We start from the raw sequence: 57,671 nt of genomic DNA, 5'->3' as shown, positions 1-57,671 counted from the left end.
AGATGCTTTCACTACTTGGGGGACGCAACTTTTTTGGCCTTTCAAAATGCGATTGGCCTTCCAAAACATATTCGTCATTGACCCATTGTATACCCTTCCTTTCTTGATTTTTTTGATTTTGGCAATGCGGCAAAAGCGGACTTCCCCTAGGCGAAGAATATATAATCGATGGGGACTCTTTTTAAGCAGCACATATCTGCTCATTTCCCTGCTTTTAAAAGGATTCGCCTATAAGCATTTTGCAGATGGACTTACCGCTCAAGGAATTGTATATGAAGAGATGGATGTTCGCCCCGCACCTTTTACTACACTATTGTGGACGGCGAATGTTGATACCCAAGATGCCTATTTGATTGGGAATTATTCATTCTTTGATGCAAAACCCATAACATTTTCATCTTATTCGAAGAATCATGAATTATTAGGGAGTTTAGCAACAAATGATAAAGTTGCTCGTCTTATTGACATAACCGAAGGATGGTTCACAGTTTCTCAGCAAGATGAGAAATTGCTTTTCAGTGATCTCCGATTCGGTTTGCTTAGTTTAAAACCAGATGAAACCAAGTTTGCATTCACATACGAAATAGAGAATACCGAGAACGGACTTCAGGTTACAGAGGCACCTAAAACTCCATCAGATGCGGAGGGGCTACTGGAGAGTCTATGGAATCGAATTTTAGGTATCTGAGTTAACGCGTTAAACCACCTAATTAGACTATGAGGATTTTAATTTTTGGAGCAGGAATTCTGGGTACCTTGCTTTTTGTTGTAGCCAGTATTTTAGGTGGAGCTCAAATCGAAGGTTACAGCTTGGTAAGTCAATTTATAAGTGAAAGTTATGCTAGTGGGCTACCAAATACCGAATACTTACGGTATATGTATGTTACTAGCGGTGTTTTATTGGCGCTATTTGGGTTCTTGGTTCCGTCCAAAATGCCAAAAGCCGTAGGAATTAAAATCGGATTCTTTCTATTCGCAATTTTTTATGGATTTGGAACGGTGACAACGGGATTTTTTCCCTGTGATATCGGTTGTAACCCCGACCCTGAAAAGGCGAGTCTTTCCCAGTTCATTCATAATACAGCAGGTTTTTTGACTTACGCGATGGTTCCATTCTGTTTGTTGGGTATCGGATTTTCATCAAGAAAGATAATGGACTCGACAAATTTTCCAAGAGTCTCAATAATTTGCGCTATTCTGGCTTTTAGTTTTGTTGTACTTTTATTTGGAGACCCAACGGGTCCATTTATTGGGCTATTCCAAAGAATTATAGAAGGCAGTGTCTTGTTTTGGGTTGTATACACTGCATTTTATATCCAGAGAACAAATAACAAATAGATTTATGAAGAGTTTTATTATCCTTTTATTAGTAGGCATCTGCCTTGGTTGCGGAGAGAAGATAAAAGAAGCCAATTTGACCAATTATCAACAGTGGCACACAATTACACTACCCTTTGAAGGGCCTGATACAAAAGAAGATGCTGCGGAGAACCCATTTTTAAACTATCGTTTGATCGTTGAGTTCAAGCACATGGAAACCCAACAAAGTATTAGAGGGTTTTATGCGGCAGATGGCCAGGCTTCGGAAACAAGTGCTGATTCTGGGAATGTTTGGCAAGTGCGTTTTACTCCTGATCGAATGGGCAAATGGACCTATACAGCGCAATTGCAACAGGGAGAAGGCATTGCTTTAAAAGGAGATGATTTTGAAGGTGTTTCCATAGATATTACAAATGCTTCTGGTGAGTTCATGGTAATCCCTTCGGATAAACAAGGAGCGGATTTTAGAACTCATGGTCGTTTGGTGAATGACAAGGGATACTTTCGCTTTAAAGATTCTGGAAAATACTGGATGAAAGGTGGTGCGGATAGTCCGGAGAACTTATTGGCTTATGAAGATTTTGATGGTACCTACCGTATGCAAAGCTCCAATGAAGATGGCGAGGCCAAAACCAATGATACCATCCATAGTTATAGACCCCATCTAAAAGATTGGAAAAATGGAGACCCGACATGGAAGGATGGGAAGGGAAAGGGTCTTATTGGAGCGTTGAATTATTTGTCTTCCAAGGGAATGAACGTTGCCTACTTTTTGACCATGAATATAAAAGGTGATGGTAAAGACGTTTGGCCCTATGCTAGTCCTGATAATTTTACGCGGTTTGATGTTAGCAAATTGGAGCAGTGGGAAATTGTTTTCCAGCACATGCAATCCAAGGGAATATTATTGCACATGGTTTTACAGGAAACCGAAAATGAGACCATGCTTGATGATGGTGATACGGGGCCAATGCGACAATTATACTTGCGGGAAATGGTTGCCCGCTTCGGACATCATTTAGGGATGAATTTTAACCTTGGTGAAGAAAACGGATATGCCGAATTTACACCTATATCTCAAAACGATGCGCAGCGAAGGGCGATGACCGACTTTATAACTGAAATAGACCCTTACAATCATCCCATTCTGTTGCATACGCACTCCCATGAACCATACAGAGGATATATACTGGATTCCATAGTAGGGTTTAAGAACCTCGATGGACTTTCATTGCAAGTAGATAAGCGCGAAGGAGCGGGAGAAGTGATGGAAACTTGGAAGACCAAAGCACGAGAATCTGGTCATGAATGGATGATTACCATGGATGAGATTGGAATGTGGCATACAGGTGCACAATCGGATTCTATTACACCAAATCATGATACCTTACGGAGTAATGTGCTATGGGGAACACTTTTATCTGGTGGAGCAGGAGTGGAATGGTACTTTGGGGCGAGAAATCGGTATAATGATTTGAATACAGAAGATTGGCGAACCAGAGACCGTCTGTGGGAGTTAACCGGTTATGCTTTGGACTTTTTTCAAGACAATCTGCCCTATTGGGAAATGAAGGCGAACCATAAACGCATTAACTCAAATGATGCCTATTGTCTTGAAAAACCAGGGGAGGTTTATGCAATTTATCTCACCGATTCAAAAGAGCATACAATTGATTTAACTGCTGCCGAGGGTACATTTCAAATACAATGGTTTAATCCGTTAACAGGTGGGGAAATGCATCTGGGTACCGTAAGCTCCATTGAAGGCGAAGGTATTCGATCATTGGGCAGGTCATCTTCAAAAGACAATCAAGATTGGGTTGTGCTACTAAAGCGTACACAAACCGCAAAATAGCCCTAATTTTTACCTCAAACATCCAATTTTCTTTTGATGCCCTACAACTACATGCGTTTCACAACAAAAGTTAATTAGAAAGTAGGAATAATCTTACTTTTGATTTTTGTAATTAGTGCAAAGCAACTTTTGATTGATATGAAGGAGGCCCCAAATCTTTCCTATTTAGAGGAGATTGCTGGTCAAGACAATGATTTTGAGCAGAGATTTATCAAACTTTTTAAAGAAGAATTTCTTTGGGAAGTGGGCATGTATTTGCGCTATATTCAGAAAAATGAACCTCGATCTGCCGCGGAGATTGTCACCAAATCAAAATATAAGTTTTCGATTCTTGGGCTGGAAAATTCTTATGATTTTGCCAACACACATGAAGAGAACTTACAGCAAGGTGACACTAGTATGCATTATGGCTTTCAAAAAATCTTAAAAAAAGTAAATCTATTTCTATCTGAAGTTTGAAATGTATTCCCAAATCTTTCACTCATAAAAACCCTAATCATGATTAAAAACCTACTTAGTAATTCCCAGATGCATGTTAAAAAAATAATCGAAAATTTAAAGAAAATACTAAAACCAAGTTTTCTAAACACATTAGATAAATCATTCAATTTGTCCTTTAGAAATGGAAATAGTAGTTTGGAAGAAGTTCCGAACCTATCTTATATAAAAGAACTTTCTAATGCTGATATTGATTTTCAGAATAAATTTTTAAGAACTTTTATGGAAGAATTTACATCAGAACTTAAAGCATATCAGTTTTGTATCGACATGGGAGCCCCAAGAGCTGCTGCTGGTAAAGTCGCCAAACTAAAAGATAAACTCAATATTTTGGGTATGAAAAATGCTTTTCGATTTGCAGAACGGCATCAAAGAAAACTTCAAAAAGGAAACAAAAGCTCGGACGGCCAGTTTAAAAAAATTCTTGCTAAAGGAAATCGATTTCTAGCAAATCAATTACAAGTATACGAGCTTATAAACTAAGCGGTTCAAAGTTCAAATATTCAGAAAACTACTTAATCTACAGGCTCTTTACCTGGAGGTCATGAAACGCATCTGCTTGTAATTTTAGAAGTTCTTCGGCTTTTAGTTTCTTATACGCATGGACCGCTTCCTCTTCTTTGATTTCAGTATAGATTTTTTCATTCAATGCGGTATCGGTTGCTAAAACCTGTGCTCTCTGCCGAACCTTTTGGGTTACCCATGTCCTTAGGGCACTTTCTTGATCTTCCAGTTTTAAGTCGTATTCCCCCTTAGGCGCTAAGAGTTTAGCAATTATAGGAGAGGTTTCAATAGCTAGAAATAGGAGGAATATAAAGAAAGAAGGCGGCCAAGGTAGTTTTTCTAAAGCGTTGACGCGTGCCATCAGTCCATCGAAACCATCTATGATAGGTTGTGAATTTTTGACCACATCTGCGTATTCGGTGTTTAAAGCTGCTATCTGAGTTTCTATTCCATTGATTTTGGCAGCATTTGTTTCTTTAAGTTGATTTAATTCTGCTAAGGCAGCATCATGCTTTTCCCTTTTTTCAGCATAAACGGGACCTTTACCTAATAGCTTGGTGCCTGCTGTTCCTTCCGCTTCTGAGATATAGGTATTGTAGAGTGCGTTCGTCTCTGCTTCTTGAGCCGCGATTTCTCCCTTTAAGGCAACAATGTCTTGATTTAGTTTCTCTACAGCGGGAGTATATTGGAGCGCCAATTGATCTTTGTTGGCCAAAGTCATTTCGTTTTTTTCCTCCAATAAAACTTGATTAATTTCCTTTTCAAAAATCTTCATTTCCAAAGGTTTGGAGATAACGATTGCGATTATGACTGCTAGTATGATTCTTGGAGTTGCTTGTATAAATTCACTGCTAAAACTGTCTCTCTTTTTTATGGTGGAAACGATAAAGCGATCGAGATTGAAAATCAGTAACCCCCAAATCAATCCGAAGAAAATAGAGGCGGCTAGATTATCGAAAACGGTGTATAAGGCGTAGCTACTGGCAATAAAAGCCATTACAGCAGTAAAAAATACAGTTGCGCCGATACCAGCATATTTGTTTTGTTCGCCTTCTGAACAAGTCTTTAAAATAGAGGAATCTGCTCCTGAGCAGAGAATAAAGAAGTTTTGAAGCATGATGAAAGAATTGATTGATGAATAATCTTATCTCTTAAGATATATAAGAGTAACTGATATATTTCAGTTATTAGTATATGTTATAATCGTTTTGTTACAAAAAAAAGCCCTCTAAATGAGGGCTTTAACATTGTCTTGTTACTTGCATAGCAAGAAAACTTGCTCACGCTTGGTCCCAAAAATATACCTTGGGCTTCCCCTTTTTAGGACGAATTGTATTTACACGTTCAATACGATTGTTTTTGGTAAGCCATAACGCTTTCTCAACTGTAATGGGCTTGTCATTATAAAAGAAAAGAGCATCTTTTTTAATCATTTCTGTTAAGTCAATTACCGAGTTAGGATTATAGTTTCTATTCGGATCTTGAGAGAATGATGAATTTAAATCAGTGAGCAGTAGTGCATAGCTTCCGTCTGTGAATTCTTTACTTGTCAATTGAATGGATCTGTTGGAAGACAATAGTCGATTGGCTTTCTCAGAAGATATTTGTTTATTATCAAAAAAGAATTTTGGATTATTTTCAGATTTCTTGTTTAAAACCTTTCCGGTTTTATCAATTTGTTCTCCATTAGAATTAAAATATGAAGTTATTCCATCCTTTTTGCTGTAGAAGCCTTCATCGCCATTTATCTCTATGTTTCCTGTTTCAATAGATGTGGGCTTAGCAGACCTATCAAGGTAAATGGGTTCTTTAGAAATTCTTACTGTGGGTTTTTTAGAATTTCCCCCAGTGCTTTGAATATTAAGATCTTTGTTCTTTTTTAAAAGCTCAATGGCTTTGTCAGAATTTACCTTTTTGCCTTCATAGTAAAAAGTAGCACCCTTTTTAGCCATTTCAATGACATGGTCCAATGGTGATTGTGGTTCAGGCGGAGTCGGAGGAGGAGGGATATTACCAACCTCACCTTTTAAAACTCTAGGAGCATTCCCCGGCGGTGGAGGGGGAATATTACTTACTTCTCCCTTTAATACCCCTGGAACTTTTGGCGCAGGCGGTGGCTCTGGAAAATCAGGAAAAGGTTCTGCATCTGCTTTTTGCTTGTCTGACATCAAACCATATATGTATTCCAAACGATCAACATCTTGCTTTTTGATTTGGATGCTCTTACTTTCGGCAAGCATGGTATTGTATTTTTTTGCTAATAGGTTGTATTCGGCTATTTGGTTAGGAGTAGCAGAATCTTTTTCCTGCAACAGCCTATATTCAGAATCAATTATTTTAAAAGGTGTATTACCTTTACCCTTAACTACTTCTTGATTGGGTGAGACGATGCGATAAAAACCATAATCTTTAAGAGAATTAAAGATATGCCAGACTTCGTTTTTAGAAATCTCACTTGAGCTACTAACATGAATATTCATAATATCATTTCGTATTTCAGGAGTGATGTCTTGATGTAAGGTATTCACAGTTGTTGTTAACTGATTCTTATTAATTTTGATGCCATCAACCAAATAATTTCCATCTTTTAAAATTCTTATTTCTATACTTCTTGCAGTATGGTCTTCAGATGAAGGTTTTAATTCATTTTCAATGGGATAAATACTGGCATCACTGTACTTTGAAACTATTTTAAATACTTCATCAATTACTTCTTTTGGTGAATCAAATTCAATAAAAATATTTGATCTTACATTTTTCTGCTTTTGTTCATTAGATAAATGTGAATTGATCTTAGACAAAAAACTATCTAGGTCATTAAACTCGACAAGTTCATCTTGAACTAAAAGTTGCCCTTTTTTATTGATGTTTACATATAGTAATTCTGCTTCCTGTTGAAAAGTTAGTTTGTTTGTTTGTAGTCGAACCGTAGAAGATGTATAAGGAATTTTCTTTTGATAATCATCTTCCTTCATGATATATTCCTCAGTTCTAACTTCTACTTTCTTAGCTCTAGTTTTTCTAGCTTCTATGTTGAGTTGTTCTACAAATTCTGAACGAAGAATTCCAGTTGAGTAAAAATGTACCTCCAATTCATTTAGCTCGTCTTCGGGATTAAAATTATCTTCAATAACTTCTGCTAAATTTTCTAAAGCTATCAGTTTATCTTCAAACCATATTTCATTTTCATTCCTAATATCAAACCATATAGTTCCGTGAGCGTCATATATTTCTTTTCGTAGTGCTCTTGATTCTTCAATTGTTTTTCCATGAAATATACTTGGATTAATCTCGCCGTTATTAACAATAGCCGCTGTTTGCTGACTGACATGTTCTACATTTCTTAATCCAGCGCGTTTTATTTCTAATTCAACCTCAGAAATTTCATGGACGCTATTTTCATCATAAAAGATATAAGCCGTTATAAATGTATTTCGCTCACCATTCGTTAAATCGGAGTACAATTGTTCTACTTCGAACGACATATCTGAAAGAGAAATAGGTCTATTCTCATATATTATTTCTCCATCCTCATTAATTTCCACTATGAAATCTTTTATAATAAAATTGGCGCTTGGAGTTGTTATATAGTCAATATCTTTTTGACTGAATCCGTAAATCAAAATGGAAAGAAGCGGCAATAACAAAAGGCTTCTTAATAATACTGCTTTTTTCGATGTTTGTGTTTTCATGATTGTAAATCGTTTTTTGATTGATGAATAATTGATGGCATTGGCCAAGGGTTGATACTTCTTTTCGCTATCGGGTGATAAGTACGATAGCAAGGTGTTTTTATAGGTAGTCGCGTCGATGTTCTTTTGTAATACTGCCTGATCCGCCAAGAACTCGTGATTTAGTTTTATGGCTTTTTTGGCCATGTATATGAAAGGGTTGACCCAAAAAATGACTTGGAGTAGTTCAACAAAAACAACATCCCAACTGTGTTTTTGTTGTGCATGGGTTTCTTCGTGGAGGAGCACTTCCTTCGGGATTTGTTTTGACTCAAATTTGGTCTTATTCAGAAAAATATAGCTAAAGAATGTATGAGGCGTTATTTTTTCCTGGAGCAATACTTGCGTAAATCGGTTTAATTTATGCTTCGGATTTCTGCGAATTCTCCTAAAAATTTGAAATAGATTTCGAATGAATTTTAATCCGAAGAAAAATAATCCCATGAAATACACTCCCCATAGAATTGGCTCTATGTCTAAAACATCTGCCTCTAAGGCTGGCGGGACATTAATAACTTCTTTCGATACCAGAGCAGTTTTTGGAACTGCATAGGTCATTTCGGCAGGAGGTTCTACTTCAACATATTCCGTAAAGACCAAAGCAGGAACTAGCAAGGAAAACACCAGGGCTACAAGCAGATAAAAACGCTTGAACTTATGTACGCTCTCTTTTTCTAAAAACAGCTTGTAGAATACAAATAAAATGGCCAGACAGGCTGCGGATTTTAAGATATAGACTAACATAATTACTTCTTTTTTATTTCGCTATCGATAAGTGCTTTCAATTCTTCCAGTTCTATCTTACTCAAATTAGTTTCCTGAGTAAAGAAGGAGGCAAATTGCCCCGGACTATCATTAAAAAAGTTTTTGATGAGTCCGTTGACATGCTTTGAGAAGTAATCTTTCTTCTTTACTAGCGGATGATATTCACGAGACCGTCCAAAACTTTTATAGGCCACAAATCCCTTGTCGGTCATTCGCTTTAAAAGTGTTGCAACTGTTGTAGTTGCTGGTTTCGGTTCAGGGTAGGCATCTAACAAATCTTTCATGAAAGCTTTCTTTTGCTTCCAGAGGATGTTCATGAGTTCTTCTTCCGTTTTTGACAGCTGCATATTCTACATTTTTAGAATTAACTCTACAAACATAGAATAAATATTTTAATTCTACAAGTGTAGAGTAAAAATATTTAAACAAAGAGGGTTTTATTACTGCGGTTCTTTGGACGACGCTCCTAATAAAACAGTGATTGCGGCCGCTAGTAGTCCAATAGTGAGCAGTACATTTCCGTTTATAAAACCAAATTCCCAACGGAGAATTTTAAAAAAGTAACCCATAAAAATTCCTATGCCTGCTAAACTATACAATAAATAGCTCAGTGCCCTTTGTCTCGGTTTGGATTTCACAGAGGGGGAATCAATTTCATCGGTGTCAGCATCAGTATCTAAAAACCAAACTTCTCGAATGTGCGCCGAAATAAGTAGAACAAATGCTACTTGCATGATAGTCGTAAAAATATATCCGTAGGCTAGATGAAAGACTTTGAATTTGTAATGAAACAGGAAAGCAATCAACAAAAACAGTTTAGAATAATCAAGCAAAGTTTTAGGATGCTTCTGCGAAAATCGAAGGCTGTAGAAAATAGCAATTCCTAAAGTACCAGTGAGTAGTAAAACCCCTGGATAAGGCCAATGCATTATCTTAAATAGAATTCCAAGAATCGCTACGGCAATGCTTAGTCTTAAACAAAGGCGAGTTTGTTGTTTTGAGATTATCACTAGGAAGTTTCTTGTTCCCCAAAGTCTTTTGAACTGGCCAAAATCGAAATTAGGGCTGTGAACAGTCCGATAACCAATAAAACGTTGGCATTAATTATTCCAAATTCCCAGTGAAGAATTTTAAACAACGAAGCTATTACAATATAAACGGTGGCGAGGTCTGCAAGTATTCTAGATAGATTTTCTGTACCGAGCTTTTGCAGTAAAAGCCCGTTTTGTGCATTTTCTAATAGGAGTGATATTATTTCTTTACAATAAAACAATACAAAAACGATTAGGGCTACTTTAGTCAAAGCGGTTAGAATATAGTCATACGGCAAATGCAGAAGGCTAAAAATGTAATTGCATGCAAAAGTGACGATGAGTAGATGTCTAGAATAATCCAGGGGTACTCTGTTCTGTTTTTGATAAAATTGAATGCTATGAAAAATAACCATTCCTGTGGCACCTAATATGATTAAAGGCCACGAAATGAATTTAAAAAGTGCACCGAATACGGTAACGGAAATACTCAACCTGAAAAACAGGGCCGTTTTTTGCTTTGAAATTGCCATTGGTAATGTGTTTGCATAGTAGGTCAGTCGAGAACGAAGAAAAATGATTTATAGTACTATGAACGAGAATAATACGACCAACTACCACTATTAACCTACAAAGCGATAGCTTTGCATCAATAAAACCCAATGAATGCGTTTATTTGAGCAATTAAGAGAGCGAAGTGGTGGGCAGTGCGAGTTATGTGCTACAACCAATGATTTAAAAGTATATGAGGTGCCGCCGGTTTCTACTGGAGGATTGGACGGAAGCCTGTTAGGTTGTGAAACTTGTATTGGTCAGATTGAATCCCGAAACCTTGGGACTGTTACTGCAGACGCCAATCATTGGCGGTGTTTGAATGATAGTATGTGGAGCGAGCACGAGGCCGTAAAAGTAGTTGTATGGCGAATACTTTCACGTTTAAAGTCTGAAGGTTGGTCGCAAGATTTGTTAGATATGATGTATTTGGAAGACGATACTTTGAAATGGGCAAGGGCAACAGGAGAAGACGAGGAAGAAGCTGAAAAAATAATTCACCGAGATGTAAACGGAGTGGTACTGCAAAATGGAGATAGTGTTGTGCTTATTAAGGATTTGAAAGTAAAAGGCTCAAGCATGGTCGCAAAACAAGGTACGGCACTACGCAGAATTTCTTTAGATCGTGAAAATGCGGAATATATCGAGGGCAAGGTTGGGCCGACGCAGATTGTGATTATTACGAAATATGTGAAGAAAATCTGAAACGATTTTCAAGCTCCGATCAAAAAATCCCAATTTCCAGAAAACAGTATTGGAATTTTTATTTTTTCATTTCAGTAAAATTCTGGTAGAAATACGGAATTGTCTCTATCCCTTTCAGGTAATTCCAAACTCCGAAATGTTCGTTGGGGGAATGAATAGCATCACTGTCCAATCCGAAGCCCATAAGAATCGTTTTGCTTTCCAACTCCTTTTCGAATAGAGCAACTATGGGAATACTTCCGCCACTGCGTTGCGGAATTGGTTTTTTTCCAAATGTTGTCTCGTATGCCTTTGAAGCTGCTTTATAACCGATTGTATCAATTGGTGTCACATAGCCTTGTCCGCCATGGTGAGGTGTTACTTTTACGGTTACTCCTTTGGGGGCGATTCGCTCAAAATGGGAGCTGAAGAGTTCAGTGATTTCTTCCCAATCTTGGTGAGGAACTAGACGCATTGATATTTTAGCAAACGCCTGACTTGCGATTACGGTTTTTGCTCCTTCACCGATATAACCTCCCCAAATTCCGTTCACATCTAAAGTAGGTCGGATAGAATTTCGTTCGTTAGTGGTATACCCCTTTTCTCCGTATACAGATTCAATAGCTAAAGCATCTTGGTAATCTTCCAAAGAAAATGGAGCTTTAGCCATTTCAGCCCGTTCTTCACTGGATAATTCCTCCACTTTATCATAGAATCCTGCAACTGTAATATGATTGTTTTCGTCATGAAGACTGGCAATCATTTTGGCAAGTATATTAATTGGATTTGCTACGGCGCCACCATACAATCCTGAATGTAAATCTCGATTTGGCCCTGTAACTTCAACTTCGACATAACTCAATCCGCGTAATCCGGTAGTAATAGAAGGAACATCATTGGCAATCATTCCAGTATCTGAAATCAGGATAATATCATTGGCTAATTTTTCTTTGTTATTGGCTACATAGATTCCCAAGTTATCGCTGCCAACCTCTTCTTCACCCTCGATCATAAACTTTACATTGCAAGGAAGTTGGTCGGTTTTTACCATATATTCCAAAGCCTTTACATGCATATACATCTGCCCTTTGTCATCGCATGAACCTCTTGCAAAGATTGCTCCCTCAGGATGTAAGTCTGTTTTTTTGATTACGGGTTCGTATGGGGGTGAATCCCATAATTCCAAGGGGTCAGCAGGCTGCACATCATAATGGCCATAGACCAGGACCGTGGGAAGATTAGGGTCAATTATCTTTTCTCCATAAACAATAGGGTATCCATCGGTTTCATGAATTTCGGCAATATCGCATCCAGCCTCTAAAAGAGATGTCTTAATGGTCTCTGAGGCGTCTAGAACATCTTGTGAGAAGGCAGGGTCAGCACTAACGGATGGAATTTTGAGTAATTCAATCAATTCATTGATGAAACGATCTTTGTTTTGAGTAATGTAATCCTTTGGATTTTTCATGTATTTTGGAGTATATAAAGTCTAAATTAATAAAAAGAACTTTTTGAAGCCTTACTATTTAGAGAATTGATTTTTTGCTTTATATTTGCAGCCCCTTTAGGGGTAAATGCAGGCGTGGTGGAATTGGTAGACACGCTAGACTTAGGATCTAGTGCCGCAAGGTGTGAGAGTTCGAGTCTCTCCGCCTGTACAAAGAAAAGCTTCTCTTCAAAGAGAGGCTTTTTTTATGAAAAAAATAAGACCCATCTTTTTTAAGAGGGCCTCATTTATGGCAAAAGTCAAAATTTTAAACAGTAAATAGGTACTATAAGATTGTTTTGGGGAACATAAATCGAACGGATTATAAGACACCTACGGCCCAGAGAATCATAGCTACAACAACGGAAAGTAAAATACCAACCAGTACAACAACCATAATACTTAGAAAACCATTGAGCAATCTTACTCCTTGAGTTACTTGCTGTTCCATTTTTCTAGTAGTTTTCTACAATTTACGAAAATACCTGCCAGTATACCTGGTTTTTTTGTAATATTTCGACTAACTGTCTTGGATTTAACCTGTTCTACTGCTGTAATGCCGATTTTATCGATAAAATGCGAAATATTTAGCTTCCCTTTTTATCAGTAAGTTTCTTACTTAATTCCTCAAGTGATATACCTTTTGTTTCCGGCATTATAAAATGAACAAATAACAGTTGAAGTACCATCATAAAGGCAAAAAAGCCAAAAACAGGACCTGGCCCAATCCATGTAAATAGAAATGGAATAGAAGATGGAATCAACCAAGCTAACACCCAATGAACTGAACTTCCAAACGCTTGTCCGGAACCTCTTAAATGGTTTGGGAAAATCTCAGAGATAAAAACCCAAATTACCGCTCCCTGACCTATGGCGTGCGAAGCTATGAATAGGAAAAGAAAAATAGGTACGGCAATACCTTCCCATTCGAATATAAAGGCACAAGCTACCAGCGCTAATGAAATTATATAACCGAAAGAACCATAGTACATTAGTTGCTTTCTTCCCAAACGATCAATTAAAAATATTCCAATAAAGGTAAAAATTAGGTTTGTGGCACCTATTCCAATACTGCTAAGAAGAGCTGTACTTTCACCCAGTCCTGCTGCCTCAAAAATTCTGGGGGCATAGTACAAGAAGGCGTTAATTCCAGAAAACTGATTAAAAAAAGCAATGAAAAATGCGAGCATAAGAGGAAAACGATACTTCTTAATGAAGATATTTTCTGAGGCCTTAGTTCCTTCTTTTGAACTGGCTATTTCAGCCTGCATGTCCGCTAAAGTGATATTATTACTCATAGATGCTAAAACTATTCGAGCCTCCTCAGGTTTATTTTTGGTTAGAAGCCATCTTGGGCTTTTGGGAACACCAGTAACAAATAGGGTAAAGATTACAGCAGGAAAAGCTTCAACACCAACCATCCATCTCCAGTCATTTGCGGCTACGCCACTTATTACATAATTTGATATGAACGCAGCGAGAATTCCAAAGACCAACATAAGTTGGTAAAATCCTACCAAGCGACCTCTGTGCTTTGCCGGCGCGATTTCTGAAATATATGCTGGCGCGGCAATTGTTGAAGCTCCTACGCCAAGCCCTCCGATGAACCTAAAAACTCCGAAGGTAACAGGGTCAAGAGCGAGTGCAGAACCAATGGCGGAGACTGAATACAGTATGCCAATCCAAATCAATGTGTTTTTTCGTCCAATTTTGTCAGTCGGAAATCCTCCAAAAATTGCTCCGAACAGAGTACCGAAGAGTGCCATTCCTATAACCACAGTGCCGTGAAATGCATCTGAAGTACCCCATAAAAGCTGAAGCTTTTTCTCCGCACCTGAAATAACTACTGTGTCAAAACCGAATATGAAACCCGCGAGCGCAATTATGAGTGATATTCGTACAATCTTAGCGTCCATAGGTTTGTTTTGTTGGTTTTTGTAAAACTAACAAAAAAATGAATATTATTTAATCCATTTTCTATGGGAGTGCTACCACAGGTTTCAGTGTATCCATAGCCTTTAACTTTTTCTTTTTCAGCTCTTTGTCAAGCTGTTTTTCGACGGGTTTTTGTCTTTCAGATTTAGGGACTGACTTTTTTGTTTTTTGATATTCTGTAGAAGGAAATACTTTGTTATTGGGTTCAATATCGCTTTTTTTTCCAGCTTCATTTTGACATGAAATAAAAAGGATAGATAAAAGTATCGCGACCTGGATTCGGGAGAAGTTCATAGCAGATAAAAAATTGAGGCTACAGTAATTTACGAACGTAATCGATGATTTGGACGCTTGCTCCTTTATTTTTAGCTATATAGGTACTATTGATTTCACCAGTTCTTTCGAGTAACTCTTGACTATCTAGTAACTTCTTCATCTGCTCATCGAAACTCCATTGGTCCGTAATTGTTAGTAGACCTTTTAAAGAAACGAGGTCTTCGGCTTCCTTGAATCCTGAATAATTTGGACCTATCAAAACTGGAACTCCAAAAACAGCAGGTTCTAGAGTGTTATGTAGCCCAGTAGCAAAACCACCACCAACATATGCTACATCTGCATAGCTGTAAATCTTAGTAAGCATTCCGATAGAATCGATAATCAGCACTTCGAAATCACCTATCGTTTCTTCGTTAAGTTTGGAGAAGATTGCTGTTTTTTTATTAATAGCCCCCGCGAGACCTAAAATTTTGTCGGTGTTAATGGTGTGCGGTGCTAAAACGAACTTTAGATTTTTTGGAGCATGATTAATATAATTGATAAGAATGCTCTCATCTTCTGGCCAAGTGCTTCCAGCAACCAAACAGCGACGTTCTTTTTTAAATTTTTCCATAAAGGATAAGGAATTGTCGCGTTCTAAAATTTCTGAAACACGATCTAATCTGGTGTCCCCAGCGATGCTTGTATTCTTTATTTTAATCGACTCCAACAATTTTAGAGAACTTTCATTTTGAACGAAAATATGTGTAAACTTGGCCAAAGCCTTTTTTAGATATCCTCCATATCCTTTAAAATAAACTTGATTCTTTTTGAAAATTGCAGAAACCAGTACTGTGGGTATTTGTCTTGTTTTAAGCTCGTTCAAATAATTTGGCCATATTTCATATTTAACAAAAATCACCAGTTTAGGATTTACGCTACTTACAAATCGTTTTACATTTTGGGTAGTATCGATTGGAAGATAAGTAACTACATCTGCAGCTGTAGTGTTTTTCTTCACTTCATATCCTGAAGGGGAAAAGAATGTAACCAGAATCTTATATGAAGGAAATTCATGTTTCAGTTTTTCAATAATCGGAAGACCCTGCTCAAATTCACCTAATGAGGCAGCATGCATCCAAATAACCCCATCGCTTTTGGAAAATGCATTTTCAAGTATATCGAAAGTTAGCTTTCTCCCATTTACAAAGAGTTTCATTTTTGAACTGAACAGCGCCGCTATTTTCAAGTGGAACCAAGCAATATGTGCAATCAGATTGTAGATAATCCTCAAATTGAAATTCTTTAAAGCGAAAATACGCTTCTTTCAAAGAAAATCATTGCAGGTGGTTTCGTATTTTTGTGCCAAATTTTAGTATCTGAATTCCAAATTAACCAAATTCCTATCTATGAAGAAAATCCAAATGGTTGATCTTAACGGGCAATACCATGCTATCAAAGAACAAGTAAATGATTCAATCGCAAACATTTTAGAGACCTCGGCTTTCATTAACGGATCAGATGTAAAAGAATTTCAAAAGGAATTGGAAGAGTATTTGGGAGTGAAACATGTAATCCCTTGTGGTAACGGTACCGATGCACTGCAGATAGCCATGATGGGTTTAGGGTTAAAAGCAGGTGATGAGGTTATTACGGCAGATTTTACCTTTGCCGCTACTGTTGAGGTTATTGCATTGCTTCAATTAACACCAGTTTTGGTTGATGTCGAGCCGGATACTTTTAATATTGATGTAGCGGCGATTGAAAGAGCCATAACCTCCAAAACAAAGGCGATTGTGCCGGTACACTTGTTTGGACAATGCGCTAATATGGATGCTATTTTGGAATTGGCTGAAAAACATAAATTATATGTAATTGAAGATAATGCACAGGCAATCGGGGCTAACCATACTTTCAAAGATGGAAAGAAACAAAAAGCAGGCACGATGGGGCATGTAGGTTCTACGTCGTTTTTTCCTTCTAAAAATTTAGGGTGCTATGGTGACGGAGGGGCAATCTTTACCAATGATGATGATTTGGCGCATACCCTTCGCGGAATTGTAAATCATGGAATGTACTTGCGGTATCATCACGACGTAGTTGGCGTGAATTCTAGGCTAGATAGTATACAAGCTGCTGTTTTAAGAGCAAAGCTTCCGAAGTTAGATGAGTATTGTAGCGCTCGAAGAAATGCGGCAAAAAAGTACAATAAGGCATTTGAAGGTCAAGAGCATATTGTTACGCCCAAAACGGTCAATGGTTGTTCTGGAATTTGCGACACCTGTGACTGCCATGTTTTTCATCAGTATACATTGAAAATCACAAATGGAAAGAGAGATGCTTTAGTTGAACATTTTAAAGAGAATGGAATTCCTTGTGGGGTGTATTATCCAATTCCACTTCACAGACAAAAGGCGTATTTAGATAATAGATATAATGAGGCTGATTTTCCAGTAACGAATCAATTGGTGAAAGAGGTTATCTCATTGCCTATGCATACGGAGTTAGATGATGAGCAGATTAACCACATAACGTCTTTGGTTATCGATTTTGTTAACGGGTAAGCAAAAGCTATTGTAGATTTGATTCTAGATGTATTTCCGCTTACGCAGGATTAAAAAAAATGATTATGAAAATCCTTGTTACAGGAGGTTTAGGTTTTATAGGATCTCACACTGTTGTTGAATTGCAAAATGAAGGTTTTGAAGTGGTCATTATAGATGACTGTTCAAATGCAGATGAAAAGGTTCTAGAGGGAATTAGGGCGATTACGGGAAAGACTCCAATATTCGAAAAAATTGATCTAAAAGAAAAGTCAAGAGTTCAAGATTTCTTCAAGAGACATAGCGATATACAAGGCGTAATTCATTTTGCGGCCTCAAAGGCAGTAGGAGAGAGTGTTGAAAAACCGCTATTGTATTACGAGAACAATATTGGAACACTGGTTTATATTTTAAAAGAACTTTCTCAGAAGGAACGATCCAATTTTATTTTTAGTTCTTCATGTACAGTATACGGGCAAGCAGATGAAATGCCGATTACGGAAAATGCACCTGTGAAAACAGCCGAGTCTCCTTATGGAAATACCAAACAAATGGGTGAGGAAATCATTGCAGATACTTGTAAAGTAACAAAGGGCATGAATGCGATTGCGCTTCGTTATTTTAACCCAATGGGCGCCCATCCTAGCGCTGAAATAGGGGAATTGCCTCTAGGAGTTCCTCAAAATTTGGTTCCTTTCATAACCCAAACAGGGATGGGAATTCGAGAGCAACTATCCGTTTATGGTGATGATTATCCGACGACTGATGGTACCGCCGTTCGCGACTACATCTATGTGGTAGATTTAGCAAGGGCACATGTTATTGCTTTGAAACGTTTATTGGAAGATAAGAACGAGGATAACTATGAAGTTTTCAATGTAGGCACCGGTACAGGAAGTTCCGTTTTGGAGGTTATTCAAAGTTTTGAAAGAGTGTCTGAAAAAAAATTAAACTATAAAATTGTGGAACGAAGAGCTGGGGATGTTATTACTGCTTACGCAGATACCACAAAAGCAAACGAGGTTTTAGGCTGGAAATCGGAATACACTTTAGACCAGGCCATGAAATCAGCATGGGATTGGGAGCAAAAAGTGCGTAGTAAACACTAATTTAAAAGAACACTCCAAACAGTACTGATGCCATGGAAATTTGTATATTTCATGGCATTTTCTATTTAAACCAACCTCCTATGAAAAAATTCGTATTTGCTATAGCATTATTCTCATTAACTTTTATTTCAGCTCAGGACCTCTATTTACAGTGCGGAAATATTGTCGATACTGAATCTGGCAAAGTTTTAAAGGAAAAAACAATTGTCGTTTCAGGGAATAAGATCAAAAGCGTCCAAAACGGATTTGTTAACGGCTCCGGCGATGATATAACGATCGACCTTAAAACAAAAACAGTGCTGCCAGGCTTTATCGATATGCATGTTCATATTGAAGGAGAATCTAGCCCGACAAGATATATCGAGCGCTTTACTAAAAACCCTGCTGATGTTGCTTTTCAATCTACAGTTTACGCAGAAAGAACATTAATGGCTGGTTTCACAACTGTGCGTGATTTGGGTGGTTCTGGGGTGAATATTGCATTGCGTAACGCCATTAACAAAGGAACAATCAAAGGTCCACGTATTTTTACTGCTGGAAAAACAATTGCCTCAACAGGAGGGCACGGTGACCCTACCAATGGAATGCGTGAAGATTTAAGAGGTAATCCTGGACCAAAAGAAGGCGTGGTGAATTCTCCTGAGGATGGAAAAAAAGCGGTTCGTCAACGCTATAAAGATGGGTCTGATGTTATCAAAATAACGGCAACGGGCGGCGTAATGAGTGTTGCGAAAAATGGTCAAAACCCACAATTTACTATTGAGGAAATTAAAGCAATTGTGGCAACTGCAAAGGACTATGGAATGCTGACCGCAGCGCATGCTCATGGCGATGAAGGAATGCGCAGAGCTGTTGTAGCTGGAATTAAAACCATTGAACATGGTACCCTAATGGAAGAAGCTACGATGGATTTGATGGTAAAGCATAATACCTATTTAGTGCCCACGATTTCTGCTGGAAAAGCAGCCGCCAAGATGGCCGATATTCCTGGATATCTACCGCCTGTGGTTGCCAAGAAAGCACGTGAGATTGGGCCGGTTAGTCAGGTTACTTTTGGGAAGGCCTACAAGAAAGGCGTTCCAATTGCTTTTGGAACGGATGCAGGTGTTTCTCCACACGGTGAAAACGGTAAAGAATTCGGATTCATGAACGAGGCGGGAATGCCCATTATGGAAACGATTCAAGCAGCAACAATAACAAACGCCGACCTTCTTGGAATGGCTAACGAGCTAGGACAATTAAAAGAAGGGTTTATCGCCGATATTGTGGCTGTTGATGAAGACCCTACAAAAAACGTGAGTACTTTAGAAAATGCGGTGTTTGTAATGAAGGAAGGGATTATTTACAAACAATAGAAATCCCCCTTTGAAGGGGGTCAGGGGGATGTTTTTCTGATAAAATGGCTAAACTCTATTAAACATATCATATTTCCAATTTGTGGCAAATGCTCCAAGACCTTTCAGATAGTACGGCTCTTTTTCAAACTGCTCAAAAAGAAAAGCTGTATGACAAGCTGGTGAGTCAACTTCAAAAGGATTTCGCCTTAGCAAATATTGACATCGATTTATCGTCTGAAGTAGAGCCTGATGTTTTAAAGACCCTTCTTCACGAAAAAATCTATTTTCTAATTTTAGAAAAATTTACCGAGTATCTTAACCTTCTATATATTATCGATGTGCCTGAAAAAGCGTTTAAAAAAATACATATGACCGATGCGGTCGAAGTTGCAGAACAAGTCACTTTTCTTGTTCTCAAAAGAGAATTGCAGAAAGTATGGTTGAAGGCAAAATATAGCTGAGATTATTCAAATATTTCTGCAAGAAAACTGGTTAGATCACGCCAAGAACGATAGGTGGTTTTCTTGTTGTAGTTCATTCCTGTTTCTGGAGAATTTGCTTGTGGGTTAGTAAATGCATGACCTGTATGTCCGTAGGCACTGATATTCCAATCTGCATTTCTTTCAGTTAGTTCCTTTGCAAGAGCAATAGTTTGTTGAGGTGTTGCTAAGGGGTCATCCCATCCATGAAAAATTAAGACAGAGCTTTTGATGTTGCCTTCATGATTCATGTTAGGTTTGTCATAAACACCATGAAAGGTAGCTATTCCCTTGATGTCTGCCCCAGATCTTGCCAAATCTAGAACGCACTTTCCCCCGAAACAAAATCCGATAGCAGCTATTTTATTGGAATCGGTCAACTCAAAGTCCTTGGCAGTTTGAACGGCTAGTTGAATTCGATTGAGAAGTAAAGTTCTGTTTTCATTCAGTTCGCCCATTAGTATTCGTCCTTCCTCCGGAGAAGCTGCCCTTCTTCCATTTCCATACATGTCTAGGGCAAAACCGAGATAGCCCATTTTAGCTAATTGAATTGCTTTTTCTTCATCAAACGGTGATTTACCCAAATAGGCGTGTGAAACCAATACTAGAGGTCTTTTTCCCTGAATAGAATCATCCCAAGCAAAAAATCCTTGAAAGCTTTCTTCTGAATTGGAATAAGTGATTTCTTTGGTCTGAATCATCTCGACGCTGTTAAAAATATACCCTTACAAAAGGTGTCCAAGCATTTAAATAAATACTGTCTACATTGTCATATAACAAATTGTAGCGTATGCCCACAGTTGCAAAATTTGTTCTATATCCAGCGCCTATAAATAGTGCTGGAGACCAAAAATCTCTTTCAAGAGTACCTCCAATAGTTTGTATAGAAGAGTTAATGCGCAGCTGTTCAAATTCTGCCGATAATTGAATTTGAGGAATTGGGTTACCTAAAACAACGGCGCTTGGCCCATAAGCCCAGAATTTTTGATTATTAAATTTAAAGAAGTTCACATTTGCACCAATACCAGCCGCTATGTAATCATTGAATTGATAAATGGCACTAGGCGCAATCGACCCATTGAAGCCGCCATTTGAAAAGTTAAATCCGATACCTCCGCCGAAACGTACCTTATTCCAAAAGTCACTTTTTTGGGTAGGATTTTGAGCGAAGCAGTTGACACTTCCAAAGAAAAGACAAACTCCAAAAAGGAGCATTTTTAAACCTGAGGGAACAATTTTGTTCATAATATTCGTTTTTTACTAACTATTACTTCCCAAGATACATCCAGAAATGGGAAATATCGTATTTTTGATATGAATTTATTCCGAAGAGAGATAAAAATTTTATGGATAAATATTCCTTTTTAAACGCTGCACATACTTCTTTTTTTGCAGAGTTATATGACAAGTATTTAACGAGTCCTGATAGTATTGAGCCCAGTTGGCGTGCCTTTTTTCAAGGATATGATTTCGGATTAGAGAGTTCTTTAGATGAACTTGACCTTCCTTCAGCGAATGGAGCAGTTGTTATTCCGCAATCACTTCAAAAAGAGTTTCAAGTTGTGAAACTCATTGATGGGTATCGCAGCAGAGGGCATTTATTTACTAGAACGAATCCAGTTCGTGAAAGACGGAAGTATGTGCCTACGCTTGAAATTGAGAATTTTGGCTTGAATGATGCGGATTTAGATACTGTTTTTACTGCCGGAGAGATATTAGGGATTGGTCCAAGTTCGTTGCGTAAAATAATTCAGCATTTGACCAATATTTATTGTGACGCGATTGGTGTTGAGTATATGTATATTCGAAAGCCTGAGCGCGTAAAATGGATTCAGAACTGGATTAACGTCAATGATAATCAACCAAAATACGACAACGACAGAAAAAAACATATTCTTAAGAAACTAAGCCAAGCAGTTTCTTTTGAGAGTTTTTTACATACGAAGTATGTGGGGCAAAAACGTTTCTCTTTGGAGGGGAATGAATCTCTTATTCCAGGCTTGGATGCCATTGTTGAACGCGCAGCTGAAATGGGAGTCGAGCAATTCGTAATGGGGATGGCGCACAGAGGGCGATTGAATGTCTTGACGAATATTTTTGGTAAGGCCGCCAAGGATATTTTTAGCGAGTTTGATGGTAAAGACTATGAACAGGAAATCTTTGATGGCGATGTAAAATACCATTTAGGTTGGACTTCAGATAGAAAGTCTGACAACGGCAACAAAATTAAAATGAACATCGCACCGAACCCTTCGCACCTAGAGACGGTAGGAGCAGTTGTTGAAGGAATCGCCCGAGCAAAGCAAGATTTACAGTATGCTGATGACTTTTCGAAAGTACTGCCGATTGTGGTGCACGGAGATGCAGCCATTGCAGGTCAAGGCCTGATTTATGAAATAGTTCAAATGGCAACGCTTGACGGTTATAAAACCAACGGAACCATTCATATTGTTGTAAATAATCAAATCGGTTTTACGACGAATTATTTGGACGCAAGATCATCTACCTATTGTACGGATGTGGGAAAGGTTACTTTGAGTCCGGTATTACATGTTAATGCTGATGACGCTGAGGCTGTAGTGCATGCTTCTCTTTTTGCTTTGGAGTATCGAATGCGTTTCAATAGGGATGTCTTTTTAGATTTATTGGGATATCGTAAATACGGTCATAACGAAGGTGATGAACCTCGTTTTACGCAACCAAAATTATACAAGGCAATTGCAAAACATTCAAATCCGAGGGATATCTATGCGGCAAAATTGATTGCTGAAGGTGTCATTGATGATGGGTATGTAAAGCAACTTGAAAATGAGTACAAAGCTTCGCTTGAAGAAGAGTTGGAAGATTCACGAAAAGAAGACAAAACCGTTATTACTCCCTTTATGGCAGATGAATGGAAAGGCTTTGAAAATGTTCGTGAGTGGGAAATGATGGATGCGGTGGACACCAAATTCAATAAGAAAAAATTAACGGCGATTGCTAAAGTTATTACTGAACTTCCTAAAGACCAGAAATTCTTGCGTAAGGTTGAACGTTTGGTAAACGACCGTAAAAAAATGTTCTTCGAAACCGACAAGCTTGATTGGGCAATGGGAGAACTCTTAGCCTATGGAAGCTTATTGGAAGAAGGCTATGGAGTCCGAATTTCAGGACAAGACGTGGAACGTGGCACTTTCTCGCACCGTCATGCTGTAATGAAAGTTGAAGAAAGTGAAGAGGAAGTGTTGTTGTTGAATAATCTTTCGGAAAAGCAGGGAAATTTTCAAATTTACAACTCCCTCTTATCTGAATATGGTGTGGTTGGATTTGACTATGGCTATGCCATGGCGAGTCCGAATACCTTAACTATTTGGGAGGCCCAGTTCGGAGACTTTAGTAATGGTGCTCAAATTATGATTGACCAATACATCTCCGCAGCAGAAGACAAATGGAAATTGCAAAACGGATTGGTAATGTTATTACCTCATGGTTATGAAGGTCAGGGTGCAGAACATTCATCTGCGCGTATGGAACGCTACTTACAGCTTTGTGCAAGAGATAATATGTATATCGCTGATTGCACAACACCAGCGAATATGTTTCATTTATTGCGAAGACAAATGAAGGCAAACTTTAGAAAACCTTTGATTGTGTTTACTCCCAAGAGTTTGCTTCGTCATCCAAAGGCGATTTCGACAGTTGATGAATTGGCTTCTGGTAGTTTTCAAGAGGTTATTGATGATGCATCGGCTGAGGTAAAAAAGGTAAAGACTTTGGTTTTCTGTACGGGTAAATTCTATTATGATTTGATAGCTGCCAGAGAAGAGCACCAGAGAGATGATGTTGCGCTAGTTCGTGTTGAACAATTATTTCCAGTACCAGCAGAGCAAATGCAAGCGGCAATTAAGAAGTATAAAAATGCCGATGATTTAGTGTGGGCACAAGAGGAACCAAAGAATATGGGTGCATGGAGTCATATGTTGATGCACTTCGAAGGTGCAGTTAAATTTAGGGTGGCATCGAGACGTTTTTATGCGTCTCCTGCTGCGGGTAGTTCTGTACGTTCCAAGAAGCGTCATCAGCAAGTCATTGATTATGTCTTTGATAAGACTAAAAATAATATGACGAGACCAACAAAGAAAAAATAATATAGCTAACGATAGATTATTATGATTTTAGAAATGAAAGTCCCCTCTCCGGGAGAATCGATAACCGAAGTTGAGATAGCGGAATGGCTAGTTGAAGATGGAGATTATGTAGAAAAAGACCAAGCGATTGCCGAAGTTGACTCTGATAAGGCAACCCTCGAGCTTCCTGCTGAACAAAGTGGAATCATAACTCTTAAAGCCGAAGTTGGTGATGCTGTTGAAGTTGGTGCCGTTGTCTGTCTGATTGATACGGCAGCTGCCAAACCTGAAGGTGGAGAGACGCCTAAGAAAGAAGAAACAAAGGAAGCGCCTAAGGTTGAGGTGAAGAAGGAAGAAAAGCCAGTTGCCAAAGAAAGTTACGCAACAGGAACTGCTTCACCTTCCGCTAAGAAAATATTAGACGAAAAAGGCATCGCTGCAAGTTCAGTAAAAGGAACAGGTAGAGATGGCAGAATAACAAAAGAAGATGCTGTAAATGCTACACCGTCTATGGGAACACCTACCGGTGGGAACAGAGGAGAATCGCGCTCCAAGCTTTCAATGCTTCGCAGAAAAGTAGCAGAACGTTTGGTTTCTGTAAAGAATGAAACCGCAATGTTGACGACTTTTAATGAGGTTGATATGTCACCGATATTTTCGCTTCGAAAAGAATACAAAGAAGGTTTCAAAGCCAAACATGGCGTCAGCTTAGGCTTTATGAGTTTCTTTACAAAAGCAGTTGTTCGCGCTTTGGAAATGTATCCTGCAGTGAATTCTATGATTGATGGTAAAGAAATGTTGTCGTATGATTTCTGTGATATAAGTATCGCAGTTTCGGGACCAAAAGGTTTGATGGTTCCTGTAATTCGCAATGCTGAAAACTTGACCTTTAGAGGTGTTGAATCTGAAGTAAAGCGTTTGGCCATTCGAGCTCGTGAAGGTGAAATTACCGTTGACGAGATGACTGGAGGAACCTTTACCATAACCAATGGAGGCGTTTTTGGTTCTATGTTGTCTACTCCGATAATTAATCCACCGCAAAGTGCTATTCTTGGAATGCATAATATTGTTGAGCGGCCGATAGCTAAAGATGGCGCTGTTGTAATCGCTCCAATTATGTACGTGGCCCTTTCTTATGATCACAGAATTATCGACGGAAAAGAATCTGTTGGATTCTTAGTAGCGGTTAAAGAAGCTTTGGAAAATCCTGAAGAAATATTGATGGATAATAATGTAAAGAAGGCGTTGGAAATGTAATGCTAAAGTAATAAGATAATAAAACCCCAAAGGTTCCAAAAGCCTTTGGGGTTTTCTTTTTTATCATGAAAACCTTCGTATTACTATTTTACAGTTTTCAATTTTAAATAGACGCAAGACTTATTATAATCTATTATTGCCTTTGCTTTTTTGAGCACATCGGCACCAATGATTCCGTCAACAGGTAAAGCCTTGTGTGCAGTAAGTGCTTCGTTGACATGAACTAGGTCGAACAGTACAATTTTCAATTTGTTCTTTTGCCAATCTCCTATTTGAATTTTATTTTTGGTTGAAATCAATGTTTCCATGTTTGTTGCTCCAGCTCCAGCTGCTTTAATTTTTGATTCTTTAGACGTGAGATTGAAGAACTTTAACTTGTCAAAACCAATGCATGTATTTGATGCTCCGGTATCTAAAATAAATCGTCCGGTAATCCCATTGATTTTGGCAACAATTTCAAAATGATTTGTAGCGGTTAGCACCAATGGTATTTTGGTGTAGTTTTTTTTCAATAGGAATTTTTTCATACTTGCCATCTATTCGTTTTCTGCAAAGATAAGTCTATTTTTGCCCCATGATCTTGACAGATACCCATACACATTTATATACTGAAGCCTTCGATAAAGACCGTGAACAAGTAGTTCAGAATGCCATTGATAAAGGTGTAGAACGCTTCTTTATTCCGGCAATTGACTCTACTTATACAAAGGCGATGTTTGATTTGAAAGATGCATTTCCCGAACATATGTTTTTGATGATGGGTTTACATCCTACACATGTGAAAGAGAACTATCTCGATGAGATGAAACATGTTGAAGAAATGTTAGCCACCTACAAGTTTTATGCTGTTGGGGAAATCGGAATTGATTTGTATTGGGATAAATCTTTCCTCAAACAACAACAAGAAGCATTTCGTTTTCAAATTCGTTTGGCTAAAAAATACAAGTTGCCTATTGTCATTCATTGCAGGGAAGCCTTTGACGAAATCTTTGAAATTTTAGAAGAGGAAAAAGGAGATGACCTCTTCGGGATTTTTCATTGTTTTACAGGAACCATGAAACAAGCTCATCAGGCCATATCCTACAATATGAAGCTGGGAATTGGTGGAGTAGCAACATTCAAAAATGGAAAAATAGATACGTTCTTGAACCGGATTGATTTGAAATATGTTGTTTTGGAAACTGATTCGCCCTATCTAGCACCAGTGCCTTTTAGAGGGAAACGTAATGAAAGTTCATACCTTATTAATATACTCGAGAAGCTGCAAATTATTTATGGAATGGATGGAGCCGAAATAGCAGCCATAACAACTGCAAATTCCAAAGCCGTTTTTGGTATTTAATGAATGCATACTTGAATGGAAAGAAAAACAAACATTTTACTGATTTATACGGGCGGTACCATAGGTATGGTAAAGGATTATGATTCTGGAGCATTAAAAGCATTTAACTTCAAAAAGCTACTGAAGAATATTCCAGAGTTAGCCCAACTTGATTGTCATATAGATTCCATTTCTTTTGATGAACCAATTGATTCTTCAAATATTAATACGTCGCACTGGGTCAATATTGCAACCATTATAGAAACGCATTATGAAAGTCATGATGGTTTTGTCGTGCTACATGGTAGTGATACCATGAGTTATTCCGCCTCAGCATTAAGTTATATGTTGGAGAGCCTGCGAAAACCCGTCATCTTTACGGGTTCACAATTGCCTATTGGTGATTTACGGACCGATGCTAAAGAGAATTTAATAACGTCTATTCAGATAGCTGCCCTTCAAGAAAGAGGAAGACCAGTAATTCAGGAAGTAGGTCTATATTTTGAGTATAAACTGTATCGCGCAAACCGAACTACAAAAATCAACGCCGAGCATTTTGAAGCATTTGCATCTTTGAACTATCCGCCTTTAGTTGAATCTGGAGTACATTTGAAGGTGTACAAAGAATATCTTTTACCCAAGAAAAGAGTTAAGAAGTTCTTTGTGCACAAAAAGCTAGATAATAATGTAGCTATTCTGAAACTTTTTCCTGGCTTTAATGAATCACTTTTAAAAAGTATTCTTGAAACGGAAAATTTAAAGGCTCTGGTTCTAGAAACTTATGGTGCCGGTAATGCGCCAACAGAAATTTGGTTGGTTGAAAATTTAAAGAAGGCTGTAAAAAACGGTTTGCATATTGTTAATGTAACCCAATGCTCGGGAGGAAGTGTAATAATGGGGCAATATGAGACCAGTGAGCAGCTGAAAAAACTACAACTTATTAGTGGTAAAGACATTACAACAGAAGCCGCAATTACCAAACTAATGTATCTTTTAGGAAGTGAAATCTCCAAGGGTTCTTTTAAAACTGTATTTGAAACATCCTTGCGTGGTGAAATGAATTAAAAATACTTGTTTTAATTTCTGTAACTAATATTTTTTTTGTTATTTGGCGAACCTTAAAGGCTGAACTAGAGAGGTGGCCGAGTGGTCGAAGGCGCACGCCTGGAAAGTGTGTATACACCAAAAGTGTATCGAGGGTTCGAATCCCTTCCTCTCTGCAAATAAGTTTTACTTTTATTATTGCTATTTTTTTTTATCTTTAACCCGATTGATTAACTAACTAAATTTTAAGTTTGAAAGAAATGAAAAGATTATTCTCTATCCTAGCATTGGCTGGGTTGTTTGTATTAAGTACAAATACTGTAAATGCAAAAGCGACTACAGCTAATGTAGTTTCAAATCTAACAACCACAGTAGCAGCCACAGCTGTTATGCTGCAAGATGAGGCTCCCGCTGCTGCGGATAGGAGTTTTCAGCAAATCCTAAAAGAAATGTATATCAAAGGTGGAGCGGGTTTCATGAGCTTCGTATTGATTTGTTTGATTTTAGGTTTAGCAGTAGCTATTGAAAGAATTATTTACTTAAACTTGGCAACCACCAATACAGGTAAACTAAAGCAACAAGTAGAAGATGCTTTAGCGTCTGGCGGTGTTGAAGCTGCTAAGGAAGTTTGTAGAAACACAAAAGGTCCTGTTGCATCAATTTACTACCAAGGTTTAGATCGAGCTGGTGAGAGTGTAGAAGCTGCCGAAAAAGCGGTTGTTTCTTACGGTGGAGTTCAAATGGGTCAACTAGAGAAAAATGTTTCATGGCTATCTTTATTCATCGCTATTGCACCAATGCTTGGTTTCATGGGTACGGTAATCGGTATGATTCAGGCCTTCGAAAAGATTGCAGCGGTAGGTAACTTAAGTGCATCTTTAATTGCAGGTGATATTCAAGTAGCTCTTTTAACAACGGTATTCGGACTTATTACTGCGATTATCCTTCAAATCTTTTACAACTACATTATCGCAAAAATCGATAGTATTGTAAATGATATGGAAGACTCATCAATCTCTTTGATTGATATGTTGGTAGACCACAAAAAATAATAGTCCAACCTAATACCAAAGCATAATGTATAAAATTGTAAAAATCGGATTAATAGTTATCAGTGTGATATCTGCCATACTATTATTCTTCATGCCTGATAGCGATATGCCAGTGGCCGAAGCTATGGAAAGTGGTGGAATGAATGCAATGCATTGGATAGCATATATCTTGCTAGCTGTTGCAGTAGCTGCGACCGTAATTTTCGGATTGAAAAATATGATATCGACTCCAGGAGGGCTTAAAAAGTCATTGATGGGTATTGGAGGACTACTTGTTCTCTTAGGTATCGCTTATGGGCTTTCAAGCGGAACTGATGTAAGTGTTGATGCCATGCAAAGATTGGGTATTGATACCTCAGAAGGCGAAATTAAAAGTGTCGGAGCTGGAATTAACATGTTTGGTCTCTTATTATTAGTAGCGGTTGTTGTTATTGGATGGGGAGCCGTTAAAAAAGCAACAAGTAAATAAAGAAACTATGGCTAGAAGAGGAGGAGCACCAGAAGTAAGCGCCGGTTCTATGGCAGACATAGCATTCTTGCTACTTATCTTTTTCTTGGTTACTACAACCATCGAAACAGATGCAGGTTTAGATCGTATGTTGCCACCAATTGAACCGCCAGATGTTGATGTAATTATTAAAGAAAAGAACATCTTTCAAGTTAACATTAACAAGAATGGACAATTACTGGCAGATGATAATCTTATTGATTTAAAAGATTTAAGAGATAAAGCCAAGGAGTTTTTAGATAATAACGGGGATGCATCTTGTACGTATTGTAAGGGTAAGAAAAATCCAGAGTCTTCTGATAACCCTTCAAAGGCCATTATTTCTCTTAAGAGTGATAGGGAGACCAAGTATAGTACCTACATAACGGTTCAAAATGAGTTGGTAGGAGCTTACAATGAACTTCGTAACAGAGAAGCGAATCGCTTATACAATATGGATTTCGTTCAGCTTGAAGCAGATTACTTAAATCCTGAAACAAAAGATAAGTTAGATGAGGATGCTCTTGAAGAATTGAAGGCAAAGGTCAAAAGGATTCAGGAGTTGTTTCCGCAGAAGTTATCTGAAGCAGAGACTTCATCATCAAATTAATTTAAAAGCTTAAAATAAATACTATGTCAAAGTTTGCAAAGAAAAAGGACGGTGAATTACCTGCAGTATCAACTGCTTCTTTACCTGACATTGTTTTTATGCTTCTGTTTTTCTTTATGACCGTAACGGTGATGAAAGATAGCTCGCTGAAAGTTAAAAATGAACTGCCGGTAGCTAGTGAAATCAAAAAGTTAGAAAAGAAAGACAGGGTAATTACCATTTATGTTGGAAAGCCAAACCGCGAATATGAAAAAATCGCTGGTACGGAGCCAAAGATTCAATTAAATGACAAGTTTGCTAGTCCATCTGAAGTTGGAGATTTTATTTTGATGGAACGTGCTAAAAAAGCGCAAGAGCTTCAAAATGTGCTCACAACTTCTCTTAAAGTAGATAAAGATGCCAATATGGGTCTTATCTCAGATATTAAATTAGAACTCCGTAAAGTGAATGCTTTGAAAGTAAATTACACAACTGGTAGTGGTGACGCTTTTAATAATCTAAATTAGAAGAGAATAAATTTCAAACTTATAAAACGCTTCAAACATTATGTTTGAAGCGTTTTTTATTTCGTTAATTTTGTATGTATGAGGCAGTATGTTTTATGGCTTTTGATTATCGTTCCATTCAGTATGTTCTCCCAAGCGAAGCAAGATACAACAACCGTTAACCCACGTTATTTTGAGGATCAGTTTTATGCTGGTGTTACGTATAACTTTATTTTAAACTTACCGGGAGAGGAGCCGAACAAAGCAAACCAGAGAGACTTTTCCTATGGACTCCAAGTTGGTTTTATAAAAGACATTCCACTTAATAACGATAGAACTTTTGGTGTCGGACTAGGTCTGGGTCTGGGTTTGTATACTTATTATACCAATATTAGAGCAATAGAAAATGGGAATGATATTGCTTACTTGCTTGTGCAGGATGTGGACGATTTCAAACGAAGCAAGCTAGAAACGCATTTGGTGGAAGTGCCGCTAGAGTTTCGTTGGCGAAATTCAAATCCAGAAATATACAGTTTTTGGCGTATCTACGCCGGAGTAAAATTTGGATATGTTTTTAACGCAAGGTCTAAATACGTCTTGGCGGACCTTAAGGAATCGTTTCAAAATACCGATGTCCGTAACTTCCAATATGGTCTTACATTTAACTTCGGCTATCATAATTTCAATATGCATGCCTATTATTCATTAACGGGTCTTTTTAATAATGGTGTTACTTTAGACGAGAATAACATCGAAATGAGTCCACTTCGCATAGGTTTAGTCTTCTACGTTCTGTAGTAAAGTCAATTTTTCTTCACTTTTTCATCACTCGTTTTAACAATACTTTAAGGACTGGCATACTTCTTGCTACTTACTAAATAAGAAACACCTTTCCGCTTTTTTGCCCCACTCCTTATAAAGAACAACTCCAACTTTTTTCGGCTTTCATTATTGTTTAATATCTAAAAAAACAAGTATGGCTAGTAGAGAAGAAGCACCAAAGGTTAATGCAGGTTCGATGGCGGACATCGCATTTTTATTACTCATCTTTTTTTTGGTAACCACGACTATTGAAACTGATGCAGGTTTGGATCGTATGTTGACTAGACCAAATATAGATGTGCCACCTCCCATTCCAGAACGAAATATACTTCCTATTTTGATTAATGGGCAAGATGAATTGATGGTAGACAAAACTATTATCGATCTTAAAGATTTGAAAGATATAACCATTAGCTTTTTAGACAATGGAGGAGCGTCTAATGAGAGTGAAAACTATTGCATCTATTGTCAAGGAGAACGCAATGCAAAATCTTCTGATAATCCAGATAAAGCTATTGTGTCCTTAATGAGTAATCGTGAAACTACTTATGGCGTATATATAGCGGTTCAAAACGAATTGGTAGCCGCCTACAACCACTTACGTAATAGAGAGGCACAAAGACTCTATAAAACCGACTTCACGGCTATGGAGGTCTTATATGCTAATGCTGAAACGCCTAAAGTTCAAAAAGATGAACTGAAAAAGAAGATTCGGAGTATACAGAAATTATATCCGATGAAATTATCAGAAGCAGAACGTCAATAAAAATATAAAACCATGTCAAAATTTAAGTTAAAAAAAAGCACGCACACTCCAGAAGTATCTACAGCATCTTTACCAGATATCGTTTTTATGCTGTTGTTTTTCTTTATGACGGTAACCGTAATGAAAGACGATACATTGAAAGTTGTGAATGAACTTCCTAATGCGACGGAAATCAAAAAGCTTGAAAAGAAGAATCGAATAATTACAATTTATATTGGCAAACCGGTTAAGAAATTTGAAGAAAGCCAAGGTAATCAGTTAAAAATACAAATGGACGATAGATTTGTAAACCTAGCAGACCTTGGGTCCAAAGTTCTGGAGGCGATTAACGAAAGACCTGAGTATATTAGAGGGTTTATTACGATTTCTTTGAAAGTGGATAAGAAAGCTTCTATGGGATTGATTGATGATGTTAAAGAAGAACTCCGTAAAATCAACGCTTTGAAAATTAATTATACAACCTATGAAGGGGATACTTATAAGAATCTTGAATAGTAGTTTACTACAGCCAAAATTTAACCGTCAATAATTGGGAAATAGCGCCTAGCAAGAAACCTACAAGTAGAACTGCTCTTCCATTCGATTGTAAATAAAGACGAGATGTGGCCACTAGTCCTGTTGCCAAAATAACTAGGCTAAGCGCGATTGTAATATTGATTTCAAAATGAACACTTAGACATACGAGGTACATAAATAAGCTACCCATGCCCATTAGATGAATACTGCTTTTGAAATTAAAAAAGAGCAATACTATCGAGCCGAAAGTAGCTCCTATAAGTCCCATAAAATAAAAATGTAGTTCTGCAGCATAATTGTTCGGAATTACTTTATAAACTACCATTAAGAGTAAGGAGATGCCGATATAAAGCAAATACTTTCGTTCTGAAATATCGGGCTTAAAAACAGCCACTATCACTCCCACATTTTTAAGGATCAAAAAAGAGATGATAGGTATAATTACCGTTAAGATAAAGATGGGCAAGATGTTTCCGCTCTGAAATTCTGTTGGCGTAAACCTTGGGGTAATAATAAAATAAGCCAAAGTACCCGCCATGGGTATAAAAAGGGGATGAAATAAATAGGTGATTGCTTTTAAAAACAGCTTCATTATATCTGCTTTCTCAATCGTGCCACGGGAATATCAAGTTGTTCTCTATACTTGGCAACGGTTCGACGGGCTATGGGATATCCTTTTTCTTTAAGGATTGCAGCTAGTTTATCATCGGTAAGAGGTTTTTTCTTTGACTCCTCTCGAATTACATTTTCTAAGATTTTTTTAATCTCCTTGGTGGAAACATCCTCTCCTTGGTCATTTTTCATTGACTCTGAAAAGTATTCCTTTATCAATTTTGTTCCATATGGGGTGTCTACGTATTTGCTATTGGCAACACGTGAAACGGTTGAAACGTCCATATCAATTTTGTCCGCAATATCTTTCAGAATCATTGGGCGAAGGTTTCGTTCATCTCCCGTCAAGAAATACTCTTTCTGATATTGCATGATAGCATTCATGGTAATAAACAAGGTCTGTTGTCTTTGTCGAATGGCATCAATAAACCACTTGGCGGCATCAAGCTTTTGCTTGATGAACATCACTGTATCTTTTTGTGATTTAGACTTATTTTTAGAATCCTTATAGCCTTTGAGCATATTGTTATACTCTCTAGAAACATGAAGTTCTGGGGCATTGCGACCGTTTAAGGTAAGCTCAAGTTCTCCTTCAGCTATTTTGATGGTGAAATCAGGAACAACATGCTCTATCATACGGTTGTTCCCTGAATACGAACCTCCAGGTTTTGGGTTCAACTTTTCGATTTCCGATATAGCCTCCCGCAGTTCTTCTTCAGAAATATTATGTTTCTGAATCAGTTTTTTGTAATGCTTCTTGGTAAACTGTTCAAAGGATTTTTCTAAGATGGCAGTTGCTAATTCAACACTTGGGGTGACCTCTTTTCGTTTTAGTTGAATAATTAAACACTCTTCTAAAGAACGAGCCGCAACACCTGGTGGGTCTAACTCTTGAACAAGTTCAAGGACCTTTTCAATCGTCTTTTCCTCGGTATAGATATTTTGGGTAAAGGCCAAATCATCTAAAATGTCACTGATTGGTCTTCTGATATACCCACTTTCATCAACACTGCCTACTAAGAATTCGGCAATACTCCATTCTTCTTCGTTTAAATAGGAAGTGTTTAGTTGTCTTAATAAATATTGGTTGAATGAGATTCCAGCAGCATATGGAACACTTTTCTCGTCGTCGTCGGCGCTATAATTATTTGCTTTAGTTCGGTAATCAGGTATCTCATCATCACTCAAGTAGTCATCAATATTGATGTCTTCAGTATTGATATCTTCAGTACCATCTTCCCCTTCATAGTTGTCTTCAAACTCATCATTTAAACTTTCCGCTTCCTCCTTGCCTGTCTCCAAGGCTGGATTTTCCTCCAATTCCTGCTTCAAACGTTGCTCAAATGCTTGTGTAGGCAATTGTATCAACTTCATCAACTGTATTTGCTGAGGAGATAGTTTTTGAGATAATTTGAACTGTAAATATTGTTTTAGCATTCGGGTATACTTCTACCTTTCTAAAGTTAATGAAAAAAACAGCATTTTATTTTATTCAAAGCGTAGATAATCGTTTAAAATTCGGCATTTTGTGGTGTTCTAGGAAAGGGAATTACATCGCGAATATTCCCCATACCTGTAGCAAAAAGTACCAAACGTTCGAAACCAAGACCAAAACCACTATGAATTGCTGTTCCGAATTTTCGAAGATCTAAATACCACCATAATTCTTCTTCAGGAATATTCAATGCAGCCATTTTTTCTTTTAAAACATCTAAGCGCTCCTCACGCTGAGACCCACCTACGATTTCCCCAATACCTGGAAAAAGAATATCCATAGCCCCGACCGTCTTACCATCCTCATTTAGACGCATATAAAAGGATTTGATTTTTGCTGGATAGTCAAATAAAATCACTGGACATTTGAAATGTTTCTCCACCAAGAAACGCTCATGTTCACTCTGTAAATCCGCACCCCATTCATCAATCGGGAATTGGAATTTCTTCTTTTTGTTAGGTTTGCTGTTCCGAAGTATTTGAATCGCCTCCGTATAGGTAACACGTTTGAACGTATTCTCGGAAACAAACTTCAGTTTTTCTATCAAAGCCATATAGCTTCTCTCGGCTTGTGGCTTTGTTTTTTCTTCATCTAGCAGGCGTTTTTCTAAAAAAGCCAAATCATCTTGGCAATTTTCTAAAACGTACTTAATTACGCTTTTAATAAAATCTTCTGCCAAATCCATGTTGTCATCTAAGTCATAGAAGGCCATTTCCGGTTCAATCATCCAAAACTCAGCAAGATGTCTTGATGTATTGGAGTTTTCTGCGCGAAAGGTTGGGCCAAAGGTATACACCTTACCCAAGCCCATGGCATATGCCTCAGCTTCTAATTGTCCTGAAACGGTCAAGTTTGTTTCCTTTCCGAAAAAATCCTCTTTAAAATTAACTTCACCGTCTTCAGTTGTAGGTGGCCTTTTTGCATCCAAAGTGGTCACTCGAAACATTTCACCTGCTCCCTCCGCATCGGAACCCGTAACAATAGGGGCATGGAAATAGTAAAAACCGTTTTGCTGAAAGTACTGATGAATGGCGAAAGATAATGCCGAGCGCACCCGCATCACCGCCGAAAATGTATTCGTTCGAACACGTAAATGCGCCTGTTCACGGAGAAATTCCATTGAATGTTTCTTCGGTTGAATTGGATATACTTCTGGGTCAGCATCGCCGTGAACGAAAATTTCGGAAACTTGAATTTCAACGTTTTGACCTCTACCTTGGCTTTCAACTAAGGCCCCGGTAACCTTTAAGGCCGAACCGGTATTGATTTTTTTTAATAATTGCTCATCATAATTTTCAAAATCAACTACACATTGAATGTTGTGAATAGTCGAGCCATCATTTAGCGCAATAAAACGATTGCTTCTAAAGGTTTTTACCCATCCGTCGATAACAACTTCTTGCGAAGCAGGATTGGTAGATAGGAGTTCTTTTACACTTGGTACTGACATGCTAAAAATTTAAAAATCAAAGATAGCCTTTTGAGAAAAAAGAATGGTTTAGAAAAGGTTTAAAATTGGGGCTATTCCTCGTTTTTCGATGAATTCAATTCATCCTTAGGCAGAATATCAATCTGCGGTTTTTTAAGCGTTGCCTTATTAGCGATGCTCTTTTCTAGCGATAATAGAAGGGAAGGCAATAAAACTAGATTCGCTAACATTGCAAAGAGTAAGGTTGCAGAAACCAATGCTCCTAAGGCCACAGTTCCGCCAAAATTGGAAATGACAAAAACCGAAAATCCGAAGAACAAGACAATCGATGTATAGAACATACTTACACCAGTTTCCTTTAAAGCAGCATAAACGGATACCTTAATTTTCCATTTATTGGCCATTAGTTCTTGCCTGTACTTGGCAAGAAAGTGAATGGTATCATCAACAGAGATACCAAAAGCGATACTAAAGACTAAAATAGTCGATGGTTTGATAGGTACTCCGACAAACCCCATAACTCCTGCCGTAACAACTAAAGGCAGTAAGTTTGGAATAAGTGAAATGATAATCATTCGAAACGAACGAAAGAGATATGCCATGAACAAGGCAATCAATAGTATGGCCAATGCTAAAGAAAGAATCAGATTTTTTACCAAATATTTGGTGCCTTTCAGAAAGAGCAATGCACTACCGGTCATATAAACATTATAGCGTTCGCTTGGGAAAAGCTTGTCCGCATTTTCTTGTAAACGACGTTCAATTTCCTCCATGCGTTCTGTGGTCACATCTTTCATAAAAGTTGTGATTCGCGCATTTTGACCCGTACTATCTACAAAGCTTTTTAAGAGGTCGCCATCATCTGATGATTTACGGGCGACATCCATAATGAAAGTATTCTCTTGAGAAGTTGGTAGTTGGTAGTACTTCGGAATTCCATTATAAAATGCCTGCTTCGAATACTTAATTAGATTGACTACTGAAACGGGTTTCGACAATTCTGGAATTTCCTCAATAACTTGTCCCAATTGGTCCATTCGTTTGAGTGTTGCAGGCTTTAGAACTCCTTTGGGACGTTTGGTATCAACAACAATTTCAACTGGCATAATACCATCGAACTCTTCCTCAAAAAATCGGATATCTTTAAAGAACTGCTCGCTTTTAGGCATGTCCTCAATGGGGCTTCCTGAAATATCAATTTGATAGATTCCAATTATACTTGCTATAAGTAAGATGATTGAAGTAGCGTAAATAGCAATTCTCTGTTCCTTAACCACGCGTACGGTCCAATTTACAAAGGCATCAACCCATTTCTTATTTAAATGCTTTAAATGCTTAGTTCTAGGAGGATGTAAAAAGCTATAAACGATTGGAATTATCAGTAGCGATAAAATGAAAATACCAATAATATTAATAGATGCAACAATACCGAATTCTTTCAGCAACTTACTATCGGTTACAATAAAAGTAGCAAAACCTGAAGCAGTAGTGACGTTGGTCATCAAGGTCGCATTTCCGATTTTAGAAATAACGCGTTGTAATGAAAGTGCCTGATTACCATGCTTTTTAATTTCTTGCTGGTATTTATTGATCAAGAAAATACAATTAGGAATTCCGATAACGATAATCAATGGCGGTATCAGAGCCGTCAAAACCGTAATCTCGTATTGTAGTAATCCTAGAATACCAAAGGCCCACATTACTCCAATAATCACAACCCCCATCGAAATGAAAGTCGCACGTACGCTTCTGAAGAAAAAGAAAAATAGAAGGGAGGTAACTCCTAGGGCGGCTAAAATAAACTTCCCAATTTCATCAATGATGTTTTGGGAATTCATTGTGCGTATATAGGGCATACCTGAAATACGAACATCGAGTTGGGTTTCTTCTTCGAAGTCTTCTACTAAATTTGTCAGGTCTTGTAAAATAAAGTCCTTTCTAACAGAAGTATTGACAATGTCTTTGTCTAGATACATTACCGTACGAAGCGTACCGCTCTTTTTGTTGAAAAGTAGACTTTCATAAAATGGTAAGTCATTAAATAAATGCTGTTTAATACTATCAACTTCAGATTGTGTTTCTGGACTTTTTTCGATTAAGGGACGCATGACGAACTCTTGCTTGTCTTTGTCCTTAATGAGTTCTTGAAGATTATCTGTAGAAAGTACAAAGTCAACCTCAGGAAAAGCATCAAGTTGCTTGCTCAGTCTGTTCCAGCGGTTGAAGTTTTCTGGTGAATATAAAGCACTGTCCCTTATGGCAAAAACAACTGCATTACCTTCTTCGCCAAATTGGTTCAAAAAGTCCTTATACTCCAAATTTACCGGATGGTCGTCCGGCAATAGGTTTGCTTGAGAACTAGAAAAACGCATGTTTTTCCACTGCATGGCCAAGAACACGGTAAAAGCAGCAACAAGAAGTAAAATCAATACTCTATTGCGAAGAATAATTCTTGCCGTTTTTGCCCAAAAGCTTTGTGGTAATTTTTTAGCCATGCTAATTTTGTCGCTGGCAAAGGTAGAAAATGAAGCCTTGTGTTCCTAAAATTGCCAGGTTGAAATGAACCAGTATTCGTCAAATAAAAAAGCGACCACTATAGTCGCTTTTAATAATTTATGTTCTTGCAAGACTAGACTTTCATAATCTCAACTTCTTTATTATCTAAAAACGCATCAATTTTTTTGGTATAACTATCCGTAAGTTCTTGAACATCAGTTTCAGCATTTTTCTTCAAATCATCTGAGGCATCATCTAAACCTTTGATTTCTTTGTTAGCATCTTGTCGTGCACTACGCACACTTACCTTTGCATCTTCGGCTTCTGCCTTCGCTTGTTTTACCAAATCACGTCTTCGCTCTTCGGTCAATGGCGGTACATTAATAATGACCATATCACCATTATTCATAGGGTTGAAACCTAAGTTGGCGTTCATGATTGCTTTTTCAATTTCTTGAAGCATATTCTTTTCCCAGGGCTGAACGGAAATTGTACGTGCATCTGGAGTATTCACATTGGCAACCTGAGATAAAGGAGTTTGAGAGCCATAGTAATCAACCTTAACATTTGACAGCATTGAAGGATTAGCTTTACCGGCACGAATTTTCATAAACTCTTTTTCCAAGTGGGCGATTGCACCGTCCATGCTTTCTTTCGCAGCATCGAGAATAAAAGTGATTTCTTCGTTCATTTTCTTAAAAGTTTAGTAGTAATCTAACAGTAATTGTGCCAACTTATCTGTTGGCAGACAGTTTATACGTTTACAACTGTTCCGATATTTTGTCCATCGACTATTTTCAATAAATTTCCTCTGGTATTCATATCAAAAACAACAATCGGAAGTTCGTTTTCTTGGCTTAATGTAAAGGCAGTGGTGTCCATCACTTTTAATCCTTTTAAAAGAACGTCAGCAAAAGAAATCGTGTCGAACTTCGTTGCGTTTACATCCTTTTCAGGGTCGGAAGTGTAAATGCCATCTACACGAGTACCCTTTAAAATCACATCAGCTTCAACTTCAATAGCTCTTAAAACCGCGGCCGAGTCTGTTGTAAAGTACGGATTTCCAGTTCCGCCGCCAAAAATAACAACGCGCCCTTTTTCTAGGTGACGCATGGCACGCCTTCTTATAAATGGTTCGGCAACTTCATTAATTTTAATTGCTGATTGAACTCTAGTTTGAACATCTACATTCTCTAAAGCGCTCTGTAAAGCAAGAGCATTGATTACGGTTGCTAGCATACCCATGTGGTCACCTTGAACCCGATCCATTCCCGTTGCCGCTCCAGCTAGTCCTCTAAAGATATTTCCACCACCAATAACAATAGCTACCTGAATTCCCTTTTCAACGACTTCCTTAATTTCCTCAGCATATTCGGCAATTCGTTTTGGGTCGATTCCATATTGTTTTTCACCCATGAGCGCTTCGCCACTCAACTTCAAAAGAATTCTTTTGTATTGCATTATTTCGATTTAGTTCGAACAAAAATAATCAAAAATATTATGAAATTAGCTTTGATATGCAGAGGTCAATCCCCTTAATTTTTTCCTAATAGTATCAATTGAGAGTGTTCTTTTTTATATTCTTGCAAAGAAATTTAAAAATGGGTGCTTTTCATCCATTGAAAAAATATAAAAATGAAGAAAATAGCTATTGTATTGTTAATGGGAGTAGTCCTTTACGGCTGCGGATCGACCAAAGCTTTGATTACTGCAGATAAGTCTCCCATGCTAGTGGATATTGATTTGGTAAATGTTACTGATGATAAAGTAATGGTAAAAGTCAACCCCGGAGCTTTTACTTCTGAGATGGTTTCTTTTTATATTCCGAAAACCGTTCCTGGCACTTATAGTACAGACAACTACGGAAAGTATATTGAAGGTTTTAAGGCCTTTGATTACGACGGAAAGGAGCTTTCGGTTTCAAAATCAGACGACAATACTTGGAATATCTCCAGTGGAAAAAGCTTGGATAAAATTAGCTATTGGGTCAATGATACCTACGATAGTGAAGGGGAGCAAGAAGAAGCTGTTTTCTCCCCCTCAGGAACCAACATTTTAGCGGGTGAAAATTTTGTTCTAAATCTACATGGATTTGTAGGTTATTTTAAGGATTTAAAGGAGATTCCATATACAATTCATATTGATAAGCCAGCGGGATTGTCTGCTACAACATCCTTACCCAAAAAAATGATGGAAGATGCAGTTAGCACAAAAGATGTTTTTTCTGCTGGACGCTATTTTGAGGTTATTGACAACCCAATAATGTATTCTAAGCCAAATAGCGAAACTTTTCAAATCAATGACATTTCGGTTACATTGAGTGTGTATTCGCCAAATGGGTCTTACACGGCTGCAAGTTTGAAAGATCGTATGGAAAAGATGATGGGAGCTCAAAAGGCCTTTTTAGGCGACATAGATGGTACGAAACAATATTCTATCCTTTTGTATTTATCTCAAATGGGCAAAACGGATGCTAATGGCTTTGGTGCTTTGGAACACCATACATCAACGGTTGTGGTGCTTCCGGAAGTGATGCAAAAAGAACGATTGGAACAGGCGATGGTCGATGTAGTTTCACATGAATTTTTTCATATTGTGACTCCTTTAAATGTACATTCCAAAGAGGTTCAATATTTCGATTTCAATAACCCAAAAATGTCGCAGCACCTTTGGATGTATGAAGGCACTACTGAATACTTTGCTAATCTTTTTCAAATTCAACAGGGCTTGATTGATGATGCAGAATTCTATAAGCGTATTATGGGTAAAATCAGCAATGCCAAAGGATATAATGATGCTATGTCTTTTACCGAAATGAGTAAAAATGTTTTAGAAGAACCGTTTAAAGACGAATATGCGAATGTATATGAAAAAGGGGCTTTGATTAATATGGCCTTGGATATCTCGCTTAGAGAATTAAGTAATGGAGAAAAAGGTGTGCTATGGTTGATGAAAGAGCTTTCTAAGAAATATGGGGATATGACGCCCTTTGAAGATGAAAAACTTATTGATGAGATTGTCGCGATGACGTATCCTGAAATACGCACTTTCTTTGATACCCATGTTTTGGGAGATACGCCGATAGATTATAATGCTTATTTCTCAAAAGTGGGTCTAGCTTCCGGGACTGTTGAGCAGGCTTGCGGTCGTTTTTTCTTAGATCAAGAGGTTCCTTTCATAGATGCCGACCCATCAAATGACAATGCCATATATGTGCGCAAAGGGATTGCTTTGAGTAGCTTTTTCACTAATTTAGGAGCGCAAGGTGGTGATATTATAAAAAATATTAACGGTACACCGGTTACTATGGAAGGTATCGGGCCCATTATTCAACAGAGCTTTGTTTGGCCTGCTGAAGAGAAAATTACAATGATTGTGAAAAGAGGGGATGAAGAACTAACCTTAACAGGAACTGCAGGTACTCCAGTTGTGATGGTTGAAAAAGTAACTCCTGTTGAAGGTCTGACAGATGCCCAAACAAAACTTCGAGAAGCTTGGATGAAGGGCTAGGAATTAAATATACTTTAGAATCAAATTGAAAGCGCTACTTCAGGTAGCGCTTTTTTTATTTGAAAAACCTACCTTAAAAGAAAATCGATATTTTTTGTAACCTTTTATTGAAATTGCAGTTTACCCTTTTGAAGATCAAAAAACGAAATGCAAGAACTGACCAACAACGCATTAATGCTTAAAGTGAAATCTGGTGACCTAGATAAGCTGGGCTTGCTATACGAAAGGCATAAAAAAAGGCTATTCGGATTCTTTTACAATATGAATAGTAATGCTTCTTTGAGTGAGGATTTAGTGCAGAATGTTTTTGTGCGCATGCTAAAGTACAAGCACACTTTTACTGGTGAAGGTTCTTTTTCGGCATGGATGTTCCGAACCGCAAGAAACGTGAATTATGATTACTACCGCAAAAACAAAATAGCTTTTAATAAAAGCGAGATCTCAACGGTGGAATATAAGTTAGAAGATGGAGATAGTATCGAAAAAGGAATGAACAAAAAAGATGAGATTTCGGTTTTGAATAGAGCGATGCAACTTTTACCTCCTGAAAAACGTGAGGTTTTGGTTCTGAGCAAGCTTAAAGAAATGAAGTTTAGTGAAATTGGAGTCATTTTAGGATGTAGCGAGGGAGCAGCAAAAGTAAAGGCACATCGAGCTCTCAAAGATTTAAGAACAATTTTTCTACAATTAGAAACAAGATAGCTATGGAACAAGAGAAGTTTGAAATATGGATGATGGAGTATTTATCTGGAGATTTAGATGAAAGCAGAAAACAGGAGTTCGAGAATTACTTGAAAAATAGTTCAAAGCATAGGGAAGAATTTGAAACCGTTGCCGAAACTTGGAATCAAATAGATGCATTAGAAGTCCCCGAACCATCTAAAATGATGGATGCTTCGTTCTTTGATATGTTGAATTCTGAAATTGAGAAAAAAGAGAATAAAAAATCCAATTGGTTTGTAAACTTGAAATCTTTCTTTGACCCTATTCAGACACCACAGTTGGCTTTTGGAATGTTGTTATTGGCAATTGGTTTAGGAATAGGGTATTTTTTAAACTCAAGCCCTTTTGAACAAAACATCCAAGAAACAGTTGTGTCTAATTCAACAAATGAAACTGAGGAAGTTCGCGAACAATTGGTCTTGACCTTATTAGAGCAACCTTCCGCCAATAAAAGGTTACAAGCCGTAAACGAGGCTGCCAAATTGAATAAAGCAAATCAACGGATAATTGAAGCACTGTTCTTCACTTTAAACAAAGACCCTAATATCAATGTTCGATTAGTAGCTATTGAATCTCTGGCAAGGTATGTAGAAACCCCCGAAGTGAGAATGGGATTAGTGAAATCCATTGCACTTCAAGATTCACCTTTAGTCCAAATTGCATTGGCCGACCTTATGGTTAAACTTCAAGAGAAGACTTCCATAGAATCAATGGAAAAATTATTAGAGAAGCCAGATATCAATAATACCGTAAAACAAAAATTAGAGCAATCAATCAATCAAATTATATAATAATCAAAAAACGAACAATCATGAAAACAGTTAAAACAATTATGATGCTTTTGGTATTTCTATGTTGTAGTTTATCAATTGCACAAAAATCTAACGAAACCATAACCGAGGAATTAAATTTTTCATCAAAATCCGATAAAAATATGTTGGTGGTTAAAAATATTAACGGACCGATAAAGGTTGAGGGTTATGACGGAAACTCCGTAAAAATAGTTGCTGAGAAAAGCATTTCTGCTAAACGGGAAAGTTATTTGCAAGAAGGCAAACAAGAAATTCAAATCAAAATGGAGGAGCTTGATAACAAAATTTATGTTTATGTAGAAACTCCAAATAACGACTTTAATACGGCGAAAGGTCGATATGAAAATTCAAGAAACAACCGGTGGACAAGACTCAATTATCGTTTTGAGGTTGGTTTTATAGTCAAAGTGCCAAAGTATATCAGTGTTGAGTTGTCAACAATGAACGATGGCGATATTTATGCAAAAGAAGTTCAGGGCGATGAAATCATTGTCAGTAATCTGAACGGAGCCATAACGCTTGATAACATAGCGGGCAAGACTGATGTCAATGCATTAAATAAAGACATCAATATCACGTATTATAGAAATCCCATTGGTGATTCTAAATACCATTCTCTCAACGGTGATGTCAATGTTACTTTTAAAGACAATCTAAACGCAGATGTTTCTTTTAAAAGCCTGAATGGCGATTTGTATACAAATTATGACACCACTGCTTTGAAGCCCGATTTAATAAAAACCAAAACTAAAAACGGAAAAGGAATAAAATTTAATTTGAGCGCAAATCAATCCTATAGAATTGGTAAAGGCGGAATTAAGCTTGATTTTAATCTCTTGAATGGAGACGCAACTTTAAAGAAATAAAATTATGAATAATAAAACGTTACAAATTTTAGGGCTTTTGATTTTTTTCATAGGTGTAGGGAGTCTTACTGCCCAATCAGAAACCGAATCGGTCACCATCCCTTTGAGTAAACCTGGGGAAGACGGAAAATTAAAAATAGGATTGTTATATGGCTCAATAACAGTTAAAGCACATCAAGGGAAAGACGTGATTATAGAGACAAAAAGCAAGGAAAAATCAAAACCTTCAAAAACAAAAGATGGTATGCGAAGAATTGGAGATACCTCTCTCGAATTTAGTGTAGAGGAATATGAAAACAAGGTAACCGTTAGGTCAAAAAAACAAAACAAAAGAGTAGACTTTACCATTAAGGTTCCTGAAAATTTCTCTTTGGACCTTCGTGCCACCAATAACGGAAATATAAATGTAGAAGGGGTAAGGGGTGAAATGGAGATTAGTAATCTCAATGGCGCAATTACCTTAAAAAATATAGGCGGTTCGGTAATCGCAGATGCCTTAAATAAGGATATTATAGTAACTTTTTCTAAAGGCTATGAGAAATCTCCGATGGCTTTTACAAGTTTAAATGGTGATTTGGATATTACGTTTCCTAGCGACTTAGCCGCCAATATAAAGGCTAAGACAGATCAAGGAGAAATTTATACAGATTACGAAATGAAAATGACAAGAGATGTAAGCAAAGATGAAAAGAAATCATCATCTGGTGTCTACAAGGTAACAGTCGACAAATGGGTAACTGGGTCTATTAATGGAGGTGGTGCTGAGATACTTTTTAAAACTATGAATGGTGATATTATGATACGGTCGAATTAAAAAATGTTGGAATTTTACTTCAAGTTTGACAAAAGGCACTTCTAAAATTAGTGCCTTTTATTTGTTGGTAGTTGTAACAAATGAAATTGAATTGCGTCTATTTAATGATTCCTTACTCGATTCTACAACGGGGAATAGTTTTATTTTAGCACATTCTATTTTCAATGAAACTACTAGCTGATTTTATTCTAATAACTGGCTTTGCTATTACTTCGGTTATCTTGTTTATGTTGGCGATTTCTAAAAAAAGAAAAACCCCACAAAACATTTTGATGCTCTTTTTGAGCATTACCTTGATCATCATTATTACGGTAGCGACGTCTCTTCATGAACTTAGAAATGTTTTTATTTTTTTTAATTTATTAGAAGATGGGGCACGCTTTATTCTGGGCCCATTGTTATTTATCTATATTAAATCGATTTTCAAAAAGGATAAAAATTTAATTAAAAATCATCTACTCCATTTCTTACCATTTATAATCTATTTTGGTGTTATTACTCTTCCAATAGGTATAAGTCGAATACTTGGCAAAACACTTTTCGATTATTTAGAGCTATTGCATGGTACGGCATATGTGGCCATTATTAAAGACTTATATTGGCTCTTATATATTTTCCTATCAGGTCGACTTTTTCTAATGTTTAAAACGAAAATGAAGTCCAATTATTCAAGTTTTAAAAAAGCAAACTTCGATTGGATTAATAAGTTTCTTATCAGCTGCCTTTTGGTGGTGCTATTTGATTTGGTAGTTGTTTTGTACCGAATCTTTTTCATAAAAGAAATATCTTGGGACGTTGGTCTTATATCGCTTTGTTTTTTGATTCTTTTGACTATCTATCTTGGATATCATGGACTAAAGCAATCCACCATATACCTTCCTAAATTTTTATTGGATAATGAAGAAGCGAGTAAAAAGGATAAGCATCAAAATATCAAGTTCAGTTTGTCTAGAGAAGAACTAGAGGAACTTAAAAGTAATCTTGACGATATCCTAATATACGAAAAACCCTATTTGCAACAAGAACTGACCTTAAGTGGACTTGCAGAACTTATAGGAACTACTGATAAAAAATTATCTAGCTTGCTCAACCACCACCTGAATGTTTCATTTTATGACTTCATAAACCAATATCGTGTCGAAGAAGTAAAAGAAAAATTGAAACTCGAAGAGTATGAGAAATACTCTCTTCTAGGACTTGCCTATACTTGCGGATTCAATTCCAAGAGTAGTTTTTATAGAGCCTTCAAAAAGGAGACAGGTATTTCTCCGACGGCCTACAAAAAGGAAAATTCTATTGAATAACTAGCGATATAGTTATCACAAGTTAGTCCCGATGTTTTTAGTGGGACGAATATGTAGTCTCCCTGATATAAATTGCTGTTTAAATATCAAGTTATAGGCTACCATGTTAAAAACAAGTTTCTCAATACTTTCCAATGCGTTTGGCTTTATTATTCTGGCAATTTTTCTAACAAGTGTAGCGAAAGCGCAAACTGTTGAAGACACTATATCGGTAAAAATGACCAGGGCCTTCCAAAAAAGCCGACTACCAGGTCTATCTTTAGCAATGGTAAACGCAAATGGTTTCTTATACCAAAATAGTTTTGGTTATGCTGATTTAGATTCTAAAAAGCTGTATGATAACAATACCATTCAAAATATTGGTTCTATTTCAAAGACCCTTATTGGGGTTTCTTTAATGCAATTGGTGGAAAAAGGCAAATTGAGACTTGAAGATCCTATTAATAAATACCTTCCTTTTTCTGTTGATCATCCCAAGTTTCCTCAAACGCCGATAACCATTCTCCATTTGGCGACACATTCCTCAGGCTTAAAAGATACCCCAGGCAATTACGAATTTAAGTCTTATTATTTAGACCCAGTTTTTCAAAAAGAACCTGTTTACGCAAAAGGGTTTTCGCTTGAGGAAAAAGTGTTTCTTAAAAAAATTAAAGACAATAAGCGAATTTCACTAGATGCGTATTTGAAGAAGTTGCTTGAGGTAAATGGAGAATGGTACAACTCCAAAAATTATTACGATTTTAAACCAGGAAGTTTTTATGAATATACAAATATAGGTGCCTCTCTGGCAGCATATATCGTTGAATTAGTAGCTGAAATGCCTTATGAAGAGTTCACAAAAAAAGAAATTTTCAAACCTTTAAAAATGGATTCTACAGGCTGGTTTTACAAAGATGTTGATATGAGCCGTTTTGCTACCCGATATGTGGGTAAAAAACACACCATTGCACCATTCTATGAGCTTAGCACCTATCCTGATGGGGGATTAAAAACTACAAGTACTGATTTGGGCTTATTTCTTCAGGAAATGCTTAAGGGATATGCAGGAGATAGCGAATTTCTAAGTAAAGAGAGTTTCGAAACACTTTTCAAAAACCATTTATCAGTACCCGACGGCGAACGAAATGGTATTTTCTGGGATGTTTTTGCGGAAACAGGAGTTGGTGATATTGGTCATAGCGGTATCGACCCCGGAGTTTACAATTTTATGTATTTCAATCCTAGCACAGGAATTGGAAAGATATTGATGACCAATGCTACTGGAGATAAAAACCAAGAGAATACCATAGCCGTCTGGGAAGAATTCATTCACTTGGAAACCTTGTTTTTGAACTGAAAAAGAGTTTTTTCAATATTGCACTTAGCTTAAGTTCAAAGTTATAGTGTATGAAGACGAAACTGAACGCGGTATTTAATTAATAAACCATACTTGATGAAAGATAAAAATAAGAGAAATGTTGAGGCTTTTATGCTCACCTTAGGAATCTGTGCAACCATAGCGGGTATCGGATTGATGATAAGTGGAAGCACATTGGTTGGGATGCTTGGATCCATATCAGGGGCATTTTTGATAATTTATGGATATAATAAGAACAAAGCCTCCTAAAACCTTTGTGAAAATAGATCATATTTTTTATGGCAAGGAATAAATTTTGGACTCCAGATAGAATAGTCACGCTAACGGCAATCTTCATTAGTTTATTTACCTTAATTGTTTTTGCAAGGCAAACCAGCATTATTGAAAAACAAAGTCGCTTATCCGTTATGCCCTATTTGATCATGGAAACCGGCTATAACCCAGATGAGGACTTCATTACCTTGACTTTAAATAACTATGGGGTTGGACCTGCAATCATAGAAGAGATAAAAATATTTTACAAAGGGAAGACCTATGAGATGGATTTTGCTGATTTCCTTCGAACCGATATTTTTCAAACTGATAGTGTCGCCGTTTTGGCTAGCGCAAGTATTGATGCGGGCTTGGCCATACCGGCTGGCGCTGAGCGCATGGCCATTAAATTTGGCGGATCTGGTGACAGATATATTAAAACTGAGAAGTTTTTGCGCAAACTTGAAAGAAACGAATTTGACTACGAAATCATTTATAGCTCTATTTATGATGATACATGGCGCATAAAAAAGTCAGAAGATATTCCTGAAGAACTTTAAGTGAAAAAACCACGAATTTCTACGGAACCTTTGATTTCTATCAAAGTAATATTTTGAAAGTATTAAAATTTTATAACTAAATATCAGTATGAATTTAAATCGATTGTATCCATTAGTATTTATTTTATTTGTGATTAGCAATGCTTCATTTTCTCAAAGTGAAATAAATATTGCAGCACCACTAATTGAAAAAAATCGCTTGCTCCAAGATTTGGAGAATCTAAAAAGAAATCTGGAAACAGCCCAACCAAGTTTGTATAATTACACGTCAAAAAAAGAAATGGACGCTTTCTTCGAAGAAGTAAAGAAAGATATTGTTGACGATATGAGCAGTATAGATTTTTTTCGTTTAATAGCTCCACTTTCCAACTTAATTAGGAACGGGCATACTATTATAGTCCCGTCATCAAAATGGGAAGATTTTGTTGTGACAAGCGCAAATTTATTACCCTTAGACCTCTATTTTTATGATGACCAGCTTTATATTTTGAGCAACGTCTCTGACCAACCTGACATAGTGGAAGGATCAATCTTGAAGTCCATAAATGGCAAGTCTGCAATTGAGGTTTTTGATTATATGGTTGACCGTTGGTTTAAAGATGGGTACAACAAAACAAGGCCTCGTGAAATTGTAGAGGAAGAATTCCGGTTACTATACACCCACTTTTTTGGAGATGCTAGGAAATACGAGTTAGAAATAATAAGTCCAGAAGGTGATAATTTAGTTATTGAAGTAGACGGTATACACGAATCAACATTCAAAAAAAGGTTAAATGAGCGTTACGATACTGAATTTGTGCCTTGGTGGCGAAGAGAACCTAAACCGTTGTATTTTGAATTTTTAAACGATGACATCGCATATCTCAAAGTTACCCAATTTAGTAATGGTCTTAAGAGCAAGAAGGGTGAACGTTTTAGTAAATTTATAAAAAGTTCATTTAAAGAAGTAAAAAATAGAGGTGCCGCTAATCTAATTTTAGATTTACGTGGAAATCAAGGCGGGGATGTTAAACCCCAATTAGAGTTATTGAAACATCTTGTAAAGAAGCCTTTTCATTTGTATAAAGAGGTTTTTGCCAAAATCAGGACATTGCCAAATCCGGAGTACTATGAATTTGATATTTTATCAAGAACGGAATTCAAAAAGAATTTTCTTAATGAAAAAGTTGACGACGTATATCCAATGAAAAGCCAACTTGGTTATGAGGAGAAACCACAACCACCTTCGGAGAACCTTTTCACTGGCAATTTGTATGTCTTGATTGATGGTTGGTCATTTTCTGCAACAGGTGAGGTGAGTGGAATCTTAAAAGAGCACAGAAAAGATGCTATTTTTTTAGGTGAAGAAACTGGCGGTAACCCTGTCACTAATATCAGTGGCATTCAAACATTCATGACGTTGCCCCATTCAAAAAACCGTATACTAATTTGTCTGGTTAATTACACTACTGACGTTTCCTATAAAAATGATGGTCATGGGGTCATTCCTGATCATCGGTTGCGAAATACGGTTCAGCAGGAAATTGATAAGAAAGATAGCGTTTTAGACTACACTCTAGCATTAATTAGACAATAGTCATCTAAGCTTTTCAAACACACTTTGTTTATAACTCACCCCTATAGGTATTTCTATTTCACCTATTTCCACATCCTTCAAGGTATGTGCCGTAATATGGTTTAAGTTGACCACATAAGACCGATGAATTCTTAAAAATGATTCCGAGGGCAATTGCTGTTCAAAATCAATCAAGGTTGTTTTGACCATCAACCGTTTATTGATTAAGTGAATCTTCACATAATCCTTAACACTTTCAATATAAAGAATGTTAGCAAATAGAATTTTGTATTTTTTTTTATCAGCCCTTACATAGATGTAGTCTTGTACATTTTTAATAGTGGTCGTAGCTGATATTGTTTGTTGGCTCCCACTATTTTGCTTGGCGTATTTGGTGATTGATTTTAGAAATCGCTCAAATGAAATTGGCTTGACCAAATAATCTAAAATATCAAGTTCATAGCTTTCTACGGCATAATCGATATAGGCTGTGGTCAAAATAACTTGTGGAGGGTGTTTCAAAGATTTCAAAAATTCAATACCTGTAAGTTTGGGCATTTGAATATCAAGGAACATCAAATCGATTTCATGCTTTTCCAATATGGAAAACGCTTCAATAGCATTCTTACAACGTGCCTTGATTTCATAACCATCCAACTGAATGAGATAGTTTTCAATAACTTCTATTCCTAAAGGTTCGTCATCAACGATAATACACTTAGTAGTCATGACAAGATGGTAATTAAATTGATTTCCAAGTGTACTTCATAGGTTATATCTGTTTCTTCTACCTTTAATTCATAGTTGTCCGGGTAGATTAGGTCGAGCTGTTTTTTAATGTTTGAACTTCCAATACCCTTGGTGTAATTGGTCAAATCTTCTTGTGAATCTGGACTTTTGGTGTTAAAAACAACGAAAGTTAATATATCTTTTGTTGCCTTTAAACTCATATTGACGGTCGGTTCATTTAAAGCACTACTGATACCATGTTTGAAAGCATTTTCAACAATTGATAATAAGATAAGTGGAGCAATTTGAATATGGGTGTCATTGATATCTTTATCAAATGTAATTTTTAAGTCCGGTCCGTACCTTAATTTTTCTAATGCTATATAGTTATCCAAAAGCCGTACTTCGTCTTTTAGCGAAACATATTTTTCATTACATCGATATAGCACATAAGTTAGCATTTCGGATAATTTCAAAACTGACTCAGACGACTTATCAGAATTTTTAAGGGTAAGGGCGTAAATATTGTTTAAGGTATTTAACAAAAAGTGAGGATGTATTTGGGCTTTTAAGAAGTTTAGTTCGGCCGTTGTTTTTTCCTTTTCCAATTCATCCAATCTTCTTCTTTCTTCACTTCTTTGTTTCAACAATTTAATACTAGCCATAATTGTAGGAGCGATATAAATAGGAAGTAAATAGTTACGCGCTAGTCTATCAAGACTAAATAATACGAGTAAGAGCATATTAATGGTAGAGGTGTCCTCAACAACTCCAATAATAGGTTCAGCAACGAATACCGTAAGTAATCGGGCCAATACGGTCAAGAAATACATACTCAACAAAACCGACCCTATGAACTTAAGGTATCTCTTCTTGTATGCATATTTTGGCAGTTGGTAGTAAACAAGAAGGTAAGCCGCTATTAAAATAGATGGTAAAATAGCAAGGGTATATACCGAAATTACTTTTAGGGTATATCCTGTATACAGAAACACTTGAGATTGGAGTATGAGTATGACAACCCAAAACAGAATATGGGTCAGTACCCGATTTTTCAAAATTCTATCCAGCATTTTTCGAAATAATATAACACTCCTAAAATAACAACTTTGAGGCTGTTTATTCGGAATTGTAGACGAATAGGTGTTATAACAACCCTTAATGAAAGCATTTTAAGGTCGAATAAAGTCTATGGACTAAAACGTGATAAATAGCCTATGGAAACTATAGCTTGGTCGTTTTTTTGAAAACCAAAAAGATAATACGGATAGCTTAGTGCCGAATCTAAAAAATAACAGATATGAAAACAAACATTATTTCAAGTATCGCCTTGCTATTGGTAGCAGTCAATTTTTATGGGCAGTCAGATGGCCTCACGGTCGATATAGAACTAGAGTCCAATAGCTTCAACAAGGCACACCCCTATTATGAATATTTTAAAAACAAGGATGACGATTACATTAAATGGCTGTACTTCGGATGTGCTTCAAACCCTAGTGGGTCCATAAATTCAAAAAAAAAATCCTCGAAAAGGAAAAACGAATCAGGGCTTTTGATTTTTAAAATTACCAAAGAAGGAAATTCTAGATATGACACGATTCGCAATTGTGTTCATCCAAGCGCTTATGAGGTTGAAAGAGATCCAGGCTGGGAGAGTATCGTACCCATACACGGGAAACTTCCGAATGGTGTGTGGTGTACCCTTGATAATAATCCAAAGGGGAATACTGGGGTTACACTACATGTAAAAGAAACCCCTGTAAATGCAAAATTGGAAATAGTGACCGAGGAGGGTGAGTCAATTCGAACACTCGTCGATAACTACTTGGAAAAAGGCACTTATGATTTCTCATGGAACCCGAATTCAGTTAAACCAGGGTCTTATTTGTTGCATACTGCAATCGATGGACAATTTATGATACAGCGTATTCATGTTCAGAGTAGCTGGTTGCGTGAAGTATTTCCTTTTTTATTTGGAGAGCAAATTGCCTATAAAAAGTATCGTAAGTCTGAGTCTTCGGGAAAATTACCTAAAGGTACCGTCTTATCAATTAATCATGATAGGCATGGCGTTACTTTAGGGTTGACCAATATTAAAAATACTCAAGTTCGCATTGCACTGCTCAGACCAGATGGTTCGCTTTTTAAGAATATCGTCAATTCTAAACTGCAAGAAAATATATACGAAGGTCTATTGAACGAGCATGTGGAGAAAACAGGAAATTATCTTCTTGTGGTAGAGGTAAATGGGGCTACGAGAACACAAAAAATCAAACTAAAAAAACAAGCATGAAACATATTTTGATACTGACAATATTTTTATTTTGGACTCATCTTCAATCTCAAGAATCGGAACGTATACAGACTACAAACATAGATTCAATTACGGTTCGAATAGATGACTATGTAAAAAAGAACAATATACCCGCTATAATAGTGGCTATCGTAGAAAATGGAAAGGTAACATATATTAAAAGGGGTAACACAAAGCGAAAAAATGGACTGCCAATTTCGGAGAAAAGTGTTTTCCAAATAGCCTCAATCAGCAAAACGTTTACAGCAATTATTGCCAACACCCTTCTTGAACAAGGTTTACTTGAATTAAAGGCACCCATTTCGAAATACCTCAAAGAAGATGTTTCCTCTGAAGTTCTTATGAAATTAAATAGAATTACTATTAAAGATCTTTTGCATCACAGAGCAGGTTTCCCACATGATGGAAAATCGTTACCTCCCTCACCAAATGGCACACCTCAGAAAAAACCTTATACAAAAGTGTTATTACTGAAGGATTTGACCAATATGAAGGTTAATACCAAAGCTGAAAAACGATTTTCGTATTCCAACTTTGGTTATGCGCTATTAGGCCATATTATGGAAAAGGTTAGCGGGAAACCTTACGCTACACTGTTACAAGAGTATGTGAATCAACCCCATGGATTGGAAAATACAACCGTGGTTGAAAAAAATATTCCTCTCAATTTGTTGGCAATACCGTATGCTACCCACAAGAGAGAGATTGAATTACGACCTTGGGTAACGGGAACTACAAAGGCTTCGGGGGGGATATTCTCGTCTGGCGAAGATTTGATCAGAATTATGGAGGCACAAATGCAAGACTACAAGATTCATCAAGCTACGGGAGCAATTTCTCCTTTGCTTTTGACCTTCCAAAAAGAAAAGGTAAGCGGCGCACTTTCTTATGGCTTTGGAATGTTTGAATCCAGAAAAGGAGGAAAAAAGAATATCTTAGCCCTAGGGCATGGGGGAGATTTAGACGGGTACGCCAGTTTTTATGATTTCTATCCAGATCAAGATTTAGGTTTGATCATGTTGACCTCGAGTGGAGGCAAAGCGTTTATTGATTTTCATGACCAATTGGAGCGTTTTTTACTGGGTTTGCCACAGAAAAAGGAGATACTGTTGCCGAAGCAAGTATTAAAGCGATATGAAGGTACTTTTGTCTTCGAATCCGGACGAGAAATTAAAATTAAACTAAAAGGTGACAAGTTAATCAGTACTGGAAAAAGAATACCACCCTTGCAATTGCATGCGCAGAATGAAAACACCTTTTTTTTCAAAGAATTTGACGGATGGCATACCTTTGAATTCAATGCAAAAAATGAAATTATAGAGGCAAACTATATTCAGTATGGTGAGATAATGAAGTTGCGAAAAATTAAATGAGTTGAAATGACCAATTTAAAAGAGCCTGCTTGCCAATTGATTAACAAAAATTGATTTAGTGTTATATCTTGTGACCTAAGCAGATATAGTAATTCTCATTTTTAATATTTTTATCTAAACAACAATTTCAATTGCATTTAAAAATTCATATTCTACTAATTTGCTTTTTCGCGCTCCAGGTTTTTGCTCAGGAAACGAATGAAAAGAAATCTTTGGATAGTCTTGCAAGTAGAATTTCTACTACTGTGGGATCTAAAAAGTTAGCTGCTATCCTGCAATTCTGTGAGGAGAGTGCTAATTCTTCAGCTCGTCAAGTCCTGGAATTTACTTCTGAAGGCCTTTTACTGGCTGAGGAATTGAATGATTTCAAAGCTAAAGCAGAATTATTACGTTATCGAGGTTCTTCGGCTTTGATTCTTGGAGAAATGGACGACTCCATCGATTTTTTTAAACAGTCTATTGTCTTAAGTGAGTCCGCTAAGGATTCTATCAATCTTGCCGAGGGATATAATAGTTTAGGACGTTATTTTTTTATTCTCGGAAATTTTGAAGCATCAAGGGATAATTATAGACTTTCTCTAAATATTTCTGAAAAAATCAGTAACCCGAAATTGATTTATGAAGTAAAGGCAAACATAGCAAGCAGTTATTTAGGCCAAGGAAAGTATAACAAAGCACTAGAATTGTTAGAAGAAGCCTTGGCGCTTTGTAGACAAAAAGAATTATACTGTGCGGGAGCTATTCTAAATAAAGGCATTGCCATAAATAATATAGGTAAACCCAGTGAAGCACTAGAACTCTTTTTTGAGGCGAGAAAAACATTTTTTGAGAAAGGAGAATTTAGTGCAGTTGCCCTTACTGAGCACCACATCGGTTACCTTTTAGAACGCGCGGAATTATATGAAGAAGCGATTCATTATTTTAATTTAGTTAAGGAGTTTTACGAAAAGAGTGAAAACATTAATCGGCTAAGTGCTATTTATGCCAATATTGGTGAATTAATGTTGGAATTAAACAGGCCTGATGAGGCCGAAAATTATTTTAATAAATCACTGGATTACAAAAAAGAAACAGGAATAAAGACCGTAGGCGATCCTTTGCACGGATTGGGTTTAGTGGCACTAAAAAGAGAAAAATATGACTTAGCCTTCAACTATTTTCAAGACGCCCAGAGAGCATTTGCGGCTATAGATGACGAAGCCTATGAAGATGAGATATACTATGCCTTCTCAAGCTCCTATTTCGGAATGAAGGATTTTGAAAATGCAGAAAAATACGCATTGAAGTCAGTGATGGTAAACAAGAATTCTGGTTTAAAAAGGGAATTGGCTTTATCTTATGAAAATTTGGTTCGAGTTTATGAAGAGCAGGAGAAATATGATTTGGCGTTACAAGCCAAAAAGGAACTGGAAGCGATAAACGTTGATTTGAATAGTACTAAGGAGATATTTGCTATTACTAAACAATTGGTGGTTGAAACACTTAGAAAAAATGAAGAAGAAAATAAACAAGATTTAAGTGTTGATAGAGAAGTTCTTACATCAAATACTAATTATTTTTGGATTTGGCTTGTTTTGATATTATTGCTGTTGGGCGGCGGTATAATTTATCTTAAAAAAAAGCATTATAATTCTAAGCTAAAAAATAGAAGTACAGTAGAGTATCTTCAGAAAGACGAGGCTAAAGTACTATTCGAAACCTTGAAAGATGTTATCAAAAATGAAAAACCCTATTTAAACCAAGAACTTACTTTGAGTGGGTTGGCCGAACTCATAAATACTTCTGACAAAAAACTATCTGCACTCTTGAATCATTCTTTATCTAGCTCCTTTTACGATTATATGAATCACTTTAGAGTAGAAGCTGTAAAAGAGAAGTTGAGATTAGAGGGGTACGAAAAATATTCTTTGGTAGGTATAGCCTATACCTGCGGTTTCAATTCTAAAAGTAGCTTCTACAGGGCTTTTAAGAAAGAGACGGGTATTTCCCCCAGGGAATATAAAATTAAACATGCTTCCTGAAATTATCTAATTGATACTTTTTTGATTTTTTAAGACTCCATATAAACGTTCGCCCTAAACTTTATTGCTCTAGTAAGAAATGAATTTTGGTCTGCTCTAACTATTAGGATTTTAACAGCTTGTTTACTCGTAATCAAGATATAGCTTCACTGAAGAATTTGTTCTTGAAAAAGTCCCAATACTTCTTATGGGACTTTTATTATTCCCTAAGTTACTAGTTTGGTAGTTGAAAAAATGCAATATGAAAAAAGTAGTCTTAACAATAGGTTTTTTACTCATACTCGTTATTTTATGTGCTTGTTCTGATACTGATGATTTTCGCGGTTCGGGAAACATCATATCCCAAAGTCGTGAGGTGGCCAGTTTTACGAAAATTGAAAATTCTACTTCAATCGACGTTGTAGTATCGGAAAATACTTCACAGGAAGTTCAAGTGTCTGCGGATGATAATATTATTAGTGAAGTAAAAACGGTTGTAGAAGGCGGAGTTTTAAAGGTAGTGTTAGCCGATGGAAATTATATTGATATTACGGTAAATGTGGTCATAGGTGTTCCGAATGTTGAAGGAATTGAAAATACCGGTTCAGGAAATATTACCGTCTCAGGATTTGAGGACTTGCCAGCTTTCACCATCGATAATGAAGGCAGTGGTAACATAACCATGAACGGTTCTGGCAACACCCTTTCTATTAAGAATTCAGGTTCTGGAAACTATAAAGGATTTGGTTTTACCGTCGCGGACTGTTCAATTGCCAATTTAGGATCGGGAGATTGTGAAATCAATTGTACGGATGCATTGAGTGGGTCAAATACAGGTAGCGGAAGTATTTTTTATAGAGGTTCTCCTGCTATAGACATTTCAAATACTGGTTCTGGCCAAGTGGTAGATTCAAATTAGT

Annotated in this window: 56 protein-coding genes and 2 tRNA genes (1 of these 58 running past the window's edge); 37 read left to right on the top strand and 21 right to left on the bottom strand. The window is 37.0% G+C overall.

The genetic code is table 11. The features are described 5' to 3' along the window. The 5 genes from FEE95_RS02735 to FEE95_RS02715 all read left to right on the top strand — a co-directional run. On the top strand, positions 1-688 hold the 3' portion of the coding sequence (locus tag FEE95_RS02735) for a metal-dependent hydrolase (RefSeq protein ID WP_138656296.1). The gene continues 314 nt to the left of window position 1, outside the view; 688 of the gene's 1,002 nt are visible here — the last part of the coding sequence; the start codon falls outside the window, past its left edge; it ends in the stop codon at positions 686-688. Between the two features lie 29 nt (positions 689-717). Then, on the top strand, positions 718-1,338 hold the full coding sequence (locus tag FEE95_RS02730; RefSeq protein ID WP_138656295.1) for a DUF998 domain-containing protein: 621 nt from the start codon (positions 718-720) through the stop codon (positions 1,336-1,338). A gap of 4 nt (positions 1,339-1,342) precedes the next feature. Further along, complete coding sequence (locus FEE95_RS02725; RefSeq protein WP_138656294.1) at positions 1,343-3,175, top strand: DUF5060 domain-containing protein; 1,833 nt, start codon at positions 1,343-1,345, stop codon at positions 3,173-3,175. Between the two features lie 138 nt (positions 3,176-3,313). Beyond that, complete coding sequence (locus tag FEE95_RS02720) at positions 3,314-3,634, top strand: Hpt domain-containing protein (RefSeq protein WP_138656293.1); 321 nt, start codon at positions 3,314-3,316, stop codon at positions 3,632-3,634. A 39-nt stretch (positions 3,635-3,673) separates the two neighbouring features. Further along, positions 3,674-4,156, top strand: a complete 483-nt coding sequence (locus FEE95_RS02715) for a hypothetical protein (RefSeq protein ID WP_138656292.1) — start codon at positions 3,674-3,676, stop codon at positions 4,154-4,156. A gap of 37 nt (positions 4,157-4,193) precedes the next feature. On the opposite strand, the gene FEE95_RS02710 is transcribed toward FEE95_RS02715, so the two are convergent. The 5 genes from FEE95_RS02710 to FEE95_RS02690 all read right to left on the bottom strand — a co-directional run bounded on the left by FEE95_RS02710 (position 4,194) and on the right by FEE95_RS02690 (position 10,237). Continuing rightward, positions 4,194-5,294, bottom strand: coding sequence for a DUF4407 domain-containing protein (locus FEE95_RS02710; protein WP_138656291.1), 1,101 nt, complete (start codon positions 5,292-5,294; stop codon positions 4,194-4,196). 163 nt (positions 5,295-5,457) lie between these two features. Then, positions 5,458-8,652, bottom strand: coding sequence for a M56 family metallopeptidase (locus FEE95_RS02705; RefSeq protein ID WP_138656290.1), 3,195 nt, complete (start codon positions 8,650-8,652; stop codon positions 5,458-5,460). Positions 8,653-8,654: 2 nt separating this feature from the next. Then, positions 8,655-9,020, bottom strand: coding sequence for a BlaI/MecI/CopY family transcriptional regulator (locus FEE95_RS02700; RefSeq protein ID WP_138656289.1), 366 nt, complete (start codon positions 9,018-9,020; stop codon positions 8,655-8,657). 93 nt (positions 9,021-9,113) lie between these two features. Next, positions 9,114-9,683: a GldL-related protein gene (locus FEE95_RS02695; protein WP_138656288.1), complete on the bottom strand. Its 570-nt coding sequence runs from the start codon at positions 9,681-9,683 to the stop codon at positions 9,114-9,116. Continuing rightward, entirely contained in the window at positions 9,683-10,237 is a 555-nt protein-coding gene (locus FEE95_RS02690; RefSeq protein WP_138656287.1) for a hypothetical protein, read from the bottom strand. Before FEE95_RS02690 ends, FEE95_RS02695 begins: the two co-directional genes overlap by 1 nt. 133 nt (positions 10,238-10,370) lie before the next feature. Here FEE95_RS02690 and FEE95_RS02685 point away from each other — a divergent pair, with 133 nt between their 5' ends. After that, positions 10,371-10,961 carry a PhnA domain-containing protein gene (locus FEE95_RS02685; protein WP_138656286.1) on the top strand — a complete coding sequence of 197 codons (591 nt, stop codon included), beginning with the start codon at positions 10,371-10,373 and terminating at the stop codon, positions 10,959-10,961. Positions 10,962-11,019: 58 nt separating this feature from the next. Here the strand turns inward: FEE95_RS02685 and FEE95_RS02680 are convergent, their stop codons facing one another. Beyond that, positions 11,020-12,408 (bottom strand): dipeptidase, encoded by a 1,389-nt coding sequence (locus FEE95_RS02680; RefSeq protein ID WP_138656285.1) that lies wholly within the window; start codon positions 12,406-12,408, stop codon positions 11,020-11,022. 108 nt (positions 12,409-12,516) lie between these two features. On the opposite strand from FEE95_RS02680, the gene FEE95_RS02675 reads away from it, so the two are divergent. After that, a tRNA-Leu gene (locus FEE95_RS02675) sits at positions 12,517-12,598 on the top strand. Between the two features lie 150 nt (positions 12,599-12,748). On the opposite strand, the gene FEE95_RS22420 is transcribed toward FEE95_RS02675, so the two are convergent. The 4 genes from FEE95_RS22420 to FEE95_RS02660 all read right to left on the bottom strand — a co-directional run bounded on the left by FEE95_RS22420 (position 12,749) and on the right by FEE95_RS02660 (position 15,835). Further along, complete coding sequence (locus FEE95_RS22420) at positions 12,749-12,877, bottom strand: hypothetical protein (RefSeq protein ID WP_262710875.1); 129 nt, start codon at positions 12,875-12,877, stop codon at positions 12,749-12,751. A 136-nt stretch (positions 12,878-13,013) separates the two neighbouring features. After that, positions 13,014-14,342, bottom strand: a complete 1,329-nt coding sequence (locus FEE95_RS02670; protein ID WP_138656284.1) for a sugar porter family MFS transporter — start codon at positions 14,340-14,342, stop codon at positions 13,014-13,016. Positions 14,343-14,403: 61 nt separating this feature from the next. Then, positions 14,404-14,655 (bottom strand): hypothetical protein, encoded by a 252-nt coding sequence (locus FEE95_RS02665; protein ID WP_138656283.1) that lies wholly within the window; start codon positions 14,653-14,655, stop codon positions 14,404-14,406. A gap of 19 nt (positions 14,656-14,674) precedes the next feature. Beyond that, entirely contained in the window at positions 14,675-15,835 is a 1,161-nt protein-coding gene (locus tag FEE95_RS02660; protein ID WP_317129230.1) for a 3-deoxy-D-manno-octulosonic acid transferase, read from the bottom strand. A 190-nt stretch (positions 15,836-16,025) separates the two neighbouring features. On the opposite strand from FEE95_RS02660, the gene FEE95_RS02655 reads away from it, so the two are divergent. The 4 genes from FEE95_RS02655 to FEE95_RS02640 all read left to right on the top strand — a co-directional run bounded on the left by FEE95_RS02655 (position 16,026) and on the right by FEE95_RS02640 (position 20,066). Then, complete coding sequence (locus tag FEE95_RS02655; RefSeq protein ID WP_138656281.1) at positions 16,026-17,180, top strand: DegT/DnrJ/EryC1/StrS family aminotransferase; 1,155 nt, start codon at positions 16,026-16,028, stop codon at positions 17,178-17,180. A gap of 65 nt (positions 17,181-17,245) precedes the next feature. After that, positions 17,246-18,268: a UDP-glucose 4-epimerase GalE gene (galE, locus tag FEE95_RS02650; protein WP_138656280.1), complete on the top strand. Its 1,023-nt coding sequence runs from the start codon at positions 17,246-17,248 to the stop codon at positions 18,266-18,268. 80 nt (positions 18,269-18,348) lie between these two features. Next, the gene (locus FEE95_RS02645; RefSeq protein ID WP_138656279.1) at positions 18,349-19,623 is read left to right on the top strand and encodes a metal-dependent hydrolase family protein; all 1,275 of its coding nucleotides are present in this window, start codon (positions 18,349-18,351) and stop codon (positions 19,621-19,623) included. An 89-nt stretch (positions 19,624-19,712) separates the two neighbouring features. After that, positions 19,713-20,066, top strand: coding sequence for a hypothetical protein (locus FEE95_RS02640; RefSeq protein ID WP_138656278.1), 354 nt, complete (start codon positions 19,713-19,715; stop codon positions 20,064-20,066). 2 nt (positions 20,067-20,068) lie between these two features. Here FEE95_RS02640 and FEE95_RS02635 read toward each other — a convergent pair whose 3' ends face one another. Then, positions 20,069-20,785: a dienelactone hydrolase family protein gene (locus FEE95_RS02635; protein WP_138656277.1), complete on the bottom strand. Its 717-nt coding sequence runs from the start codon at positions 20,783-20,785 to the stop codon at positions 20,069-20,071. Between the two features lie 10 nt (positions 20,786-20,795). Further along, the gene (locus FEE95_RS02630) at positions 20,796-21,329 is read right to left on the bottom strand and encodes an alpha-ketoglutarate decarboxylase (protein WP_138656276.1); all 534 of its coding nucleotides are present in this window, start codon (positions 21,327-21,329) and stop codon (positions 20,796-20,798) included. Positions 21,330-21,430: 101 nt separating this feature from the next. Between FEE95_RS02630 and FEE95_RS02625 the strand changes: the two genes are divergently transcribed. Together FEE95_RS02625 and odhB are read left to right on the top strand one after the other, a co-directional pair. After that, positions 21,431-24,211 (top strand): 2-oxoglutarate dehydrogenase E1 component, encoded by a 2,781-nt coding sequence (locus FEE95_RS02625; RefSeq protein WP_138656275.1) that lies wholly within the window; start codon positions 21,431-21,433, stop codon positions 24,209-24,211. A gap of 21 nt (positions 24,212-24,232) precedes the next feature. Beyond that, positions 24,233-25,447: a 2-oxoglutarate dehydrogenase complex dihydrolipoyllysine-residue succinyltransferase gene (odhB, locus tag FEE95_RS02620; protein ID WP_138656274.1), complete on the top strand. Its 1,215-nt coding sequence runs from the start codon at positions 24,233-24,235 to the stop codon at positions 25,445-25,447. Positions 25,448-25,530: 83 nt separating this feature from the next. On the opposite strand, the gene FEE95_RS02615 is transcribed toward odhB, so the two are convergent. Further along, positions 25,531-25,983, bottom strand: coding sequence for a retropepsin-like aspartic protease (locus FEE95_RS02615; protein WP_138656273.1), 453 nt, complete (start codon positions 25,981-25,983; stop codon positions 25,531-25,533). A gap of 38 nt (positions 25,984-26,021) precedes the next feature. On the opposite strand from FEE95_RS02615, the gene FEE95_RS02610 reads away from it, so the two are divergent. The 10 genes from FEE95_RS02610 to FEE95_RS02565 all read left to right on the top strand — a co-directional run bounded on the left by FEE95_RS02610 (position 26,022) and on the right by FEE95_RS02565 (position 32,529). Next, positions 26,022-26,789, top strand: a complete 768-nt coding sequence (locus FEE95_RS02610; protein ID WP_138656272.1) for a TatD family hydrolase — start codon at positions 26,022-26,024, stop codon at positions 26,787-26,789. Positions 26,790-26,804: 15 nt separating this feature from the next. After that, the gene (locus FEE95_RS02605) at positions 26,805-27,833 is read left to right on the top strand and encodes an asparaginase (protein ID WP_138656271.1); all 1,029 of its coding nucleotides are present in this window, start codon (positions 26,805-26,807) and stop codon (positions 27,831-27,833) included. A gap of 67 nt (positions 27,834-27,900) precedes the next feature. Then, a tRNA-Ser gene (locus tag FEE95_RS02600) sits at positions 27,901-27,988 on the top strand. A gap of 84 nt (positions 27,989-28,072) precedes the next feature. After that, positions 28,073-28,864: a MotA/TolQ/ExbB proton channel family protein gene (locus FEE95_RS02595; RefSeq protein WP_138656270.1), complete on the top strand. Its 792-nt coding sequence runs from the start codon at positions 28,073-28,075 to the stop codon at positions 28,862-28,864. A gap of 25 nt (positions 28,865-28,889) precedes the next feature. Then, positions 28,890-29,333 carry a hypothetical protein gene (locus FEE95_RS02590; protein ID WP_138656269.1) on the top strand — a complete coding sequence of 148 codons (444 nt, stop codon included), beginning with the start codon at positions 28,890-28,892 and terminating at the stop codon, positions 29,331-29,333. Positions 29,334-29,340: 7 nt separating this feature from the next. After that, entirely contained in the window at positions 29,341-29,961 is a 621-nt protein-coding gene (locus FEE95_RS02585; protein ID WP_138656268.1) for an ExbD/TolR family protein, read from the top strand. A 23-nt stretch (positions 29,962-29,984) separates the two neighbouring features. Further along, positions 29,985-30,467, top strand: a complete 483-nt coding sequence (locus tag FEE95_RS02580; protein ID WP_138656267.1) for an ExbD/TolR family protein — start codon at positions 29,985-29,987, stop codon at positions 30,465-30,467. Positions 30,468-30,545: 78 nt separating this feature from the next. Next, positions 30,546-31,244, top strand: coding sequence for a porin family protein (locus FEE95_RS02575; protein WP_138656266.1), 699 nt, complete (start codon positions 30,546-30,548; stop codon positions 31,242-31,244). A gap of 178 nt (positions 31,245-31,422) precedes the next feature. Next, entirely contained in the window at positions 31,423-32,034 is a 612-nt protein-coding gene (locus tag FEE95_RS02570; protein ID WP_138656265.1) for an ExbD/TolR family protein, read from the top strand. 12 nt (positions 32,035-32,046) lie between these two features. Then, the gene (locus tag FEE95_RS02565) at positions 32,047-32,529 is read left to right on the top strand and encodes an ExbD/TolR family protein (protein ID WP_138656264.1); all 483 of its coding nucleotides are present in this window, start codon (positions 32,047-32,049) and stop codon (positions 32,527-32,529) included. A gap of 7 nt (positions 32,530-32,536) precedes the next feature. Here the strand turns inward: FEE95_RS02565 and FEE95_RS02560 are convergent, their stop codons facing one another. The 6 genes from FEE95_RS02560 to pyrH form a co-directional block, all read right to left on the bottom strand. After that, a complete protein-coding gene (locus FEE95_RS02560) occupies positions 32,537-33,142 on the bottom strand; it encodes a hypothetical protein (RefSeq protein ID WP_138656263.1) in 606 nt (201 codons plus the stop codon). Then, the gene (gene rpoN, locus FEE95_RS02555) at positions 33,142-34,599 is read right to left on the bottom strand and encodes an RNA polymerase factor sigma-54 (protein WP_138656262.1); all 1,458 of its coding nucleotides are present in this window, start codon (positions 34,597-34,599) and stop codon (positions 33,142-33,144) included. Before rpoN ends, FEE95_RS02560 begins: the two co-directional genes overlap by 1 nt. Before the next feature lie 74 nt (positions 34,600-34,673). Continuing rightward, positions 34,674-36,107: an asparagine--tRNA ligase gene (asnS, locus tag FEE95_RS02550; protein WP_138656261.1), complete on the bottom strand. Its 1,434-nt coding sequence runs from the start codon at positions 36,105-36,107 to the stop codon at positions 34,674-34,676. Between the two features lie 71 nt (positions 36,108-36,178). Next, a complete protein-coding gene (locus FEE95_RS02545; protein WP_138656260.1) occupies positions 36,179-38,581 on the bottom strand; it encodes an efflux RND transporter permease subunit in 2,403 nt (800 codons plus the stop codon). A 134-nt stretch (positions 38,582-38,715) separates the two neighbouring features. Then, positions 38,716-39,273, bottom strand: coding sequence for a ribosome recycling factor (gene frr / locus FEE95_RS02540; protein WP_138656259.1), 558 nt, complete (start codon positions 39,271-39,273; stop codon positions 38,716-38,718). A gap of 62 nt (positions 39,274-39,335) precedes the next feature. Further along, on the bottom strand, positions 39,336-40,043 hold the full coding sequence (pyrH, locus tag FEE95_RS02535; RefSeq protein ID WP_138656258.1) for a UMP kinase: 708 nt from the start codon (positions 40,041-40,043) through the stop codon (positions 39,336-39,338). Positions 40,044-40,217: 174 nt separating this feature from the next. Here pyrH and FEE95_RS02530 point away from each other — a divergent pair, with 174 nt between their 5' ends. From FEE95_RS02530 to FEE95_RS02490, 10 genes are all read left to right on the top strand, one after another. Beyond that, positions 40,218-42,092 (top strand): M61 family metallopeptidase, encoded by a 1,875-nt coding sequence (locus tag FEE95_RS02530; RefSeq protein WP_138656257.1) that lies wholly within the window; start codon positions 40,218-40,220, stop codon positions 42,090-42,092. Positions 42,093-42,239: 147 nt separating this feature from the next. After that, entirely contained in the window at positions 42,240-42,794 is a 555-nt protein-coding gene (locus tag FEE95_RS02525) for an RNA polymerase sigma factor (protein WP_138656256.1), read from the top strand. A 2-nt stretch (positions 42,795-42,796) separates the two neighbouring features. Beyond that, entirely contained in the window at positions 42,797-43,606 is an 810-nt protein-coding gene (locus FEE95_RS02520; RefSeq protein ID WP_138656255.1) for a HEAT repeat domain-containing protein, read from the top strand. 20 nt (positions 43,607-43,626) lie between these two features. Continuing rightward, positions 43,627-44,493 carry a DUF4097 family beta strand repeat-containing protein gene (locus FEE95_RS02515; RefSeq protein ID WP_138656254.1) on the top strand — a complete coding sequence of 289 codons (867 nt, stop codon included), beginning with the start codon at positions 43,627-43,629 and terminating at the stop codon, positions 44,491-44,493. 4 nt (positions 44,494-44,497) lie between these two features. Beyond that, positions 44,498-45,307 (top strand): DUF4097 family beta strand repeat-containing protein, encoded by an 810-nt coding sequence (locus FEE95_RS02510; protein ID WP_138656253.1) that lies wholly within the window; start codon positions 44,498-44,500, stop codon positions 45,305-45,307. A gap of 164 nt (positions 45,308-45,471) precedes the next feature. Beyond that, complete coding sequence (locus tag FEE95_RS02505; protein ID WP_138656252.1) at positions 45,472-46,611, top strand: helix-turn-helix domain-containing protein; 1,140 nt, start codon at positions 45,472-45,474, stop codon at positions 46,609-46,611. A 103-nt stretch (positions 46,612-46,714) separates the two neighbouring features. Then, on the top strand, positions 46,715-47,947 hold the full coding sequence (locus tag FEE95_RS02500) for a serine hydrolase domain-containing protein (RefSeq protein ID WP_138656251.1): 1,233 nt from the start codon (positions 46,715-46,717) through the stop codon (positions 47,945-47,947). 96 nt (positions 47,948-48,043) lie between these two features. Then, on the top strand, positions 48,044-48,217 hold the full coding sequence (locus FEE95_RS22075) for a hypothetical protein (protein ID WP_171036963.1): 174 nt from the start codon (positions 48,044-48,046) through the stop codon (positions 48,215-48,217). Between the two features lie 29 nt (positions 48,218-48,246). Next, complete coding sequence (locus tag FEE95_RS02495) at positions 48,247-48,780, top strand: hypothetical protein (protein WP_138656250.1); 534 nt, start codon at positions 48,247-48,249, stop codon at positions 48,778-48,780. Positions 48,781-48,868: 88 nt separating this feature from the next. Then, a complete protein-coding gene (locus FEE95_RS02490) occupies positions 48,869-50,356 on the top strand; it encodes a S41 family peptidase (protein ID WP_138656249.1) in 1,488 nt (495 codons plus the stop codon). Here FEE95_RS02490 and FEE95_RS02485 read toward each other — a convergent pair whose 3' ends face one another. Then, positions 50,357-51,064 (bottom strand): LytR/AlgR family response regulator transcription factor, encoded by a 708-nt coding sequence (locus FEE95_RS02485; RefSeq protein WP_138656248.1) that lies wholly within the window; start codon positions 51,062-51,064, stop codon positions 50,357-50,359. It lies immediately after the preceding gene. Further along, positions 51,061-52,137, bottom strand: coding sequence for a sensor histidine kinase (locus tag FEE95_RS02480; protein WP_138656247.1), 1,077 nt, complete (start codon positions 52,135-52,137; stop codon positions 51,061-51,063). The genes FEE95_RS02485 and FEE95_RS02480 overlap by 4 nt, the downstream gene beginning before the upstream one ends. A gap of 227 nt (positions 52,138-52,364) precedes the next feature. Between FEE95_RS02480 and FEE95_RS02475 the strand changes: the two genes are divergently transcribed. The 4 genes from FEE95_RS02475 (at position 52,365) to FEE95_RS02460 (ending at position 57,670) form a co-directional block, all read left to right on the top strand. Beyond that, positions 52,365-53,357: a hypothetical protein gene (locus tag FEE95_RS02475; RefSeq protein ID WP_138656246.1), complete on the top strand. Its 993-nt coding sequence runs from the start codon at positions 52,365-52,367 to the stop codon at positions 53,355-53,357. Next, a complete protein-coding gene (locus tag FEE95_RS02470; protein ID WP_138656245.1) occupies positions 53,354-54,751 on the top strand; it encodes a serine hydrolase domain-containing protein in 1,398 nt (465 codons plus the stop codon). Before FEE95_RS02475 ends, FEE95_RS02470 begins: the two co-directional genes overlap by 4 nt. A gap of 131 nt (positions 54,752-54,882) precedes the next feature. Further along, a complete protein-coding gene (locus FEE95_RS02465; protein WP_138656244.1) occupies positions 54,883-56,772 on the top strand; it encodes an AraC family transcriptional regulator in 1,890 nt (629 codons plus the stop codon). A gap of 241 nt (positions 56,773-57,013) precedes the next feature. After that, a complete protein-coding gene (locus tag FEE95_RS02460) occupies positions 57,014-57,670 on the top strand; it encodes a GIN domain-containing protein (protein WP_138656243.1) in 657 nt (218 codons plus the stop codon). The last annotated feature ends 1 nt before the right edge of the window (position 57,671 follow it).

The sequence above is a fragment of the Maribacter algarum (ex Zhang et al. 2020) genome, from assembly GCF_005885635.1.
In the GTDB taxonomy this organism is placed as follows: domain Bacteria; phylum Bacteroidota; class Bacteroidia; order Flavobacteriales; family Flavobacteriaceae; genus Maribacter_C; species Maribacter_C algarum.
Note: the sequence above shows the minus strand (reverse complement) of the source record. Positions and strands in the feature narration are given on the sequence as shown.

Bases quoted from the DNA above. Each gene is read 5' to 3' on its own strand.
- FEE95_RS02520 (WP_138656255.1), top strand. From the start codon at position 42,797: ATGGAACAAGAGAAGTTTGAAATATGGATGATGGAGTATTTATCTGGA.
- FEE95_RS02490 (WP_138656249.1), top strand. From the start codon at position 48,869: ATGAATTTAAATCGATTGTATCCATTAGTATTTATTTTATTTGTGATT.
- FEE95_RS22420 (WP_262710875.1), bottom strand. From the start codon at position 12,877: ATGGAACAGCAAGTAACTCAAGGAGTAAGATTGCTCAATGGTTTTCTA.
- FEE95_RS02710 (WP_138656291.1), bottom strand. From the start codon at position 5,294: ATGCTTCAAAACTTCTTTATTCTCTGCTCAGGAGCAGATTCCTCTATT.
- FEE95_RS02590 (WP_138656269.1), top strand. From the start codon at position 28,890: ATGTATAAAATTGTAAAAATCGGATTAATAGTTATCAGTGTGATATCT.
- FEE95_RS02635 (WP_138656277.1), bottom strand. From the start codon at position 20,785: ATGATTCAGACCAAAGAAATCACTTATTCCAATTCAGAAGAAAGCTTT.
- FEE95_RS02705 (WP_138656290.1), bottom strand. From the start codon at position 8,652: ATGTTAGTCTATATCTTAAAATCCGCAGCCTGTCTGGCCATTTTATTT.
- FEE95_RS02640 (WP_138656278.1), top strand. From the start codon at position 19,713: ATGCTCCAAGACCTTTCAGATAGTACGGCTCTTTTTCAAACTGCTCAA.
- FEE95_RS02685 (WP_138656286.1), top strand. From the start codon at position 10,371: ATGCGTTTATTTGAGCAATTAAGAGAGCGAAGTGGTGGGCAGTGCGAG.
- FEE95_RS02585 (WP_138656268.1), top strand. From the start codon at position 29,341: ATGGCTAGAAGAGGAGGAGCACCAGAAGTAAGCGCCGGTTCTATGGCA.
- frr (WP_138656259.1), bottom strand. From the start codon at position 39,273: ATGAACGAAGAAATCACTTTTATTCTCGATGCTGCGAAAGAAAGCATG.
- odhB (WP_138656274.1), top strand. From the start codon at position 24,233: ATGATTTTAGAAATGAAAGTCCCCTCTCCGGGAGAATCGATAACCGAA.
- FEE95_RS02570 (WP_138656265.1), top strand. From the start codon at position 31,423: ATGGCTAGTAGAGAAGAAGCACCAAAGGTTAATGCAGGTTCGATGGCG.
- FEE95_RS02515 (WP_138656254.1), top strand. From the start codon at position 43,627: ATGAAAACAGTTAAAACAATTATGATGCTTTTGGTATTTCTATGTTGT.
- FEE95_RS02510 (WP_138656253.1), top strand. From the start codon at position 44,498: ATGAATAATAAAACGTTACAAATTTTAGGGCTTTTGATTTTTTTCATA.
- FEE95_RS02690 (WP_138656287.1), bottom strand. From the start codon at position 10,237: ATGGCAATTTCAAAGCAAAAAACGGCCCTGTTTTTCAGGTTGAGTATT.
- FEE95_RS02460 (WP_138656243.1), top strand. From the start codon at position 57,014: ATGAAAAAAGTAGTCTTAACAATAGGTTTTTTACTCATACTCGTTATT.
- rpoN (WP_138656262.1), bottom strand. From the start codon at position 34,599: ATGCTAAAACAATATTTACAGTTCAAATTATCTCAAAAACTATCTCCT.
- FEE95_RS02630 (WP_138656276.1), bottom strand. From the start codon at position 21,329: ATGAACAAAATTGTTCCCTCAGGTTTAAAAATGCTCCTTTTTGGAGTT.
- FEE95_RS02700 (WP_138656289.1), bottom strand. From the start codon at position 9,020: ATGCAGCTGTCAAAAACGGAAGAAGAACTCATGAACATCCTCTGGAAG.
- FEE95_RS02680 (WP_138656285.1), bottom strand. From the start codon at position 12,408: ATGAAAAATCCAAAGGATTACATTACTCAAAACAAAGATCGTTTCATC.
- galE (WP_138656280.1), top strand. From the start codon at position 17,246: ATGAAAATCCTTGTTACAGGAGGTTTAGGTTTTATAGGATCTCACACT.
- FEE95_RS02530 (WP_138656257.1), top strand. From the start codon at position 40,218: ATGAAGAAAATAGCTATTGTATTGTTAATGGGAGTAGTCCTTTACGGC.
- FEE95_RS02565 (WP_138656264.1), top strand. From the start codon at position 32,047: ATGTCAAAATTTAAGTTAAAAAAAAGCACGCACACTCCAGAAGTATCT.
- FEE95_RS02645 (WP_138656279.1), top strand. From the start codon at position 18,349: ATGAAAAAATTCGTATTTGCTATAGCATTATTCTCATTAACTTTTATT.
- FEE95_RS02560 (WP_138656263.1), bottom strand. From the start codon at position 33,142: ATGAAGCTGTTTTTAAAAGCAATCACCTATTTATTTCATCCCCTTTTT.
- FEE95_RS02730 (WP_138656295.1), top strand. From the start codon at position 718: ATGAGGATTTTAATTTTTGGAGCAGGAATTCTGGGTACCTTGCTTTTT.
- FEE95_RS02715 (WP_138656292.1), top strand. From the start codon at position 3,674: ATGATTAAAAACCTACTTAGTAATTCCCAGATGCATGTTAAAAAAATA.
- FEE95_RS02495 (WP_138656250.1), top strand. From the start codon at position 48,247: ATGGCAAGGAATAAATTTTGGACTCCAGATAGAATAGTCACGCTAACG.
- FEE95_RS02720 (WP_138656293.1), top strand. From the start codon at position 3,314: ATGAAGGAGGCCCCAAATCTTTCCTATTTAGAGGAGATTGCTGGTCAA.
- FEE95_RS02660 (WP_317129230.1), bottom strand. From the start codon at position 15,835: ATGAAACTCTTTGTAAATGGGAGAAAGCTAACTTTCGATATACTTGAA.
- FEE95_RS02500 (WP_138656251.1), top strand. From the start codon at position 46,715: ATGTTAAAAACAAGTTTCTCAATACTTTCCAATGCGTTTGGCTTTATT.
- pyrH (WP_138656258.1), bottom strand. From the start codon at position 40,043: ATGCAATACAAAAGAATTCTTTTGAAGTTGAGTGGCGAAGCGCTCATG.
- asnS (WP_138656261.1), bottom strand. From the start codon at position 36,107: ATGTCAGTACCAAGTGTAAAAGAACTCCTATCTACCAATCCTGCTTCG.
- FEE95_RS02605 (WP_138656271.1), top strand. From the start codon at position 26,805: ATGGAAAGAAAAACAAACATTTTACTGATTTATACGGGCGGTACCATA.
- FEE95_RS02725 (WP_138656294.1), top strand. From the start codon at position 1,343: ATGAAGAGTTTTATTATCCTTTTATTAGTAGGCATCTGCCTTGGTTGC.
- FEE95_RS02575 (WP_138656266.1), top strand. From the start codon at position 30,546: ATGAGGCAGTATGTTTTATGGCTTTTGATTATCGTTCCATTCAGTATG.
- FEE95_RS02480 (WP_138656247.1), bottom strand. From the start codon at position 52,137: ATGCTGGATAGAATTTTGAAAAATCGGGTACTGACCCATATTCTGTTT.
- FEE95_RS02545 (WP_138656260.1), bottom strand. From the start codon at position 38,581: ATGGCTAAAAAATTACCACAAAGCTTTTGGGCAAAAACGGCAAGAATT.
- FEE95_RS02505 (WP_138656252.1), top strand. From the start codon at position 45,472: ATGAAACTACTAGCTGATTTTATTCTAATAACTGGCTTTGCTATTACT.
- FEE95_RS02580 (WP_138656267.1), top strand. From the start codon at position 29,985: ATGTCAAAGTTTGCAAAGAAAAAGGACGGTGAATTACCTGCAGTATCA.
- FEE95_RS02525 (WP_138656256.1), top strand. From the start codon at position 42,240: ATGCAAGAACTGACCAACAACGCATTAATGCTTAAAGTGAAATCTGGT.
- FEE95_RS02615 (WP_138656273.1), bottom strand. From the start codon at position 25,983: ATGGCAAGTATGAAAAAATTCCTATTGAAAAAAAACTACACCAAAATA.
- FEE95_RS02475 (WP_138656246.1), top strand. From the start codon at position 52,365: ATGAAAACAAACATTATTTCAAGTATCGCCTTGCTATTGGTAGCAGTC.
- FEE95_RS02595 (WP_138656270.1), top strand. From the start codon at position 28,073: ATGAAAAGATTATTCTCTATCCTAGCATTGGCTGGGTTGTTTGTATTA.
- FEE95_RS22075 (WP_171036963.1), top strand. From the start codon at position 48,044: ATGAAAGATAAAAATAAGAGAAATGTTGAGGCTTTTATGCTCACCTTA.
- FEE95_RS02655 (WP_138656281.1), top strand. From the start codon at position 16,026: ATGAAGAAAATCCAAATGGTTGATCTTAACGGGCAATACCATGCTATC.
- FEE95_RS02610 (WP_138656272.1), top strand. From the start codon at position 26,022: ATGATCTTGACAGATACCCATACACATTTATATACTGAAGCCTTCGAT.
- FEE95_RS02470 (WP_138656245.1), top strand. From the start codon at position 53,354: ATGAAACATATTTTGATACTGACAATATTTTTATTTTGGACTCATCTT.
- FEE95_RS02625 (WP_138656275.1), top strand. From the start codon at position 21,431: ATGGATAAATATTCCTTTTTAAACGCTGCACATACTTCTTTTTTTGCA.
- FEE95_RS02670 (WP_138656284.1), bottom strand. From the start codon at position 14,342: ATGGACGCTAAGATTGTACGAATATCACTCATAATTGCGCTCGCGGGT.
- FEE95_RS02665 (WP_138656283.1), bottom strand. From the start codon at position 14,655: ATGAACTTCTCCCGAATCCAGGTCGCGATACTTTTATCTATCCTTTTT.
- FEE95_RS02485 (WP_138656248.1), bottom strand. From the start codon at position 51,064: ATGACTACTAAGTGTATTATCGTTGATGACGAACCTTTAGGAATAGAA.